Below are 57,671 nucleotides of genomic sequence, written 5' to 3'. Positions count from 1 at the left end.
CTGTGCCGCTTCGTCCCCATGTAGCTGACCCACGCCTGGACGATGTCGGTACCGGCGCGACCCTCGTAGCGCTCCACGAGAAGCCTCCCCAACGGGCCGATCCTCTTGCCGCCGGGAAGCTCGACCATGGCCTCGAATACGTGGGTCTCCAGCTTCGTCAGGTATTCGGCGACGGTGCGGCGGTCCGCATCTGTCAGGGTCGCCAGGTACTCCTTGGCGACAGCACGGAAGGTCAGGCCCACCGGTTGGTCAGGGGCCGTACCGAGGAAGACCGCCCACTCCTCAGCCTCGTACGGATCCCGGAAGCCGTTGGCGACGAGCGCGATCCGGAAGCGCTTGGCCTCCTCAAGATCGTCGAAGGAGTACGAGCGCCGCTCGCCGGTCCGGGTACCACCCTCGCGCCAGTCGACCTTGTAACTGAGACTGCCGTCTTTGAGGGTCCGGATCTGGATGCCTTCGGGGCGCTTACTCCGCGCAGCAGTTCGTGTGGCCACCGTCACATCCTCTGATCGGACGTGACGACGGCGAACGAGGCGCGATCGCCCATCCAGGTGACGTCGGTGACGCCTTGGTGCCGCCTCAACATGAAGAAACCCCCTCTGTCCGTACGTTTCCGCAGGTCAGAGGGGGTCATGGGGAGTGGAGATGGCGGGAATCGAACCCGCGTCCAACGGTGCGGAATCAGGGCTTCTCCGTGTGCAGTCCGCTGCGATTTTCTCGGCCCCGGAGATCACGCGAACAAGTCTCCGACGGGCCCAGCCGCTGTTTGATTTCCCACCAGGCCCCGCGGCCGGGCCTGGTGGTTTAGTCCCCTAGCTGATGCCAGGATCCGGGTCGGGAACAGCCCCGGGCTGACACTTCGCAAGTCGCTACTTAGGCAGCGAGGGCGAAGGAATCGCGCTTGGTGTTGGCGATTATTGGTTGCGACATATGGTTTACGAGATCATTGCCGCTTCCTCGACACGCTTCCCCTGCTTCGACATCCGCTGTCGAAACCGATCATCCCCATGTTGTGTTTTCAAACTGCGCACCGGTTACCAGCCGGTGTGCGGTGAGCCCATCGTACGTGACCGACGCACGACGGTGCCAGCGAATTACCCGGGAGGGGCTAGCCCCGCTGGGCCCGCTGGGTCTGCTGCCGCCTGCGGGCGGCGGCGATGGCACGGTTCGACTCGCGCGTGTCCTGCTTCTCGCGCAGCGTCTGCCGCTTGTCGTACTCCTTCTTGCCCTTGGCCAGGGCGATCTCGACCTTGGCCCGGCCTTCCTTGAAGTAGATGGCGAGCGGCACGATCGTGTGCCCCGTCTCCTGCGACTTCGAGTCGAGCTTGTCGATCTCCGCCCGGTGCATCAGCAGCTTGCGCTTGCGGCGCGCGCTGTGGTTCGTCCACGTGCCCTGGGCGTACTCGGGGATGTGGGCGTTGTGCAGCCAGGCCTCGCCGCCGTCGATCTGGACGAAGCCGTCCGCCAGCGAGGAACGCCCCTGGCGCAGCGACTTGACCTCGGTGCCGGTCAGCACCATGCCGCACTCGTAGGTGTCCAGAATGTGGTAATCGTGGCGCGCTTTCTTGTTCTGCGCGACCAGTTTGCGACCCGTCTTCTCTTTCTTAGCCATAGCGCGGCCATTCTCGCACTACGACCCACCCCCGAGGCCACTCAATACTGTGCGGGCCCGCCGCTCGGCGTCCCCGCGGACGACCAGGTCGGGTGCGATGCCCCGGCCGTCCACCGTCCGCCCGCCGGGCGTGCGGTAGTGGCCGACGGTCAGCTCGGCGACCGAGCCGTCCGCGAGCCGGGTGGGCATCTGCACCGAGCCCTTACCGAAGGTCGGGGAGCCGACGACGACGGCCCGGCCGCGGTCCTGGAGGGCGCCGGTCAGCAGCTCGGCGGCGCTCATCGTGCCGCCGTCGACAAGCACCACGAGCGGCGGCCGGGTGGCGCCGCCGGGCCGGGCCTCCAGGGCGCGCTGGCTGCCCCGGACGTCGTAGGTGGCGACGAGGCCGCCGTCGAGGAAGGCGGAGGCGGCGGTGACCGCCTCGGTCACCAGACCGCCGCTGTTGCCCCGCAGGTCCAGCAGGATCCCCTCGGCCGGCCCGGCCGCGCGCACGGCCCGGCCGACCCGCTCGCCGGTGCCCCGGGTGAACGACTCGACCTTGATACGGGTGGCCCGCGCCCCCGTCCCCTCGTCCTGGAGCCGCTCCACGGCGACGCTCTCGGTGACCAGCCGCGCCCGGTACAGCGTGCGGTCCCAGACCCGGTCGCCACGCCGGAGCCCGACCGTCACGGGCGTACCGGGCACCCCCACGGCGGACGGCGGCCCGTTTCCCCCGTCGCCCTCGCCGCTCCCGCCCCACCGGCCGGGTGCCGCCGCGTCGCCGCGCAGCCGGGCGACGACCTCGGTGACGGGGAAGCCGTCGACCTCCTGGCCGTCGACGCTGCGGATCCGGTCGCCGGGCCGGATGCCCGCCCGGGCGGCGGGGCTGCCGGGGCGGACGCTGTCGACCTCCGTGCGGCCCTCGGCGGACCGCCGGGCGGACAGGCCGACGCCGACGTAGCCGCCGTCGAGGGAGCGCGCGAACCCCTCGTACTCGCGGGCGCTGTAGACGGCGGACCAGCGGTCGCCGCTGCGCGTGACGACCTCCGTGGCGGCCTCCGAGCCCGATTTGCCGTCCTGCGCGGCCTGCGCGGCGGCGGCCTCGACGGCGCGGCGGTCCACCGGGAGCGCCGGAGCCTGATCCTCCGCGGCGCCGCCGGGCGCCCCGGCCGGGTGGGCGAAGGTGCGGGTCCGGGACCGCTCCCGGCCCTCCTGCGCGTCCGCGCTCCAGGAGCCGGCCGCGGCGCCCGTCGCCAGTACTCCCGCGAAGACCAGTGTCAGCGCGGCGGCGTGGCGGGCGCGGCGCCGCGGGACGAACATCGACGGGCCGGGCATGCGCGTGAGTCTAGGACACGGAAGGGCGCCGTACGGGGAGTTGACCGCACGGCGCCCTCGGTGCCCGTCAGACCTTGAGGTACTTCCGCAGGGCGGCGAAGGCCGCCAGGGCGGGCATCAGCAGCCCCATCGCCAGCACCAGCGGCAGCTTGGCCAGCACCGCGTCCCACCCGATGAAGGTGATGACGTCGATGTGGTTCACGAGCCAGTTGTTGACGAGGAAGTACTGGCCGCCGACCAGCAGCACGCAGGCCAGGCCCGCGCCCAGGAGACCGGCGAAGGCCGCCTCCATGACGAAGGGGATCTGGATGTAGAAGCTGGACGCGCCGACCAGACGCATGATGCCGGTCTCCCGCCGACGGCTGAACGCGGATACCCGGACCGTGTTGACGATCAGCATCAGGGCGACGACGAGCATCAGGCCCATCACGCCGAGCGCCGCGAAGTTCATGCCGTTGAGGAGGTTGAACAGATCGGACAGGACGTTCTTCTGGTCCTGCACCATCTGCACGCCGGGGCGCTCCGAGAAGGCGGTGGAGATGACCTGGAACTTGGTGGGGTCCTTCAGCTTGATCCGGAAGGACTCCTGCATCTGGTCCGGGGTCACCGAGGCGGCGATCGGCGAGTCCTTCCCGAACTGCTCCTTGTAGTGCTTGTACGCCTCGTCGGACGTCTCGAACTGCACCTTCTGGACGACCGCCATCTTCTCCAGGTCGGCGCGGATCTCCTTCTTCTGGTCCTCGGTCGCCGCACCCTTGGCGCAGGCCGGGAAGGACTGCGCGTCGGTCTTGTTGCAGAGGTAGATCGAGACGTTGACCTTGTCGTACCAGAAGCCCTTCATCGTGCTGACCTGCTCGCGCATGAGCAGCGAGCCGCCGAAGAGCGCGAGCGACAGAGCCACGGAGACGATCACCGCGAAGGTCATCGTGAGATTGCGGCGGAGACCGACGCCGATCTCCGACAGGACGAACTGGGCGCGCATGGCGTCCTTTCAGTGCTGGTAGCCGTAGACGCCGCGCGACTGGTCGCGTACGAGACGGCCCTGTTCCAATTCGATGACGCGCTTGCGCATCTGGTCCACGATCTGCTGGTCGTGGGTCGCCATGATGACGGTGGTCCCGGTCCTGTTGATCCGGTCCAGCAGCTTCATGATGCCGACGGAGGTCTGCGGGTCGAGGTTGCCGGTCGGCTCGTCGGCGATCAGCAGCATCGGGCGGTTGACGAAGGCGCGGGCGATGGCCACGCGCTGCTGCTCACCGCCCGAGAGCTCGCCGGGCATCCGGCCCTCCTTGCCGCCGAGGCCCACCAGCTCCAGGACCTGCGGGACGGCCTTGCGGATCTCGCCGCGGGGCTTGCCGATGACCTCCAGGGCGAAGGCCACGTTCTCGCTGACGGTCTTGTTGGGCAGCAGCCGGAAGTCCTGGAAGACCGTGCCCAGCTGGCGGCGCATCTGGGGCACCTTCCAGTTCGAGAGCCGGGCGAGGTCCTTGCCGAGCACGTGGACCTGGCCCGCGCTGGCCCGCTCCTCGCGCAGGAGCAGTCTCAGGAAGGTGGATTTACCGGATCCCGAGGAACCGACCAGGAAGACGAACTCGCCCTTCTCGATCTCCAGCGAGACGTCGCGGAGCGCGGGGCGGTTCTGCTTGGGGTAGGACTTGGAGACATTGTCGAATCGGATCACGGGGGCACCAAGAGTCGACCTGGACAGGGGGCACGGAACAACCGCGCGGCCGCGGCTCCCGTCGGTGTCCGTGACCATACGCGACCGACCGGTGCACGCGCAGTCGGCATCGGGTGATGGCGCGTTTGCGGGCACCGCCCCGGGGGACAAAATCAGGCAATGGGAACAGCCTCCCCGGTCGTGGCCCCTCGCCTCCGCCGACCGGTCGCGCCGAACGGCGGGGAAGCTGGCACAGTGGTAAGGGGAACCGCTCGGCTCTCCCACGCGTTGGACGTACCGGAGGAGGAGATCGCATGACATGCGACCGACTGGTGTGCGCCAACTGCGCGGCCCCCGTCAGCGAGGGCCGCTGCCCCGTGTGCCGGGCCAGCAGGGAGCGCCTTCAGCACCAGGAAGGCATCTTCGCCGGGCTGACCCCGGCCACGCTGCTCGCGCTGCTGGTGGCGCTGATAGCCGTGGCACTGGTCGCCCAGAACTTCGCCGCGTAGCCACCCGCTCACACGGCGCGCCTCGCGGGGCGCGTACGAGCGCGCGAAGGGCCCGGAGCGTCATCGCTCCGGGCCCTTCGCTGTGTCCACGCGCCCCGGCCGGTGCGGCCGGGGCGGGTGCGTCAGGCCGCGGCGGCGTTGCCGCGCGTCATCAGACGCGGCAGCAGACGGAAGCCGACGCCGCCGGCGATCATCGTCGCGGCGCCGACGACCAGGAAGGTCGTCTGGCCGGCGCCGGTCTCGGCGAGCTGCTCCTTGGGCTTGGCCTGCTGCACGGGCTTGGTGCCCGCGCCGTCGGTGTCCGTGTTGGAGCCGCAGTTGCCGGCGGTGTCGACGGGGCAGGTGCGGCCTTCGTCGGCCTTGTCGCCCTGGTCGCCCTTGTCGGTGCCGCCGGTGGTCGCACCGGTGTGGTCGTCGCCGGTGGAGCCGGTGCTGCCGGTGGAGCCGGAGCCGCTCTCGTCGCCACCGGTGGAGGAGCCGGTCGAGCCGGTGGAGCCGGAGGAACCGGACGAGCCGGAGGAGGAGCCGCCGGAACCGGTGGAGCCGGTGCTGCCGGTCGAGCCGGTGCTCCCGGTGGAACCGGTCGAGCCGGTCGAACCCGTCGAGCCGTTGGAGCCCGTGCCGCCGGTCTCGTTGCCGCCGGTGCCGGTACCGCCGGTCTCGTTACCGCCCGTACCCGTGCCGCCGGTCTCATTGCCACCGGTGCCGGTACCACCGGTCTCGTTACCACCGGTGCCCGTGCCACCGGTCTCGTTACCGCCCGTACCCGTACCACCGGTCTCGTTACCACCGGTGCCGGTACCGCCGGTCTCATTGCCGCCCGTACCCGTACCACCGGTCTCATTGCCACCGGTGCCGGTGCCGCCGGAGGAGGGGCCGCCGGTCTCGGAGCCGCCCGTGCCGGTGCCGCCCGAGGACGGGCCGCCGGTCTCGGAACCGCCCGTCTCGTTGCCACCGGTGCCGGTGCCGCCCGAGGAGGGGCCGCCCGTCTCGGAACCGCCCGTGCCGGTACCACCGGAGGACGGGCCGCCGGTCTCGGTACCGCCGGTGCCCGTACCACCGGTCTCGTTGCCGCCGGTGGTCGGCGGCTGCGGGATCTCGTTCGGGTCGCCGTCCACGGCAACGGAGCGGACCTTGACGTCCGCCTTCACGCCGACCCCGGCGACGTGGACGCCCGCCGCGGAGGCCGCGCCGGCCGCCGTCAGCGAAGCGCCGGCGGCGACGACCGCGCCGGCGGCTATGCGCGCGACGCGCAGCCGCGTCTTCTTGGTCATATGCCTGCTACCCCCAGTAGCCGATCTCGTCATTGGAGCAGCTATGCACGGGGCGGTGGCGCCTGGGGGCCGGAAAGTTCGGCGTAGCCGGCCGTATCGGCCGGCCGCTCGCCCCCCGCCACACGCGCCCCAGTGATACGCGTGCCACGCGCCAGCCTTCCCAGTTTTTGATGCAGCGTCAAGGAAGTTACGGGCGGGACTGTCCGGCTGTGCGGGGGTTTGGGGTTACTTCTCCTGCTGCTTGCGCCAGCGGATGCCGGCCTCGAGGAAGCCGTCGATGTCGCCGTCGAGGACGGAGGTGGGGTTGCCGACCTCGAACTCCGTACGGAGGTCCTTGACCATCTGGTACGGGTGCAGGACGTAGGAGCGCATCTGGTTGCCCCAGGAGCCGCTGCTGTCGCCCTTGAGCGCGTCCATCTTGGCCTGCTCCTCCTGGCGGCGGCGCTCGAGGAGCTTGGCCTGGAGGACGTTCATGGCGGTCGCCTTGTTCTGGATCTGCGAGCGCTCGTTCTGGCAGGAGACGACGATGCCGGTCGGGATGTGCGTCAGGCGCACCGCGGAGTCGGTGGTGTTGACGCCCTGACCGCCGGGGCCGGAGGAGCGGTACACGTCGACGCGGAGCTCGGACTCGTCGATCTCGACGTGGTCGGTCTGCTCGACGACGGGGAGCACCTCGACGCCCGCGAAGGAGGTCTGGCGGCGGCCCTGGTTGTCGAAGGGCGAGATGCGGACGAGGCGGTGGGTGCCCTGCTCGACGGAGAGCGTGCCGTAGGCGTACGGGACCTGGACGGCGAAGGTGGTCGACTTGATGCCGGCCTCTTCGGCGTAGGAGGTTTCGTAGACCTCCGTCTTGTAGCCGTGGCGCTCGGCCCAGCGGAGGTACATGCGCTGGAGGCGCTCGGCGAAGTCGGAGGCGTCGACGCCACCGGCCTCGGCGCGGATGTTGACCAGCGCCTCGCGGGAGTCGTACTCGCCGGAGAGGAGGGTACGGACCTCCATCTCGTCCAGCGCCTTGCGGACGGCGGTGAGCTCGGCCTCGGCCTCGGCGAGCGCGTCGGCGTCGTCCTCGGCCTCGGCGAGCTCGAAGAGCACGGAGAGGTCGTCGATCCGGCCACGCAGGGACTCCGCCTTGCGGAGCTCCGCCTGGAGGTGCGACAGCTGGCTGGTGATCTTCTGTGCCGCCTCCGGGTCGTCCCAGAGGGAGGGGGCGGCCGCCTGCTCCTCGAGCACGGCGATGTCAGCCCTCATCTTGTCGAGGTCCAGGACGGCCTCGATCGACCCCATGGTCGAGGAGAGGGACTTCAGCTCTTCGGATACGTCAACGACTGCCACGCACCCAGCCTAACGGCTGCGCCGGGCTGCCTGCCCCGAAGCGGGTTGCCGCGGGGCGGAAGCCGCCGCATTTCGGGCGGGGGCGGGATCAAGCCCGGCCGGCGATTGAGGCCACCGCGCGTCAGCGCGGAACCGGGGGCCCGGGGGCTTGCCCCCGGTTACGGGAAGGGGCGGGGTGGGGACAAGGCCCGCCGCGGGCGCACCCTGCCCACGACCCCGCCACCCCCTACGGCACCCGCGCCGGCGCGTCCGTCCGCTGCACCGCCGGCGACTTCCGCGGAGCGTCCCCGGACTGCCCCGACGTCGCGAACCACGTCCCCACCCCCGCCGCCGCGGCCAGCGCCACCGCCGCCGCGCCGAGCTTGATGCGGCGGCGCCGGGTCTCCGCCGGCGAGCGGTGCCGGGCGGAGCCCGCCCGGCGCTGGCCGGGGGCGCGGGGCGCGCGGGCCGTGCCGTGCGCCCCGCCCGCCAGCTCGGCCGGGGTCGGCACCCGCATGCTCGTGTGGGTGTCCCGGTTGGAGTCCGCGACGGCGCCCGGCACGAGCGGCACCGCGCCGCGCGGCCGCTGCCCCGCCTGCCCGGCCGGGACGGCGGCGCCGTCCGGGGCCGTCCGCTCGGTGGCGACGCCGTCCGGCGTCTCCGGGTCCTCCTCGGGCTCGTCGATGTCCAGCGGAGGTATCCCGGCGAGCCCGGGCAGCAGCTCACGCAGCCGGGCCGCCAGCTCCGGGGCGCGCAGCCGTGAGGCCGGCCCCTTCGCGAGGCACTGGACGATCAGCTGCCACAGCTCGTCGGGGATGCCGGGCAGCGGCGCCACGGTCTCCGTGACATGCCGCCGCAGGACCGCGCCGGGGTGGCCGCCGCCGAAGGGCGTGAAGCCGGCCAGCAGCTCGTACAGGACGGTGGCGAGGGCGTAGACGTCGACGGAGGCGCGCGGCGGCAGGCCCTCGATGATCTCGGGGGCCAGGTAGTCGGGCGTGCCGATGACGCTGCGGGGGCTGGGCCCGCGGCCCGGCGCGCCCTGGCCGGGCGCGGCGGCGGGCCGCTCGCGCGCGGGGCGCGGGGTGTCCACGAGGCGGGCGATGCCGAAGTCGGTGAGCAGCGCGGGGTGCGCGCCGCCGGGTCCGAGCTCGCCCTGCATGTCGAGGAGGACGTTCTCGGGCTTGACGTCGCGGTGCACGATCCCGGCCGCGTGCGCGGCGGCGAGGCCGTCGGCGACGTCGGCCACGATGGCGACCGCGGCCTCGGGCGCGAGGCGCCGCTCCCGGTCGAGCCGGGTGCGCAGGTCCGTGCCCCGGATGAGGTCCATGACGAGGGCGAGGTCGGCCCCGTCCACGACGAGGTCGCGGACGCCCACCACGTTCGGGTGGTCCAGGCCGAGCAGGGCCGCGCGCTCCTGCACGAACCGGCCGACGAGCTCCTGGTCCGAGGCGAGGTCCTCGCGCAGGAGCTTGATGGCGACCGGGCCCTCCGGCCCCTCGCCGAGCCACACCGTGCCCGCACTGCCGCGACCCAGCACCTGGTGGGCGGTGTACCGGCTGCCGATCTTCCGTGCCAAGGCTGTTCCGGTTCCTTTCAGTCCTCCGACATCCGACGGGGGCGCCGGCGACCAAGCTACGCGGCCGAGGAGGCGTCAGGGACACCGATCCCGGAGCAACCGCCACTTCCGCGGCGGAAAACACCCGTCAGGTGTCGACAAATCCACACCGCTACTGACCCTTGGACGACCCGAGGTCGGAGATCCAGTCCTTCATATCCGTGATCCAGCCCCAGGTGGCGTCCCAGAAGCTCTTGCCGTCGGCGACCCAGTCCTTGAGCGGGGTGAACTCCCAGACGAGCCAGGAACCGACGATCAACAGGACAATCATGAAAAGGCAGCCCTTGAGGCAGCCGAGACCCGGGATCCGCATGGGGTTCGCGCTGCGCTGCCGCGGCGGCCGGGGCTCTCGGCGCGGGGCGGCCGGGGGCTCCGGGGCGTACCGCTGCGGCTGGGGCTCCTGGTAGCGCTGCTGCGGCTCGGCGCCACGGCGGCGCCGCTCCGGCGGGCGCTGCGGGGCGTACGGCTGGGGCTGCTGCTGGGGCTGGGCCTGCGGGGGCCTCGGCGCGTACTGCTGCGGCTGGGGCTGCGGGGCGTACGGCTGCGGCGGCTGCTGCCCGTACGCCCGCTGCGGCGGGCGCTGGGGCTGCTGCGGCTGCTGGGGCGGCGGCTGCGGGGCACGACGCTGGGGGCGGCGGCGCAGCGGGTCCTCGCTCGGGTCGAGGTACCGCACCTGGGTCTGGTCGTTGCGGTCGCGGGCCGCGCGCATCTGGGTCTGCCACGGGTGCTCGCCGTCGCCGCCGGGCGGCCCCGGCGGTACGGGCGGCATGGCGCGCGTCGGGTCGGGCGCGCCACCGGAGCCGACGGGCATCGCCCGGGTGGGGTCGGCGTCGCCGCCGGGGGCGGGCGGGGTCGTGGGCAGGAAGCTGGTCGCGGCGTCCGGGTCGGCCCAGGGGGCGGGCGCGCCGCCGGTCGCGGACAGCACCTGGGTGGGGTCGGCGTCGCCGCCCGCGCCGGGCGCGGAGCCCTGGCCCGTGCCCGGGACCCGCGCGGGCTCCGGGTCGGGGGCGAGCAGCGCGGCGACGCCGAGCGCGGCCTCGGCCTGGGCCGGGGAGGCGTGCACGCCGACGCCGGCGGCGACGACGCGCAGCGCGCGGGCCAGGTTCTCCGCGCTCGGGCGCTCCTCGGGCCGCTTACTCAGGCAGCGCTCGATGACCGTCCACAGGGGCTCGGGCACGGTGCTGGGGCGGCGCGGCTCGGCGCTGAGGTGCTGGTGCAGGACCTCCAGGGCGGTGGCCCCGGCGAACGGCGGGCGGCCGGTGACCAGCTCGTACAGCAGGATGCCGGCGCCGTAGATGTCGACGGCGGAGGTCTGCGGGCGGCCCTCGGCGGACTCGGGCGCGACGTAGGCGGGCGTGCCGACGAACTCGTGGGTGCGGGTCAGGCCCGGGGAGTCGGCGAGGCGCGCGATGCCGAAGTCGGTGAGCATCGGGTGCAGCGTCGGCCCGCCGGTGCCGGCCAGCAGGACGTTGGCGGGCTTGAGGTCGCGGTGGACGACGCCGTCGGCGTGGCTGGCGGCGAGCGCGTCCGCGATCTGGGCGGTGAGCAGGGCGGCGGCCACCGGGGTGAAGGGGCCGTTCTCGCGGAGGTAGCGGTGCAGGTCCGGGCCGTCGACGAGGTCCATGACGAGGGCGAGGAGATCGCCCTCGACGACGAGGTCGCGGGTGCGGACGATGTTGGGGTGGGTGAGCCGCAGCAGGACGGAGCGCTCCCGCAGGAAGCGCATCACGACGTCCGCGTCGTTGGCCAGCTCCTCCTTGAGCACCTTGATCGCGAGGGCCTCGCCGGGCTGCCCGGCCACCGCCGCCTCGGCGCCGGCCGCCTCCCGCTGACGGGCTCGCCAGACGGTGCCCGTCGCGCCGCGTCCGAGCACCTCCTCGAGCAGGTACTTGCTACCTACCGGCCGCACGTCATGCGCTCCCTGATCGTGGTCCTTGCTGGTGATGGCCTCTGTCGTGCCCGGCCTTGCGCCCACTGTAGTGCCGTCGTACGGACCACCGGCTTGACGAAATCCGGGGGGCTTGGGGTAAAGACGCGCGTTCCGGACACTTGGTTGCCACCAGTGGGTGGTGTGGCGGTGCGGGCGGCCTTACGGGCCTCCTTACGAGCCACAGTGCGACGCGCAGGAGCGCGCGAAAGAGCGCACGTCGGGACGTCCGCAAAAAGAGGGCAAGAGACGTCACCGGGCATCACCAAACAGGCACCCGGCGAACCGATCACGAGACGGCGGCGACCGGACTCGCTCAGCAACGGCGCTTTTCGCACACTCCGATCGTCGTTCAAGATCACGAATTGGATCTCGTCGGGCGCGTCGTCGGTGGCAGGTGCGAGGATGCTCGCAAGCACGGATGCGGTGGGGAGGGAGCGGACTGCCCCGCGCGAACGTGGTGACCTGTACGTGCCGACGCGCCCGTGCACGGTGGGGGAAGGCCGCGCCCGGCCCCTGTCGCGCACCAGGGGCAGGAAGGGACCGTTGACGGCGATGCAGATCAGGCTGACCGTCCTCGGGCCGCTCAGCGGCCACACCACGCACACCACGCGGGCCTGCGACGTGCTCGTGACCGCCCCGGCGGGCACCGCCCTCGCCAGTGTGACGAGCGGGCTCGCCACCGCCGTCGCGGCCGCCGGCTGCGACCTCGGCAGCGGCACCGCCGTCGTCTACGCCGGGGCCGAGCGGCTCGACGCCCAGCGCCGCGCCCTGGGCGAGCCCCCGCTGATCGACGGCGCCGTCCTTTCCCTGAACGCCCCGGCCGGCCCGGAGCGGCACGCGGGCGCCCCGCTGCTGTCGGGCGACGCGGAGGCCGCCGTGCGACTGCACGTGGTCTCCGGGCCGGACGCGGGCGGGGTCCATCTGCTGCACGGCGGCGAGGTCCACGTCGGCCGCTCCACTGCGGCGGACATCCCCCTCGACGACCCCGACGTCTCCCGGCTGCACTGCGCCGTCACCCTCGCCGAGGACGGCACGGTCACCGTGCGGGACCTCGGCTCCACCAACGGCACGGTCCTCGCGGGCGAGCGGGTCACCGGGGAGCCGGTCGCCCTGCCCTCCGGCGGGCTGCTGCGGGTGGGCGAGTCGGTGCTGGCCCTGCACGGCGCGCGGGACGAGAACCCGCCGGTGCTGCCCGCCGTCCCGGACGGCGAGGGCCACCTGCGGGTGGGCCCCGTCGTCACCCCGCCGGCCGGCCCGCTGGCGCCCCCGGCACGCGGCCCCTGGCTGGGCGCCCCGCCGCAGGCGCGGGAGCCGGGCCGGACGAGCAGCGCGCTCGGCACGGCCGGCTTCCCCGTCCCGGACCCGCTCTTCGGCGACGACCCCGTGACCCACGGCGGGCGCGGGGTGCGGCTGAGCCCCGAGGCGCCGCCCGGGCGGCCCGCGGCCGCTCCGGACCCGCTGCCCGCCCCGGCCGGCCCCGCCGACGGCGAGCCGGCCCGGCGGCGCAACCGCGGCATAGGGGCATGGGCCCGGCGGCTGACCGGCGGCCGGGGCGCGGCCGACCGGGCACCCGCGCCCGGCGAGTGGCCCGAGGACGGCGCGGCCACGTCCGAGACCGCCCGCGCCGAGGCGGCGGCGCTGCGCGAGCGCTGGCCGGACCCGGCGGGCGTGCTGCTGACCGCGCTCGGACCGGGCCCGCGCCTGTGGGAGCGCGGCCCGGACCACCCGGACCTGCTGACCGTCCGGCTGGGCACCGCCGACCGCTACGCCCCGGACGGCTCGGCCCTGGCCGCCGTGCCGGTGACGGTCGGGCTGCGGCAGACCGGCTCGCTGGGGCTCGCGGGCCCCCGGGGGCGGCTGTCCGGGCTGGCCCGGTCGGTGCTCGCCCAGCTGGCGGCGCTGCACTCCCCCGCCGCCCTGGAATTCGTCCTGATCAGCGCGGACCGCGCGCGCACGCCGGAGGAGCGGCTCGCGGAGTGGTCCTGGCTGGGCTGGCTGCCCCAGCTGCGCCCGGTCCGCGGCCAGGACTGCAAGCTGCTGACCGCCTACGACCGCGAGCAGGCGGTCGCCCGCACCTCCGAGCTCGTACGCCGCCTGGAGGAGGGGCCGCTAGGCCCGCACTGGGCGGCCGCCCCGGCGGCGGCCGTCGCGCACGCCGCCGAGCGCCACACCGGCCCGCGCACCGTCCTGATCGTCGACGGCGACCCCGGCTCCGCCGATCTACGCGAGACCGTCGCCCGGCTGGCGGCGGGCGGCCCGGCGGCGGGCATCCACCTGCTCTGCCTGGCCGAGGCACCCGCCACGACGCCCGCCTCGCCGGTCTCCGCCACGCTGGCCACAGCCCGTGCCGCGGCCCCGGCGTTCCCGCACTGCGGCGCGGTGGCGCTGCTGAGCGGCGACGTGGCCACGGTCGTCCAGGTCATCCACCGGGCACCGGCGGCCGCGCCGGGCGACACCGCGGGCGGGCCCGTCCCCGGGCAGGTGTACGAGCGGTCGCGGCCTGACGGCGCGTACGGCCAGGACGCCGCGTTCCCCGGCCCCGGCACCCCCGGCACGGCGCTCGACACCCGGCACGCGCCGCACCCCGGTCCGTACGGCCCGCCCGGCGCCGGCGCGCCCGACCCGTACGGCCTGTCGCACACGGGCCCCGCGGAGGCGGGCGCCACGGCCGGGCCCGGCCTCCAGAGCGCGGCCGACCGGCCGGCCGACGGTGCCGACGGCTCCGGCACGGCCGTGGTCGCGGCCGTGGACGCCGTGTCGGCGGCGTGGGCGGAGCGGTTCGCGCGGGCACTGGCTCCCCTGCGGATGTCGGACGCGGCGGCCGGCACCGCCTCCCGGGTGGCGGCGGCCCTGCCGCGCAGCGCCCGTCTGCTGGACGAGCTGGGGCTGGCCCGCGCCACGCCCGCCTCGCTGACCGCCCGCTGGGCGGCGGCCACGGACCGGGGCGCGCGGCCCGGCGGCCGCGCCGTCGCCGTGCTCGGCGCCGGACCGCACGGCCCGCTCGCCGTGGACCTCGCGGCGGACGGGCCGCACCTGCTCGTGGAGGGCGGGACCGGCAGCGGCAAGTCCGAGCTGCTGCGCTCCCTCGCCGCCTCGCTCGCGGCGGCGGACCGGCCCGACCGGCTCTCGCTCGTGCTGGTCGACGGGGCCGGCGCCGAGCGGGGCGAGGGGCTGCGGCTGTGCACGGACCTGCCGCACGTCTCCACGTATCTGGCCGCCTCCGACCCGGTGCGGATGCGGGAGTTCGCGCAGGCGCTCAGCTCGGAGCTCAAGCGCCGCGCCGAGCTGCTCGGCCGGCTCGACTTCACGGCCTGGCACACCCAGCACGCCGCCGTCGCCGCCGCGCAGGTCGTGGCGCCGCGCCGTCCGATGGACGCCGCCGGCGACCTGGACAGCCTGCCGACGGGCACCCTGAAGCTGCGCACCCAGCGGGACGGCCCGTCGCTCACGGCGGAGACGGCCCTGCCCCGCCTCGTCGTCCTCGTCGACGACTTCGACGCGCTGGTCGCCCCGGCCCTGGGCAGTACGGGCCGGCCGGCGGCGGGCTCCGTGGTCCGCGCCCTGGAGGCCGTGGCCCGGGACGGCGAGCGGCTCGGGGTGCACCTGGTGGCCGCCTCCGGCCGCCCGGAGCGGACGGCCGACACCGCGGCCGTCGAGCGCGCCGGGCTGCGCGCGATGCTGGAGATCGCCCCGCCCTCGGCCGACGGCGGGGCGGCGGACGGCAGCGGCGCGGGCGAGCCCGCGCCGGGCCGCGGCCGGCTGATGCGCCCGGACGACGACGCGACGACGCCCTTCCAGGCGGGCCGGGTCACGGGCCGGATCCCCCGGACGGCGACGCTCCGCCCCACGGTGGTGGCGCTCGACTGGCAGCGGATGGGCGATCCGCCGACCCGCCGCCCGGTGCGCGAGCTCGGCAACGGCCCGACGGACCTCGCGCTGCTCGCCAGCGCCCTCCAGCGGGCCGCGCAGTCGGCCGGGGCGGAGGCCGCGCCACCGCTGCTGTAAGCGGGCCGCCGGCACCGGGGGTACACCCGATGGCGTGACGGCGCGCACCCGGTTCCGGGCGGGCCGGCATACCGTGGTCCGGCCCGGCACCTGGTATGACAGCGCATCACAGCCCGGTCACGATAAGCGAGTTGTCCTCGTTGACGGTATTGCGGCGGCTCGCGGGCGGGCGTAGGACTGTCGCACGGGGAGGCGGGCCGCGTGCCGGGCCGGTGCGCGCCGCGGCCGCCCACCGGGGGCTCGTACGGGAGGGGCGGCAATGCGTGGATCGCTTCGCACGGTGCGGGGGGCGCGCGGCGCCCTGGCACTTATCACGGCGGGGGCCCTGGCCCTGACCGCCGCGGGATGCGACGACGGCGACGGCGGCGGGAAGAGAGGCTCGGCGCCGGCGCCCGGCGCCTCCTCGGACGTCATCCCGCACACCGTCCGGCTCCCCAAGCTCAACGGCCGGAAGCTCAAGGTCACCGCGGTCTGGACGGGCGCGGAGCAGAAGGGCTTCACCAAGGTCCTGGAGGAGTTCTCGCGGCGCACGGGCGCCGAGGTGGCCTTCGTGCCCAGCGGTGACGACATGTCCTCCTTCGTCGGCTCGAAGGTCGCGGGCGGCGACCCTCCCGATGTGGCGATGCTCCAACAGCCCGGCGTGCTCCGGGAATTCGCGCGGAAAGGATGGCTGAAACCGCTCGGTGACGAGGCGACGGCGGAGCTGGCGAAGAACTTCACCAAGGGCTGGCAGGACCTCGGCTCGTACGAGGGAAAGCGCTACGGCGTCTACTTCAAGGTCAGCAACAAATCCCTCGTCTGGTACAACACCAAGGTCTTCGGCGGGGCGGGCGCCCAGGAGCCCCGCACATGGGGGGAGTTCCTGGACACCGCGCGGCTGATCGCCGACTACGGCATCCCGCCGCTGTCGGTGGCGGGGGCGGACGGCTGGACGCTCACCGACTGGTTCGAGAACGTCTACCTCTCGCAGGCGGGCCCGGAGAAGTACGACCAGCTGGCGCGGCACCGGATCCCGTGGACGGACCCGTCCGTGAAGGACGCCCTGGCCCGCCTGGGGCAGCTCTTCGGCGGGAAGGGCCTGCTGGCGGACGGCAACGACGGCGCGATCCAGACGCAGTTCCCCACCTCCGTCACCCAGACCTTCAGCGGGGGCGAGGAACCGAAGGCCGCCATGGTCTTCGAGGGCGACTTCGCCGCGGCCAACATCCTCGCCACCAGGGCGGAGATCGGGAAGGACGCCAAGGTCTTCCCCTTCCCCGCGGTGGGCGCCAAGTCCCCCGTGGTGACCGGCGGCGACGTGGGGGTGGCGCTGAAGGACGGCCCGGCCGCCCAGGCGCTGCTGACCTTCCTCTCCTCCGCCGACGCCGCCCGGGTGTGGGCCGCGGAGGGCGGCTTCCTGTCCGCCAACAAGAACCTCGACCCGGCCGCCTACCCCAACGACGTGCTCCGCTCCATCGCCAAGGCCCTCGTCTCGGCCGGCGACGACTTCCGCTTCGACATGTCCGACCTGGCCCCCGCCTCCTTCGGCGGCAAGCCGGGCCAGGGCGAGTGGAAGCATCTCCAGGATTTCCTGAAGAACCCCGGCGACGTGGCGGGCACCCAGCGGAAGCTGGAGTCCGACGCGGCCAAGGCGTTCAAGAGCTGACAGGAGCCCCGCATCATGTCGACCGCCTCCGCGGGCGGCGCTGCGGCCTCCGGGCCGCCCGTCCCGCCCGCTGACACCCCTCCGCCCGGCGCTTCCGGGCCTTCCGGGCCTTCCAGTGCCTCCGGTGCTCCCGGCCCTTCCGGCGCTCCCGGGAAGAAGCCGAGGAGCGTGCTGGGCACCCGTTCCTGGGTCGCCGCGCTGTTCCTGCTCCCGGCGCTGGCGCTGCTCGGCGCCCTCGTCGTCTACCCCATCGGCTATTCGGTCTACCGCAGCTTCCTCGACGCCTCCGGCGACGGCTTCGCGGGCGTCGACAACTACCGCGAGGTCTTCACCGACGAGCGGATCCGCACGGCCCTGAAGAACAACGTCATCTGGGTGATCGTCGCCCCGTCCGTGGCCACGGCGCTGGGGCTGATCTTCGCGGTCCTCACCGAACGGGTGCGCTGGGGCACGGCGTTCAAGATCGTCGTCTTTATGCCGATGGCGATCTCGATGCTCGCCGCCGGCATCATCTTCCGGCTGGTGTACGAGCAGAACCCCGACCGCGGCGTGGCGAACGCCGTGTGGGTGGGCGTCCACGACACCTTCAAGGCCCCCGCGCCTTTCCCCGGCGCGCACCCCAGGGACGACAGGCTGCTCACGGAGGCCGGCGGGGCGTTCACCACCCGCACGGTGGTGAAGGCCGGCACCCCGGCCGTCCTGCCGCTGGTGGGGGCGAAGCCCAAGGACCTGAAGGGCGCGAAGACCGCCGAGCCGCCCCGGGAGGCGGCCGGGCGGGTCACCGGGACGGTCTGGCGGGACTTCACCCGGGGCGGCGGGGGCACCCCAGGGGTGATCGACCCCGGTGAGAAGGCACTGAAGGGCGTGACGGTGGAGGCGGTCAGGGACGGCCGGACCGTCGCCTCCGCGACCTCCGCCGCCGACGGCACCTTCACCCTGCCGAAGTCGGCGGACGGCGCCCTGCTGTCGCTCCCGGCCTCGAACTTCGCGGCGCCCTACAACGGCGTGGACTGGCTGGGCCCCTCGCTGGTCACCCCGGCGATCATCGGGGCGTACGTCTGGATGTGGGCGGGCTTCGCGATGGTCCTCATCGCGGCGGGCCTCGCGAGCGTGCCGCGCGAACTCCTGGAGGCCGCGCGGGTGGACGGCGCGAACGAATGGCAGGTCTTCCGCCGGGTGACGGTGCCGCTGCTGGCGCCGGTCCTCGGGGTCGTCCTCGTCACCCTCATGATCAACGTGCTGAAGATCTTCGACCTCGTCTACATCATCGCGCCCGGCGCCAGCCTCGACAACGCCAATGTGCTGGCGCTCCAGCTGTACCAGTCCTCCTTCGGCACGGACGTCAACCAGGGTGTCGGCAGCGCCATCGCCGTCTTCCTGCTGGTGCTCGTACTGCCGGTGATGCTGGTGAATCTCAGGCGGATCCGGAAGGAGCGGCAGCGATGACCACCCTGGACACGGCCGTACGGGCGAAGCGGTCGCTGCCGGCGCGGATCGCCGGACGGCTCGGCGGTGGCGTGATGCGCCTCTTCCTGATCGCCGTCGGGCTGTTCTGGCTGACGCCGACCGTCGGGCTGCTGCTCTCCTCCTTCCGCGACAAGGGCGACATCGCGGCGTCCGGGTGGTGGAAGGTGTTCAGCCACCCGGCACAGCTCACCACCGAGAGCTACAGCACCCTCTTCTCCAACGACACGGTGATGAAGTCCCTCCTCACCACGGCCCTGATCACCGTGCCCGCGACGGTGCTGGTGGTGCTCGTCGGCGCGCTGGCCGGTTACGCCTTCGCCTGGCTCGACTTCCCCGGCCGCGACTGGTGGTTCATGGCCGTCGTGGGCCTGCTGGTCGTGCCGGTGCAGGTCGCGCTGATCCCGGTCGCGAAGCTGTTCAACTCCCTGGGCATCTTCGAGTCGACGCCGGGTGTGGTGCTCTTCCACACGGCCTTCGGGCTGCCGTTCGCGGTCTTCCTGCTGCGGAACTTCTTCGCGGAGATCCCCCGCGAGCTGCTGGAGGCCGCCCGGCTGGACGGCGCGGGCGAACTCCGGCTGTTCCTGCGGGTGGTGCTGCCGCTGGGCGGCCCGGCGATCGCCTCGCTCGGCATCTTCCAGTTCCTGTGGGTATGGAACGACATGCTGATCGCCCTGATCTTCGCCGACAGCGGGAACCCGCCGATCACGGTCGCGCTCCAGCAGCAGGTGCGGCAGTTCGGCGACAACATCGACATCCTCGCTTCGGGCGCCTTCCTCTCCATGGCCGTCCCCCTCGCGGTCTTCTTCGCCTTCCAGCGGCAGTTCGTCAGCGGGGTGATGGCGGGCGCGGTGAAGTGAGACTCGCCGGTGACGGGTCCGGTGGCGAGCCCGGTGGCGGCGCGCGGGTGCGGGTCCGGTGGCGGCGGCGCGCGGGCACGGTGACGGTGCGTACGTACCGTCACGCGCGTACGGTGCCGTCACGCGCGTACGGGCACGGTGGCGGTGCACGGCTTCAGCGGCGTATGCGGAGCGAGACCGCGCCCCCGCGCACGAACACCGAGGGCCCCTCCTCGCAGTACCGGTCGAGGGCGGTCGTCTTGGCGTACTCGGCGGGCCGGGAGCGGAACCACCGGGTGCCGACGGTCGCGGTGTCCTGGACGACCCAGACGCGGGCGCCCCGGGGCAGCCCGGCCAGGCGGTCGCTCAGCGCGCCCGCGGTGACCTCCTCGCCGAAGAGGGTCCCGGAGGCGGCCGGTGACCGGCCGAGGGTGAGATCGCGCAGGCCGGTGAAGTCCCGGGGGTAGGCCAGGGCGACGCGGCGCTCGTGGAGGGGAAGGAAGAGCACCGCGTCACCCGGCCCGGCCAGCCGTCCGACGAGGGCGGCGACCGGGGCCAGCTCGTCACCCCGGCTGACGGGCAGGCGCTCGCGCCGCTGCGCGGGCAACTGGCACGCGAAGGCCGCGGCGACGGCCAGCGCACCGGCCGCGGCCACGGCCCGCCGCCACGCCCGGGCCTCGGGCGGCCGCGCCACGGAGACGAGGCGGTCGGCCCCGGAGGCGGCGAGCAGCGGCACCCCGGCGAGGCAGAAGAGCAGATAGCGGTCGAGGAACAGCGGCTGGAACCGCGCGGCGCAGAAGAGCAGCACGGGCGGCACGACCGCGAGCGGCACCGCCACGGCGTTCAGCGAGACAGGGCACGCGCGCCGGGCGCCGGAGCCCCTGTCCCGGGCGGTCCGGGAAGCCCCCCGGACCCCGGCGGCAGTGCCGGCCTCCGCCATGCGGAGGAGCAGCGCGCCGACGGCGGAAGCCGCCATCGGGCGGGCGGCGGGGGCCCGCTCCCCGTCCGGCGTCCGGGGGTCTCGCGCGGAGCGCGGCCTGAGGGCCCAGGGGCGCGCCCCCGGGCGTGGGAAGGGGCGGGCGGACGAAAGGGCCCGCCGTCCCCGGACCGCCACGGGCGCCAGCAGCGACACCCCCGCCAGCACCAGCGTGACCGTCAGCACCGGCTCCCCCGGCCCCGCGAAGGCGTACAGCAGCGCCTCCGCCTCACGCCGCCCCGGTGTCCTGATCCACGACACCTGCGCGCTCTGCGCCCGTGAGACGGCCACCAGCGGCAGCAGCGCGAGGCAGCAGCCGGCCGCCGCGCACCCCCAGGCGCGCCAGGTCCGCCACGGCACCCGGGAGACCAGCAGGGTCACGGCGTGCGCGGCCAGGAGCAGGACGGCGAACTCGTGGAGCAGCGCCGTCGCGGCGGCCACCGCGCCGTAGCCCGTCCAGCGCCCCGGTGACCCGCGCTCGACGGCGCGGACCAGCAGCCAGGTGGCGAGCGCGGCCCCGGCGGCGACCAGGGCGTACGAGCGGGCCTCCTGCGCGTAGTGGCTGACGAAGGGCGTGGTGGCGTAGAGCAGCCCGGCCCACAGGCCCACGCGCGGGCGCACGAGGCGGCAGCCGAGCGCGGCGACGAGCGCGGCCGTGGCGGCGGAGGCGGCGACGGACGGCAGCCGCAGGGCGATCTCGTCGTCCCGGACGGCGAGCACGGCGTGCATCAGCAGGTAGTAGAGGCCGTGGACGGCGTCGACGGTGCCGAGCGCGTGCCAGATCTCGGGCAGGGAGCGGCGGGCGATCTGGAAGGTGGCGCTCTCGTCCCGCCACATCGTGCCCCGGTCCAGACCCAGGAGCCCGAGGACGAGCATGACGGCGGCGGGGACGGTGACGGCGAGGAGGGGCGCGCGACGGCGCGCGGGCGGGGGCGAGGGTGACCGGGGCGGGGCGGTGGGCGCGACGGCCGTGCCACGCCGGCCGCCGCGCTCAGCCACGGGCCGCACGGCTGCCCCGGGCGCCCCGGGCACCTCGGACGCCCCGGACACGCCCGGCACTGACGCCCCGGACATCGACGCCTCGGACACTTCGGATACCTCGGATACCTCGGATGCTCTGAATGCCTGCGAATGTCTCATCAGTGTGTTTATTTAGGTAGAAATGTCTGTTATGGAGGTGTGTGACAGCGGCACCCCGGAGCCCGTACCGGGCGTGCCCTCCAGGCAGGTCAGCGTGGTCGTCATCGGCTTCGACGACGAGGCGCACATCGCCGACGCCGTGCGCTCCGCCCTCGCCCAGGGGCCGGCCGTCGCCGAGGTCGTCGCCGTCGACGACGCCTCCACCGACCGCACGGGCCGGGTCCTGGACGGGCTGGCCGCCCGCGAGCCCCGCCTGCGCGTGATCCACCGCACCGTCAACAGCGGGGGCTGCGGCGCGCCACGCAACGACGGCCTGCGGGCCGCCACCGCGCCGTACGTGATGTTCCTCGACAGCGACGACAGGCTTCCCGGGGGCGCGGCGGCGGCCCTCCTGCGAGCCGCCCTGCGGTACGACGCTCCGGTGACCGCCGGCCTGTGCGTCCGCCGCGAGCTCCCGGGAGGCCGCGACACCCGCTGGCAGCCCGGCCTCTACCGGCGGGCCGCCGTCCACCGCTCCCCCGAGCACCGGCCGGCCCTCCTCCACGACACGCTCTGCGTCAACAAGCTGTACGCGCGCGCCTTTCTCACCGAGCACGGCATCACCTTTCCCGAAGGGCCCTTCCTCTACGAGGACTTCGTCTTCACGGCCCGGGTGCTGGCGGCCCGGCCGCGGGTGGCGACCGTCCCGGACGCGGTCTATCTCTGGCACGTGCGACGTGACGCGGCCGTGCCCTCGATCTCCCTGGACCGCGAGCGGGTCGCCAACTGGCGGGCGCGCGTGGAGGCCCACCGGCGGAGCGTGGAGGTCTTCCGCGACGCGGGCCGCGAGCCGCTCGCCCGCGCCGCCCGGGTGAAGTTCCTCGACCACGACCTGCGCATGTACGTCCGCGAACTGCCCGCGCGCGGGCCCGGCTACCGGACGGAGTGGTGGCGGACGACCCGCGACTACCTCGGCACGTACGAGGAGGCGGAGCTGCGGGCCGCCCGGCCGCCGGCCCGCTGGATCGCCCGCGCCGTGCTGGCCGCCGACGCCCCGCGCGACCTGGACCGCCTGGCCCAGCTCGCCGCCCGTCCGCCACGGCTGCTGCCGCCGTACGCGACCGCGGCCGGCGCCCCGGTCTGGGCGCCGGACCTCCCCGGCGCCCCCTTGGACGGCCTCACCGGCCCCGCGGCCGTGCCCACCGCGCACCTCCCGGTGACCGTCGACGGGGAGCTGCGCGCGGCGGCGTTCCCCGGCCGTGGCGCCCGCGCCGAGCTGCGGCTGCGCGTGCGTGATCTCTACGGGCGGCTGGCCGCCGACCCGCCGCGCAGCGTCGACCTCACCCTCCTCCGCCGCGACGGCACGGCCACGCTGCGGCGGAACATACCCCTGACCGCTGAAAGGACAGCGGAAGGAACTGGGGAAGGGACTGGGGAAGGGACTGGGGCAAGGACCGCGGGAAGGACCGCGGGAAGGACCGCCGAACAAGCCGCCGAAGGGAACGCCGAGGAGGCCGCGTGGACGGCGAGGGCCGTGCTGGGCCTGGCCGCCCTCGCGACGCTCGGCCGCCGGGACGGCTCCGGGACCGATCCGCAGTCCTGGGACATCCGCCTCCGGGTGCGGTGCGCCACCGGCGACTCGTTCCGCACATCCGTCCGCGCCACGGGCGCCCTGCGCCGCACCGCCGTGCCGAGCCCCCGCTTCGGCCTGCTGCTGGTCCGGCCGCACGCCACGGCCACGGGCTCCCTCACCCTCCGCCTGGCACCGGGCGTACGCTCCGCCGCGGGCATAGCCCTGCGCCGGCTGCGCCGGACGGTGAAGCGGACCGGCCGCGCGTCCGGGCAGCGCGGCGGCACGCCCGAGGACGGACGCGAAGGCCGGCCGGAAGGCCGCGCCTGAGGCCAACGCGGCGACGACCGCGTGGATCCACCGGCCGAGGCCCCGTAGCCGCCACGGCGCACGGCTTCCGCCGCCCGCCCGGCGCCGCTCCCACGCCCCGGCCCACCGCGTCGCTCCCGCTCCCACCCCGGCGCTCACCCTGATACCCCCTCGCATCCATTCCCCCTGACCCCGGCCCCACGGCGGCCGCGCTACCGGTCGATCTCCTCGAACAGGGCCTCCCAGCGGTCCAGCACCGCCGGCAGCCGCAGCGGCGCCACGTGCTCACGCGCGGCCCGCCCGTAGCGCTCCCGCAAGGCGCCGTCCGCCATCAGCGCGCGCAGGGCCTCGGTGAACGCGGCCGTGTCGCCGGGCGGTACGAGCGTGCCGGTGCGGCCGTCCACGACGAGCTCCCGGACGCCGCCCGACAGGTCGAAGCCCACGCACGGCACGCCCGACGCCGATGCCTCCGCGAGGGCCATGGGGCGGCCCTCGCGCTCACTGGTGAGCGCGACGAGGGACAGCTCCCGATAGGCGGCGGCCATGTCCCGCACGCTGCCGCGGAAGCGGACGCGGCCGGCCACGCCGAGCCGCTCGGCCCGCGCGCGGAGCTCCGGCTCCAGCGGCCCGTCGCCGAAGAAGTGCAGCTCCCAGCCCTCGCCACCGGCAGGGCCCGGGGATCCACCGGGCCCACCGCCGACGGTCGCCTCCGCGAACGCGTCGAGGAGCCGGTCCAGGCGCTTGACCTCTTCCAGCCGGCCGACCGCGCCCACCCGCCGGGTGTCCAGGGGGGCGGGCTCGGCGGGCGTGAACGGCAGGGGGTTGGGCATCACCGTCGCGTTCGGCAGCCGTCGGCGGCGGAACTCCGCCGCGTCGGCCGCGCTCAGGAACACCGACTTCTCCAGAGCCGGGTAGTGCCGGAGGATCAGCCGGAGGTTCTCGGAGTGGCACGCCTGGAGGAACGACTCGTGGTACTGCCCGATGCCCCTGAGGTGCGGCCGTTCCACCGCCTCCAGCCAGACCGCCGCCCAGGGCGAACCGATGAGGACCAGGCCCTCCCGCGCGGCGGCGAACCGCCCGGCCAGCCGCTCGCGGGCCCGGTCCCGGTCCCGCCGCTCGGACCGCGCGGCCCGTACCCGGGCGGGACTCAGCCGCTCGGCGAAGGACTCGGCCCGCCACGGCGGGGCCGGTGGACCGGTGTAGAGGGTGGTGTGCCGGTAGCCGGGGTCGGCGACGAAGGTGTGCGGCTCGGGGCTGGGGCGGATCCCGATCAGATCGACGCGGTGGCCTCGCTCGGCGAAGCCCTGGGCGAGGGTGTGCAGCACCCGCTGCGAACCGCCCATGGAGTCCACGTCGACGCCGACGAGGAAGAGGTCGCGCGCGCCCATCAGCCCCTCCCCCCGTCGGAGGGGCCGGCGAAGGGACCGGCTGACGGACCGGCGGAGGGACCGGTTGACGAAGCGGTTGACGAAGCGACAGACGGAGCGGAGGAGGCAGGACCGGAGGACAGGCCGGCGGCCGCGGCGGCCCGCGCGCCCGCGGGCGGACCACCGGACGCCGCGGACGCCCCCTCGTCCACCGCCCCGCCCGGGGAGACGAGCTCCTCGAAGAACAGGTCGACCACGGCCTTGCTCGACCGCCCCGTCTCGTACGGGTTGAACCGCGCCTGGAACCTCCCGTACGCCCCCGCCCACTCCTCCCGCAGCCCGCCCAGGTCGGCCAGCCCGGCGGCCAGTTCGTCGACGGTGCTGAGCATGGGGCCGGGGGCGATCTCGGACAGGTCGTAGTACAGGCCGCGGGCGGTGGAGCGGTAGTGGGCGTAGTCGTCGGTCCAGAGCAGGATGGGACGGCCGAGGTTGGCGTAGTCGAACATCACCGACGAGTAGTCCGTGAGCAGCGCGTCGGAGGCGAGCAGCAGGTCGTTGAGGTCGGGGAACTGCCGTCCGTCGCGCACCGCGTGGCCCAGCTCGCGGGGCACGGTGAACCGCTCGTAGTAGTGCGGGCGGACGACGATCGTCCACTCCTCGCCGGTGCGGCGCGCCAGCTCCGCGAGGTCCACCCGGACGGACTCGCCGGTGCCGCGGGCACCGTCGCGGAACGTCGGGGCGTAGAGGAGCACCTTGCGGCCGTCGGGGATCTGGAGCCGCTCGCGCGTGGCGGCGGCGCGGTCGCGCTGCTCGGGGTCGTTCCAGCGGACGAGGGCGTCGTTGCGGGGCAGTCCGGTGCGCAGCAGGGTGCCGGTGTAGCCGTTGGCCCGGACGAAGGTCCGCTCGAACTCCTCGCTGGGGGCGATGAGGGCGTCCCAGCGGCCGACCGCCTCGCGGTGCCGCCGCTGCCGCTCGGGGCCGGCGAGGCGGAGCTCGGGGACGTCGAAGCCCATGTGTTTGAGGGCCTGTCCGTGCCAGGTCTGGAGATAGCGGGTGCCGGGCCGTTTGCCGTAGAGCGTGGGGAAGCCGTGCGAGTCGATCCAGTAGCGGGCGCGGGCGAGGGTGCGGACGTACTCCCAGCTGCCGCGCCGGACGAGGGGCACGCCCTCGGGGTAGGAGGAGGAGCCGCCGGCGCAGGACCACACGGCGCGCAGCGGGAGGCCGCGCCGCAGGAGTTCCTCGTGGAGGGCGCGGGGGCTGTCGGCGTAGCCGCGGCCTTCCAGGGCCTCGAAGACGACGAGGGTGTCGTCCACGGGGAGCCGCTGGAGCTCGTGGTACGTGAGGGCCTTGGCGCGGGGGCCGGTGACCCTGCGGGTGAGCCGCTGGACGCGCCGCCGGGCCGGGCGGAGGCGGGGGGCGGCGGTCTCGGCGTGGCCGAGGGCGCCGGTGCGCTCCCAGGTGAGCTCCAGCCGGCCGGCGCCGTGGCCTTCGCAGCCCATCCGCACGGTGTGGGCGCCGAGCGGGCCGTACTGCGGGAGGCGGGTGCGCAGCGGGGGGAGGGCGGCGGGGGCGAGGAGGGGGTCGGTGCGGGTGAGGCCCTTCCGTTCGAGGACGACGACGGGGTGGCGGCGGCCCCGGAAGCCCGTGGCGCCGAGGGGGATGCGGCGCGGGTCGAGGTCGATCTCGGCGGTGCGGGGGCCGGGGGTGCCGTCCGGGCCGGGGTGCGGCGGGTCGTAGCGGAAGGGGACGGTGAGGGGCTCGGCCGTGGTGGCGATGCGCAGTTCGGCGGTGACCGGCTCGGTGCCGTCGAGCAGCCGGGCGGGGTCGTAGGTGTGCAGCAGGACGCGCAGCAGGGGGCCGGCGGGGTCGACGCGGGCCACTTCGTGCCGCAACGGGCCGGTGGCGAATGGCTGTTCGTCCAGGCGCCAGTCGGTGATGTCGAGGGCGGCGGCGGCCTCGGGGCTTCCGGGCGGTGTCCGCCCCCAGTACACGCGGCCGCCCTCGCGGACGACGTGGCGGGGGGCGAGGTGCGGGCGGTCGAGGGTGCGGGCGCACTCGGCGGCCTCGGCGAACCGGCCCGTTTCCAGCAAGTACTGGCAGACGCGCTGCTCGCGCGGCATCGCGGCGAGCGCCTCGGGGGCGAGGGTGCGCAGGTAGGGGGTGACGACGGCGGCGAACTCCGTGATCCACCACAGCTCGCGGAAGGGCAGGTCGCCGAGGTAGAGGCGGAGGTCGTGGCGGAGGAACTTCTCGTCCTTGGCGGGGCGGAGGTCGGCGTTGCCGCTGTCCTCCAGGAAGGCGTCGATGAGCCGGGCGGCGAGGACGCGGTCGACGGCGTTGCGGATGCGGTGCCGGCTGGAGGAGATGGACAGCCGGTCGGGGTCGGCGGCGAGCCACCAGGTGTAGACGGGCCAGGGGACGACCGCGAAGGTGCGGGCGAGGGTGAAGGCCTGGGCGGAGAAGAGCTGGTCCTCGTAGTGGACGCCCTCGGGGAAGCGCAGCCGGTGGCGGGCGAGGAAGTCGGCGCGGTAGAGCTTGTTGGTGGAGAGGTGGTCGAGGAAGTACTCGGGGGCGGCGCGGATGCCGTCGACGACCCGGACGTCGGCGAAGAGCTCGGGGTACCAGAGGCCGGTGGTGCCGGTCTCCTCGAAGTTCCGGACGACCTCGCCGGTGACGAGGTCGGCGCCGGTCTCCTCGGCGGTGAGCAGCAGCGATTTGCAGGCGTGGTACGGCAGTTCGTCGTCGCTGTCGAGGAACATCACATGGGGTGCGGCGGCGGCCTCGAGGCCGGCGTTGCGCGGGGCGCCGCAGCCGCCGCTGTTGACCGGCAGGCGCAGGCAGCGCACCCGGGGGTCGGACGCGGCCAGCCGGCGGGCGGTGGCGCGGGTGGTGTCGGTCGAGCAGTCGTCGACGATGATCACTTCGAGGTTGCGCAGCGACTGGCCGAGCACGGACCGCACGGCGCGCGGCAGCCGCTCCGCGTCGTTGTAGACGATCACGACCACGGTGACGTCCGGGCCGGGGACAGGGCGCGCGATGGGCACAAGTCACCTCATTTCCGAGCGATCGGCGTGATTCGGCGAATCACGGTCACTACGAAGAGAGTAGACGCGACCACTGACAGTCACCTCGTCGGCGGCTCCTCCGGGAAGCCCGCCCCTCCCCCGCCAGGTGTGCAGGCACAGCGCCCCGGCGACCCCGGTGATCATGACGATGTCCTTGAAGGCGTGCCGCCGCGAACCCTCCAGGTACGGCCAGTGCACCCCGATGAACTGCGGCAGCAGCGCCAGCCAGAACCACACCGACCGCGCCGCCGCACCGCGCACCACCACCGACGCCACCAGCGACGGCAGCACCACCAGCATGTAGTGGAGGAACGACGGCCGGGACACCAGGAACGCCGCCAGCATCAGCAGCGACGCGCACTCCACCAGCCGCAGCTCGGCGTTCCCCCCGGCCCGCCACCGGGCCCGGGCGAAGAACAGCACCGTCCCCGCCGCCAGCACCGCCAGCCCGAAGGCCACCGGCTGCGGGACCCCGAGCCGTGGGAGCACAGCCGGCCACGAGGCGTCGAACGGACGTGCGTAAGCGTCCTGACCGTGCAGCAGGAACGGCAGCGTCCGGGTGAAGAACAGCCCCGGCCGCGGCATGGCCAGGGCGGCCAGCGTGGACACCACGGCGGGCACGCCCACGGCCACCGCCAGCGCCCGCCACCGCCGGGCGAGGACGAACAGCAGCAGGAGGGGCACGAGCATCGGCTTGAGCGCTATCGCCGCGCCGATCACACCCGCCGCCGCGCACCAGCGCTCCCGCCGGGCCAGCAGCAGCGCGGCCGGGAAGGCGACGGCGGAGACGACGGTCCAGTTGCCGAGGTGGACGAGACCGTGGAACGGCAGGAACACCCCGAGACCGGCGATGACGGCCACCGCCAGCCGGCTGTCCGCGCGGACCTCGAAGATCCGCAGGGCCAGGGCCACGCCCACCAGGACGAGCAGCGCGGTGCCCACGGGGACGGCGTAGAAGAGCACCCGCTCGGCGACCGCCGTCTGGGGGACCGCCGCGAACACGGCGCCCGGCAGATAGAGGAACCGTTTGTCCGCGTACGGCGAGCCGCCGTCGAGAAGGGTCTCGGCCGCGCGCACCACGACGGCGTTGTCCATGCCCACGCGCGGGCTCTCCATCACCCGGGCCACGTCCAGCGCGCACACCACCAGCGCCGTCACCAGCACCGGCCACGGCGCCCGCCCGCGCAGCCAGCCGCCGACGGCGTCGGGCGCGCTCACCGGGCACCCGCCCGGACGGAACCGGCCGGGGCCGCGACGGCCCCGCCGGACCGCCCCGGGACCACCTCCGACAGCACCAGCCCCCGGGGCCCCGAGGCCGCCCGCCGCAGCGCCGGATCGTCCGGCGACAACCCCGGACCACCGTCCCTCTGCACCACCCACCGCACGCCGTACTCCTTGAGGATGCCGAGCCGTTCGGCCCGGGAGGTCTTCGCGGCGAAGTAGCGGTGGGTCGCCTCCCACCGGCGCCCTTCGTCACGGAGGAAGACATCGGGGTAGGCGGGCGCGACGGTGTACGCGCCGTAGGCGGGCAGCATCCGCAGCGCGTAGTAGTCGTCCGTCAGCACCGTCTGCCCCCTGGGCACCTCGCGCGCCGCCCAGGCGAACGACGGCCAGAGCGCGACCGCGCGCACCTGCCGCAGGACGGGCGGCACGGCGGCCGGCCGCAGGACGTACGTCAGCACCCCGGCCTGCGCCCACGCGCCGACGAGCAGGGCGGCCGCCGTCAGCGGGACGAGGACGGCCCGCCGGGCCGTCTCCAGCGCGAGGGCCACCTGGGCCGGCACGAGGACGGCCGGCAGGATCCGCCCCCACGCCTGGTGGCCGGTCACCCCGCCGGTCGCGAACACGACGAGCCCCAGCGCGAAGAACAGCACGAGCGGATCGCGGCGGTCCCGCCGCGCCCGCGCGGCGAGGGCTGCCGCCCCGAGCAGCACCAGGCAGAACCTGGCCGGGAGATGGGCGTACAGCGGCCGGTGAATGGCGTCCAGGCCACCCGTACCGAGCAGCGCGTAGAAGGGGTAGTACGGCCAGCAGGCGGGCACCGCCAGGGCGACGGCCGCCCCGGCGCCGACCCGCGCCCACACCGTACGGGCGGGCCACGGCCGGGCGCCCAGCAGCATCGCGACGGCGCCGAGCACGGCCACCGCGCCCGTGAACTGATGGGCGAGCAGCACCCCCGCCAGGGGCAGTCCCAGCCCGAGGAAGGCCGGCGTCCGCCAGGCTCCGGCCACGGCCCGGCGCAGCAGCGCCCACAGGTGGAACGCGAGCCCGAGGGCGAACACGCTCGGGTAGGCGAGGGTCAGGCAGAGCGAGGTGAGCCCCGGGAACCCGCTCCACGCGAACAGCCGCACGCCGTACAGGCACAGCAGACAGAGCAGCGCCAGCGGGACGGCCGCCCGCTCCCGGGTGAAGGTGCGGACGAACACCGCGACGCCGGAGACGAACAGGGCCAGGTCCACGAGAGCCGCCAGCCGCAGCACGGAGAACGTCCCCCAGCCGGTCACCGAGGCGAGCAGGGCCAGCAGGACCGTCCACGGCGAGTGGTACGGGCTCGGCGTGTCCTCGTCGACCAGAGGGTTGCCCGGGTGGAAGAGGTCGGCGCGCAGCCGCTCCAGCACCGCCGCGTGCATCCCCAGGTCACCGGACCACGGCAGCCGCACGACCATGAGCAGCAGGAGGACGACCAGCAGGAGCGCGGCGGCGGAGGCCGCGGCGCGCAGCGCACGCGCGGCGCGCGGCGCGGGCGGGGGGACCCCGGTGGCGGTCGGGGTCACGCGCTCAGCGGGCGCGGTGGCCGGAAGCACGGGCGGCCCTCGCGCGCAGCCGCCATGGCATGGCCACGGATTCGAGCTGTACGGCCAGGTTCATCTTCGACTCGCCGACGGTCCGGTCCTCGAAGTGGATCGGCACCTCCAGGACGCTCTGCCCGGCGCGCAGGGCGCGGTACTTCATCTCGACCTGGAAGCTGTAGCCCGCGCTGCCGACGGTGTCGAGGTCGATGGCGCGCAGGGCGTCGGCGCTCCAGAGGTTGAAGCCGCTGGTGATGTCGCGGACGCGGGTGCCCAGGATCGTGCTGGCGTAGGCGTTGGCCCAGCGGGAGAGCAGTCTGCGGTGGGCGCTCCAGGCGTCGGAAAGGGTGCCGCCGGGAACATAGCGGCTGCCGACGACGACGTCCGCGCCGGTGGCGAGGGCGACGCCGAGCAACTCCGCCACCTTGCCCGCCGGGTGGCTGCCGTCGGCGTCCATCTGGAGGACGTACGCGGCGCCTTCGTCGACGGCGCGGGTCATGCCGGCGGCGTAGGCGCGGCCGAGGCCGTCCTTGGCGGTGCGGTGCAGGACGGCGACGCGGGTGCGGTCCGGGGTGTTGTGGCGCTCGGCGAGATCCTCGGCGATCTTTCCGGTGCCGTCGGGGCTGTTGTCGTCGACGACCAGCAGCCGCAGCCCCTCCAGCGGCAGGGACATGAGCGCCTCGGCCATCGCGGGGAGGTTGTCCGCCTCGTTGTACGTGGGCATGACCACGGTGGTCGCGGTGCGTCCCCACTCCTCCGGGAGCGGCGGGCCGGCGGGGCTGTGATGTGCGCTCATGTGCCTGTCCTTGTCGGTGTGGCCGGTGGTTTCCCGGGTCGGGCGGCTCCGTACGGGGACGGCGCCGCGGGGGCGGACGGTCACCCGGGACCGTTCCGGGTGCGGTGGGGACGTTTGCCCGTAAGGGCGACTGTTTCCTTACGGACGGCCGTCGCCCTTACGGAAGGCGTTTACGGGTGGCGGGACGTCAGACGGCGGAGAAGCGGATCGCGGCGTCGGGGATGGTCGTACCGCACCAGACACGGGCGCCGTCGCGGAGTTCGTTGTCCGCGCCGACCCCGGCGTGGTCGCCGATCACCGCGCCGTCGAGCAGGGTCCGCGGGCCCACCCTGGCCTGCCGGCCGACCATGCTGGCGCGGATCCGCGCCCCCTCCCCGACCCGGGCGCCGTCCAGCACGACGGATCCCTCGATCTCGGCGCCCGCCGCGACGTGGGCGCCGGCGCCGACGACCGTGCCGCCGCCGAGCCGGGCCCCGGCCTCGACGCGGGCGCCGGGGAGCAGCAGGAACTCTCCCGGCTCGCCGGGGACCGCGGGCGACCGGACGACGCCCCTGACGAGGTCGGCCGAGGCCCGTACGAAGGAGGCGGGGCGGCCCAGGTCCAGCCAGTACGAGGTGTCGACGACGCCGTGCAGCAGCGCACCGGAGGCCAGCAGCCCGGGGAAGGTCTCGCGTTCCAGGGAGACCGGGCGGCCGGCGGGGATGGTGTCCATGACCTCGCGCCGGAAGACGTAGACGCCGGCGTTGACCTGGTCGGTGACGAACTCCTCGGGGCGCCGCGGCTTCTCGGTGAAGGCCAGCACCCGCCCGCCGGGCCCGGTGGGCACCAGACCGAAGGCCCGGGGGTCCTCGGCCCGGGTGAGGTACAGGGTGACGTCGGCCCCCGCCCGCTCGTGGCGGTGCAGCAGGCCCCCGAGGTCGAGCCCGCTGAGGATGTCGCCGTTGAGGACGAGCACGGGGTCGGCCGGACCGGAGGCGAGGGCGCCCGCCGCGGCGCGGACGGCGCCGCCCGTGCCGAGCGGTACGTCCTCGGTGACGTAGGTCAGGCGCAGTCCGTGGGCGGAGCCGTCGCCGAAGTAGGGCTCGAAGACCTCGGCGAGGTAGGAGGTGGCCAGCACGACGTGACGGACGCCGGCGGCTCTGGCACGGGCCAGCTGGTGGGCGAGGAAGGGCACCCCGGCGGCCGGGACCATCGGCTTCGGCGTGGTGAGGGTGAGCGGCTGAAGCCGGGTCCCCTTGCCGCCGACGAGCAGAACCGCCTCTTTCATGCCACTGTCCTCGCGTTGTCGTCGCTGTCACCGCGGGCCCTGCCACCGGCACCGGGACCGGCGCTCCCGCGGGCCCCGCCGCCGGCTTTCCCGACGGCACCGCCACGGGTACCGTCACCACTACCGCTGTACCGTTTTGTCAGTTTTCGCGGCAATTTACACTACAATCTATTCTCTGCTGGAAAATGCCTGCTTTGCGTGGCGAACGTATCGGGAGAGGCCCTTGCGACCCCTGCGACCGAGGACATCCGGTACCCCCGAGGAGCCGGAGGACCCCGCGACACCGGCGGCCCCGCCGACGCGGACGGCGCCCGGCGGTCCGCCGCCCGCCTCCGGCCCGGCGCGGCTGCTGGCCCTCGGGAGGGAGTTCGCGAAGTTCGGCACGGTCGGCGGCCTGGGCATCTTCGTCAACCTCGCGGTCTTCAACATCTGCCGTACGGCCACCGGGCTGCCGGTCGTACGGTGCAGCGTGATCGCGACCCTGGTCGCCATCGCCTTCAACTACCTGGGGCTGCGCCATTTCGCCTACCGGGACCGCGACAAGAGCCACCGCAGCCGGGAGATCGCCCTCTTCGCCGCCTTCAGCGCCGTGGGTCTGGTGATCGAGAACGGCGTCCTCTACATCGCCACCTACGGGTTCGGCTGGGACACCCCGTTCCAGAACAACCTGTTCAAGTTCCTGGGCATCGGGGCCGCCACGCTGTTCCGCTTCTGGTCCTACCGCGCCTGGGTGTTCAGAGCGCTGCCACGGCATGCCCGGCAGCCGGGTCAGGGCGACCCCGCGCATCACGGCGACCCCTCGAACAACACGAGCAACCCCGCCGCGTACCACCCCGAGACCACCGCACCTCCACCGTAGAGACACACCCGCACCCCTAGCCGAGCACGCGCGAGCGGACGGGCCGCCAACAGCAGCGGAACCGGCAGGAACGGCAGCATGAAGCGTGGCTTGGAGAAGGGCGAGCCCGGCGTGCCGACCATCAGCAGCCACGCCCCCGCGAGCAGCACCACCAGCGGCCACGGCACGCTCCGGTCCAGCGCCAGGGCGAGCACCGCGACGGCCGTCAGCACCACCAGACCGAGCACCACGGCGCCACGCACGTCGGAGACCCGGCCGGCCCGGTCGTAGAGCAGGACGTCCTTCAGGAAGCGTGCCGTGCCCCGGCCGAAGTCGAACGACTGCCCCCAGGCCCGCTCGGCCTCGAACCAGCCGTCCACCCGGCCCGCCTTGGCGCCCAGGAAGAGCCAGCTCCCCAGCAGCCCGAGCGGCGCCAGGGCCGCCGCGGCCCACGGCCGCCATCCGTCCCGGCGCCGCGCCACCGCCCAGCCGGCGGCCAGGACGACCGTGCCGATCAGCACCGAGGCGGTGGGCCGCACGGCACCCGCCACCACGCACAGCGCGGCGGCGCTCAGCCAGCGCCGGTCCAGCAGGGCGACCATCGCCCACACCAGGGCGGCGCTGAAGACCGCCTCCGAGTACGGCACCCACAGCGCGAACGCGTACGGCGAGCAGGCCCACAGCGCCACGCACGCGTACCCGGCGCCGGGGCGCCCGCCTATGGCGCGTACGAGCGCGTACACCCCGGAGGCGGCCACCGCTGCGGCACACCAGGAGACGACCACCCCGGCGTACGCCACGGGGAGCGCGGTCAGTAGGTGCACGCCCCTGATCAGCGCCGGTACGAGCGGGAAGAAGGCGAGCCTGCTGAAGGCCGGTTCGCCGTCGTCGCGGTAGACGATCCCGCGCGGATAGCCGTGCTCCGCGATGTGCAGGTAGTTCCCGCTGTCCCAGCGGTGCAGCAGCTCCCCCGGCCCACGCCCGAGGTGATGGCCGACCAGCAGCAGCGTCGCGAAGCCGACGGAGGCGACCGCGAGGTAGAGGACGGCCGCGAGGGCCACTTCCCGGCGCGTCGGGGCGGGACACCTGGACCGGACGACCCGTCGGCGCACCGGAGCGGGTTCCGGTCGAGAGACGACCTTCATCCGTCTCTCTTAACACGATTCAAGCAGACAAAAGGGGCGGCCCCGGGGATTTCGCCCCGGGGCCGCCCTCAGTTCACTCAGGCGTCAGCTGTGCGTACGCAGCAGCGTCCGCATCGTCCGCATGGCCACCGAGAGGTTGGCCAGGTCGAAGGCGTCCGAGCCCCGGATCTCGTCCAGCGTGGTGCGCGCGCGGACCAGGATCGCGGCGTTCTTCTCCTCCCACGCCTGGTACCGCTCCTCCGGCGTCGAGGCGCCGTTGCCCACGGAGAGGATGTCGGACGTGAGCGCCGCGTGGGCCGCGTAGAGGTCCTCGCGGATGGAGGCGCGGGCCATGGACTGCCAGCGGTCGGCGCGCGGCAGCTCGATGATCCGGTCCATCAGCTGGGTGATGTGCAGCCGGTCGCCGAGGTCGTAGTACACCTCGGCCACGTCCAGCGGCTCCTTGCCGGTGCGCTCCGAGACCGCGACGATGTCCAGCGCCGGGAAGGCGGAGGAGAAGCCCGCCACCCGCACGGCCAGGTCGTCCGGCACCCCGGCCGCCACCAGCTCGTCGTGGATGTCGCGCCACCACTCGCTGTCGGCGCCCTTGAGCAGCTTGGGCAGCTCGAACCAGACCGCGGCCACGCCGTCCCGGAAGAACTCGATGGTCTCGGCCAGCTGGAGCGGCTGCGGGCGGTTGTTGAGCAGCCAGCGCGTACCGCGCTCGACCAGCCGGCGGCCGTGCAGCCGGATCCGGGTCTGCACATCGGCGGCGACGGTGTTGTCGAGGGCCTCGACGGCGTCCCAGACCCGGCCCAGGCCGAAGATCTCCCGCGCCGCGGTCTGCGCCCGGACGATCTCCTCCAGCGAGGCGCCCGTCTCCTCGCGCAGCCGGTGCAGGAAGGTCGAACCACCGCTGTTGACGGTGTCGTTGACCAGGACGGTCGTGACGATCTCCCGGCGCAGCGCGTGGGTGTCGATCTGCTCGCCGTAGGAGGTGCGCAGCGCCTCCGGGAAGTACGCGTAGAGCAGCCGCTCCAGGTACGGGTCGTCGGGGAGCTCGGTGCCCAGCAGCTCCTCGGCGGTGGTGATCTTGATGTAGGCGAGCAGCACCGCCAGCTCGGGCTGGGTCAGACCGCGGCCTGCCGAGAGCCGCTCGCGGATCTGCCGGTCGTTGGGCAGGAACTCCAGGGCCCGGTCCAGGTGCCCGTCGCGGGTCAGCCTGCGCATGATCCGCTGGTGGGCGTGGAGCAGGCTGGGGGCCTGGGCGACGGCGTTGGCCAGAGCCACGTTCTGCGCGTAGTTGTTGCGCAGGACCAGCTCGCCGACCTCGTCCGTCATCTCCGCGAGGAGCTTGTTGCGCTGCTTGACGGTCATGTCGCCGTCCGCGACCAGGCCGTTGAGCAGGACCTTGATGTTCACCTCGTGGTCGGAGGTGTCCACGCCGGCGCTGTTGTCGATGGCGTCGGTGTTGATCCGGCCGCCGGTGGACTCCGGGCCGCCGGACAGCGCGAACTCGATCCGGCCGAGCTGGGTCAGACCGAGGTTGCCGCCCTCGCCGACGACCTTGACCCGGAGGTCCTGGCCGTCGACGCGGATCGCGTCGTTCGCCTTGTCGCCCACGTCCGCGTGCGACTCGGTGGACGCCTTCACGTAGGTGCCGATGCCGCCGTTCCACAGCAGGTCGACCCGGGAGCTGAGGATCGCCTTCATCAGCTCGGCGGGGGTCATCTTGGTGATGCCCGCCTCGATGCCGAGGGCGGCCCGCACCTGGGCGTTGACCGGGATCGACTTGGCCGTGCGCGGGTGGACGCCACCGCCCTGGGAGAGCAGCGAGGTGTCGTAGTCGGCCCAGGAGGAGCGGGGCAGCTCGAACAGGCGGCGGCGCTCGGCGTAGGAGACGGCCGCGTCGGGCGTGGGGTCGAGGAAGATGTGCCGGTGGTCGAAGGCGGCGACGAGGCGGATGTGCTCGGAGAGCAGCATGCCGTTACCGAAGACGTCACCGGACATGTCACCGACGCCGACGACGGTGAAGTCCTCGGTCTGGGTGTTGTGGCCGAGCTCCCGGAAGTGGCGCTTGACCGACTCCCAGGCACCGCGGGCGGTGATGCCCATGCCCTTGTGGTCGTAGCCGGCCGAGCCGCCGGAGGCGAAGGCGTCACCCAGCCAGAAGCCGTAGGACTCCGCGACCTCGTTGGCGATGTCGGAGAAGGTGGCGGTGCCCTTGTCGGCGGCGACGACCAGGTAGGTGTCGTCCCCGTCGTGGCGCACGACGTCCTTCGGCGGCACGACCTCGCCGCCGACCATGTTGTCGGTGATGTCGAGGAGGCCGGAGATGAAGGTCTTGTACGAGGCGATGCCCTCGGCCAGCCACGCGTCGCGGTCCAGGGACGGGTCCGGGAGCCGCTTGCCGACGAAGCCGCCCTTGGCGCCGACGGGCACGATGACGGTGTTCTTCACCATCTGGGCCTTGACCAGGCCGAGGACCTCGGTACGGAAGTCCTCGCGCCGGTCGGACCAGCGCAGACCACCGCGCGCGACCTTGCCGAAGCGCAGGTGCACACCCTCGACGCGCGGGGAGTAGACCCAGATCTCGTACGCGGGGCGCGGCGCCGGCAGGTCGGGGATGGCCTGCGGGTCGAGCTTGATGGAGAGGTACGGGTGCGGCGCGCCGGCGGCGGTCCGCTGTCCCCCGAGGTCGCTTCCGGCGCTGACGCGCTGGAAGTGGTTGGTGCGCAGCGTGGCCTTGATGACCGTGAGGAAGGCCCGCAGGATGCGGTCCTCGTCCAGGCTCGCGACCTGGTCCAGCGCGCCGTCCAGCTCCTCCAGGAGGCCGTCGATCAGCTCGCGGCCGGCCCGCTGGAGCGCGGGCGACATCCGGGCCTCGAACAGATTGACCAGCAGGCGCGTGGTGTGGACGTTGGTGGCGAGGGTGTCCTCCATGTACGCCTGGCTGAACGGCGAGCCCGCCTGCCGCAAGTACTTGGCGTAGGCCCGCAGCACCATGGCCTGACGCCAGTCCAGGCCGGCCTTCAGCACGAGCATGTTGAAGTTGTCGTTCTCCGCCTCGCCGGTCCAGACGGCCGCGAAGGCCTCCTGGAAGCGGCTGCGCGCGTCGTCGCCCTCGGTCCGCTCGGGCATCCGCAGACCGAAGTCGTAGATCCAGGCGGTCGTCCGGTCGGAGCAGCGCAGCTCGTACGGGCGCTCGTCGACGACCTCGACGCCGAGCCGGTGGAGGACCGGCAGGACGGCGGAGAGCGAGACGGGCTCACCGGTGCGGTAGATCTTGAAGCGGCGCTCGCCGGGGCCCGCGCCGACCGGCTCGTAGAGGCTCAGCTCGAAGTCGCGGTCGCCGCCGGCCGTGGTCAGCTTCTCCAGGTGACCGAGGTCGGAGACGGCGCCGCGGGGGCTGTGGTCGGCCTTGTAGCCCTCGGGGAAGGCCTGGCCGTAGCGGCGCAGCAGCTCGGCGGCGCGCTCCTCGCCGACCTCGGCGGTCAGCGTCTCGGCGAAGCCGTCCGCCCAGGAGCGGGCGGCCTCGACCAGGCGGGCCTCGATGCGGTCGACGTCGGCGTCCGTGAGGTCCGACAGGGTGGCGCCGGGCTCGACGCGGACGACGAAGTGCAGCCGGGAGAGGACCGACTCGGTGTTCCACGCGGTGAAGTCGACGCTGGTGCCGCCGAGCTCCTCCTTGAGGATGTCGATCAGCCGCAGCCGGACGCCCGTGGTGTAGCGGTCGCGCGGGAGGTAGACCAGGGCGGAGTAGTAGCGCCCGTAGGTCTCCTGGCGGAGGAAGAGCCGCAGCCGGCGGCGCTCCTGGAGGTAGAGCACGCTGGTGGCGACGGCCCGCAGCTGGTCGGCCGGGGTCTGGAAGAGCTCGTCGCGCGGGTACGTCTCCAGGATCTGGAGCAGGTCGCGGCCGTCGTGGCTGTCCGGGGTGAAGCCGGCGTCGGCCAGGACCTGGGCGACCTTACGGCGGACGACGGGCACGCGGCGCACGGACTCGGTGTACGCGGCGGAGGAGAACAGGCCGAGGAAGCGGCGCTCGCCGATGACGTTGCCGTCGGCGTCGAACTTCTTCACCCCGACGTAGTCGAGGTAGGAGGGCCGGTGCACGGTGGCACGGCTGTTGGCCTTGGTGAGGACGAGCAGCTTGTGCTCACGGGCCTTGGCGCGGGCGTCGGCGGGCAGCCGGTTGAACGACGGCGACGCCGGGCGGGTGAGGTGGGAGCGGCCGGGCCCGGCGTGGTGCCCCTCGTCGTGGTGCGTGGGGTCGGAGCGCAGGATGCCGAGGCCGGTGCCGGGGACGGCGCTGAGCACGTCCTCCTCGCCGCTCTCGGTGGCGACCTTCGTCAGCTCGTACTCGCGGTAGCCGAGGAAGGTGAAGTGGTCGGCGGCGAGCCAGCGCAGCAGCTCACGGGCCTCCTCCAGCTCCGACGCGGGGACGTCGGACGGGGTCGGCTCGGCGGGCAGGCCGTCGGCGATGCGCTGTGCGGCGTCGCGCATCTTCGACCAGTCCTCGACGGCCTCGCGGACGTCGGAGAGGACCCGGAGCAGATCCGCGGTGATCTGCTTGAGGTCGCCTCGGTCGGTCTCGCGGTCGATCTCGACGTGGATCCAGGACTCGGTGACGGCGTCGTGCGGCAGCTCGGCGTCCTTGCCGTTGCCGTGGGCGTCGCAGTTGGAGCCGATGATCTCCAGCAGGCGGCCGGTGACATCACGGCGGACGATGACCTGCGGGTGGATCACGACGTGGATGCCGCGACCCTGCCGGGAGAGCTCGTTGGTGACGGAGTCGACGAGGAAGGGCATGTCGTCGGTGACGACCTCGACCACGGAGTGGCTGCACGTCCAGCCGTTCTCCTCGACGGTCGGGGTGTGCACGCGCACGTTCGCGGTGCCCTGCGGCCGGTTCTCGGCGAGCCGGTAGTGCGAGAGCGCGGCGCCGAAGACGTCGACCGGGTCCCGGCCGCTGAGGTCCTCGGGCGCCGTGTGCAGGTAGTAGCGCTGGAGGTACGCGGTCAGGGTCTCGGGGTCGAGGCCTCCCTCGCCCTTCGGCCCGGTCGGTTGTTGCCCCCCGGCAGGGCTGTTCTCAGCGACGCGAGCCGCCCGTTCGAGCAGCTCGGCCTTGGCTTCGTCCAGCTTGGTCTGCATGTCCTCTGGCTCCTGTCGCGCGCCGTTGCGTGACATAGGTGGTGGAGGCATCACGCCACGACACGGGGTCTCCGGTCGTCTTCGACGTTATGCCGGAATGAGAGGTGGCCGGGCCGTTCTCGACGAACTTCGTCGGACGTGCCGGGCTCGGGGAATCAGCGGCGGCCCGGGGGCGGTGGCACTCCGGGCGCAGGGCAGGAGCGCCGTCGCTCCCGCTGGATATCGCGCTGATCACCTGGTAAGGCTATCGCTCTTCCCCGGGGAGCCGTCATGAGCTGTTTGTGTACAAAACCCGGGCCCGAACTTTGACGGTCTGGACAGCGACGCGGCCGAGCCGCTCGTACTTTCTTCCGCACAACCGTCCGCACCTGCGCTTTCTCCCGATTCCGGCCTCTCGGCCCGGCCGCCGGCTCAGCTCGTGGACCGTCTCCGGCCGGCGAGCCGCGCCGCTTCCGCGACGGCCTCGGCGAGGCTGTCCACGACGGGCACCCCGGCGGCCGTGAGGCCGGCCCGGCTGTGCGATCCGCCGGTGTACAGCACGGCGTGGGCGCCCACATGGGCGGCCGCGACCGCGTCGTCGAGGGCGTCGCCGATGACGACGGTGCGGTCGGCGGGTATGCCGTCGAGCCCGGCGAGGTGGCGGACCATGTGCGCGGCCTTGCTACCGCCCGAGGGGCCGGTGCGGCCGTCGACGCGGGTGAAGAGGGGCTCGATGCCGAAGCCGCGCACCAGCGGTACGAGCTCGTCATGGCCGTACATGGACATGATCGACTGGGTGCCGCCGGAGGTCTGCCAGCTCTCCAGCAGTTCCTCGGCGCCGTCCGCGAGGCCGCAGCCGAGGCGGTGGTCCAGGTAGTGGCGCTGGAAGACCCGGTCCATGTGGTCCCACTCGGCCTCGGTGGGCAGCCGGCCGAGCAGCCGCTCGTAGAACTTCGGGATCGGGACGCAGTACAGCTCGCGGTACCGCTCCAGGGTGATCGGCTCCAGGCCGATCTCGGCGAAGGCGGCGTTGGTCGCCGCCATCACCGCGTCGATGTCGTGAAAGAGCGTGCCGTTCCAGTCCCAGACGATGTGTGCCACGTGCTTCCCCATGACCAAGACCGTACCGACCGGGTCCGACAGCGCCGCCCCGGGCCGCCCCGGCCCACCGGACGGCCGTGCCGTCAGACCAGGTTCGGGATCTCCTGGATCCCGAACCACATCAGCTCGTGGTCCTCGGCGCCGTCCACGGTGAACTGCGCGTCGTCGTCGCCCTGGTCCGCGGCGCCGAGGGCGGCCGCGGCGGCGGTGACGTCCGGCTCCGCGTCACCGGAGTCGACGTGCACGGCCGCGGCCTTGGCCAGCGGCACCGCGGCGGCCAGCCGGACCTCGCCGATCGCGGCCTGGTCCAGGCCGCGGTCCGGGTCGGCCACGGCGGCGCCGTCGGGGACGTCGATCGCGACGACCACCCGGCGGCGGGCGGCGGCCGGGTCGGCGGCGAGGAGCCGCAGGGAGGCCGCGGCGGCGCGGCCGAGGGCCGCGTACTCCAGCTCCTCGACGTCGTCGGACAGATACCACTCGCGCAGGGCGGGGGTGACGGCGTAGGCGTCCAGCGGGGCCGGGCCGAGCTGTCCGGACTTGTGCGCCTCGGCGAGACCGGGGAGGGTCAGGGGGACGTAGACGCGCATGACAGCCGCTTTCCTGAGGGTCCTGGGGGCGTGCGCCGAGGACGTGAACCGTGCTGCCAGCATACGGGCGCGAGTCCCCCTTCGAAGTGCCGGGAGCCCCGGTCCGGGCGCGTCCCGCGAACCCGTCGCACCGCGCTCCGCCGCAGGTCGCGGGCCGCGCACCGGACCCGCTTCCCCCTGATAGGTGAAGGGTCGCGTTTCCTCCGCCGCCACCCTTCCGATCTTGCCGCTCCCGGACGGCGCCGATAGAAGATCACCGACGGAAGTTACCGCCCGGTATTTCCCGGGCCCGGCATCACGGGGGCGATCCGCATGCACAGGTCCACCGGCTCCACCAGGCCCGCCGCACCGGGCGGCGGCCGGACCGCGCCGCCACGGCGCCCCGACGGCAGGCGCACGGACAACAGGCGCCCGGACGGCAGGCGTACGGACGGCAGGCACCCCCACCCGGACGCCGCCGCCCGCCGCCGCGAGCGCGAGCGGCTGCCCCGCTACTGGTTCGCCGAACGCCTCCTGCTCACCCTCAGCGGCCAGCGGCCCGTGCACTGGATGCTCGGCCACACCCTCGGCGCCGCCTACGACCAGCTGGCCGCGCTCGCGCCACAGGCCCCGCTGCGGCCCGCGCCACCGGCCCGTACGCCCGTCGTGCGGCGCTGCGACGAGTTCTCACCCCGGCCCGGGGTGATCGAGGCGTTCGCCCGGATCGCCTCCGGGGACCGGCTGCACGCCCTGGCCTTCCGCCTGGAGCGCGGCCGGGACCTCCGCTGGCGCTGCTCGGCCGTCGAGCTGGCGGGCGCCCGCGCCTGACCCCGGGCGGGGGACGCCCGGAAACGCGCGGGGCGGGGGCGGCACACCCTGAGGTGTCCCGCCCCCGCCCCGGCGGAGGTGACTACTTCTTGCGGCGGCGGCCACCGCTGTTCTTCTGGGCCTTACGGCGCTCGGCGCGGGTCAGACCGTCCGCCGAGGAGCGCGTCGGGCCGTCCTCGCTGGCGAAGTCACCCTCGACGACACCGCCCTCGCCGTCGACCGTGGGGGCCGAGAAGTGCAGCCGGTCGGGCCGCTGCGGGGCGTCCAGGCCCTTGGCGCGGATCTCCGGGCGGGCACCGGCCGGCACGGCGTCCTGGACGTCCTTCTCCAGCGACGGGCCGGCGTCCTGGACCGGGACCTCCTCCAGCTGCTGGTCGACCTGGACCTCCAGGTTGAACAGATAGCCGACGGACTCCTCCTTGATGCCCTCCATCATGGCGGTGAACATGTCGTAGCCCTCGCGCTGGTACTCCACCAGGGGGTCCTTCTGGGCCATGGCGCGCAGGCCGATGCCCTCCTGGAGGTAGTCCATCTCGTAGAGGTGCTCACGCCACTTGCGGTCCAGGACCGACAGCACGACGCGGCGCTCCAGCTCGCGCATGATGTCGGAGCCCAGCTGCTGCTCGCGGGCCGCGTACTGCTCGTAGATGTCGTCCTTGATGGACTCGGCGATGAACTCCGCGGTGATGCCCGCGCGGTCGCCCGCCGCCTCCTCCAACTCCTCGATGGTGACCTTCACCGGGTAGAGCTGCTTGAAGGCGCTCCACAGCCGGTCCAGGTCCCACTCCTCGGCGAAGCCCTCGACGGTCTCCTGGCGGATGTAGTCGTCGATGGTGTCGTCCATGAAGTGCTTGACCTGCTCGTGCAGGTCCTCGCCCTCCAGGACGCGGCGACGCTCGCCGTAGATGACCTCGCGCTGGCGGTTGAGCACCTCGTCGTACTTCAGGACGTTCTTACGCGTCTCGAAGTTCTGCTGCTCGACCTGGGACTGGGCGGAGGCGATGGCGCGGGTGACCATCTTGTTCTCGATCGGCACGTCGTCGGGCACATTGGCCATGGCCATGACGCGCTCGACCATCTGGGCCTTGAACAGGCGCATCAGGTCGTCGCCCAGCGAGAGGTAGAAGCGGGACTCGCCCGGGTCGCCCTGACGGCCGGAGCGGCCGCGCAGCTGGTTGTCGATGCGGCGGGACTCGTGGCGCTCGGTGCCGAGGACGTAGAGGCCGCCGAGCGACTTGACCTCCTCGAACTCCGCCTTGACCGCGGCCTCGGCACGCTCCAGGGCGGCGGGCAGCGCGGCCGCCCACTCCTCGACGTGCTCCACCGGGTCCAGGCCCATCTGGCGCAGCTCCGCCTCGGCCAGGTCGTCGGGGTTGCCGCCGAGCTTGATGTCCGTACCGCGGCCGGCCATGTTGGTGGCGACGGTGACGGCGCCCTTACGGCCGGCCTGGGCGACGATCGACGCCTCCCGGTCGTGCTGCTTGGCGTTGAGGACCTCGTGCTGGATGCCGCGCTTGGCGAGCTGCTGCGAGAGGTACTCGGACTTCTCGACCGAGGTGGTGCCGACGAGGATCGGCTGGCCCTTCTCGTGCTTCTCCGCGATGTCGTCGACGACCGCGTCGAACTTGGCGACCTCGGTGCGGTAGATGAGGTCGGACTGGTCCTTACGGACCATCGCGCGGTTGGTCGGGATGGGGACCACGCCGAGCTTGTAGATCTGGTGGAACTCGGCGGCCTCGGTCATCGCCGTACCGGTCATACCGGAGAGCTTGCCGTAGAGGCGGAAGAAGTTCTGGAGGGTGATCGTGGCGAGGGTCTGGTTCTCGTCCTTGATGTCCACCCCTTCCTTCGCCTCGATCGCCTGGTGCATGCCCTCGTTGTAGCGGCGGCCGGCGAGGATACGGCCGGTGTGCTCGTCGACGATCATGACTTCGCCGTCCATGACGACGTAGTCCTTGTCCTTCTTGAACAGCTCCTTCGCCTTGATGGCGTTGTTCAGGTAGCCGACGAGAGGGGTGTTGACCGACTCGTAGAGGTTGTCGATGCCCAGCCAGTCCTCGACCTTGCCGACACCGGCCTCGTGGATGGCGACGGTGCGCTTCTTCTCGTCGACCTCGTAGTCGCCGGTCTCCTCGACGCCCTTCTGCGGGTTCGCGGGCTCGCCCTTGGTGAGGCGGGTGACCAGCTTGGCGAAGTCGCCGTACCACTTGGTGGCCTGGTCGGCCGGGCCGGAAATGATCAGCGGCGTACGGGCCTCGTCGACCAGGATGGAGTCGACCTCGTCGACCACCGCGAAGTTGTGGCCGCGCTGCACGAGCTCGTCCTGCGACCACGCCATGTTGTCGCGGAGGTAGTCAAAGCCGAATTCGTTGTTGGTGCCGTACGTGATGTCGCGGTTGTACATCTCGCGGCGCTGCGCCGGCGTCATGTTGGCGAGGATGCAGCCGACCGACAGGCCGAGGAACTTGTGCACCCGGCCCATCAGCTCGGAGTCGCGCTCCGCCAGGTAGTCGTTGACCGTGATCAGGTGCACGCCCTTGCCCGAGAGGGCGTTCAGATACGCGGGGAGGGTACCGACGAGGGTCTTGCCCTCACCGGTCTTCATCTCCGCGACGTAACCGAGGTGCAGGGCGGCGCCGCCCATCAGCTGGACGTCGTAGTGGCGCTGGCCGAGGACGCGCTTGGCCGCCTCGCGGACGGTCGCGAACGCCTCGGGCAGCAGGTCGTCCAGGCTCTCGCCGTCGGCGTAGCGCTGCTTGTACTCGTCGGTCAGGGCCCGCAGCTCGGCGTCGGAGAGGGTGAGGAAGTCTTCCTCGATGGAATTGACCTGGTCCGCGATGCGGTGCAGCTTGCGCAGGATCTTGCCTTCTCCTGCACGCATGATCTTGCCGAAGACGGACACGTAGGCTGACTCCTTGCCGGTCGGGCCTGGCACTGGGCTCACCCCCGGCCGCGAGGCAGGGGAAGGGTGCGCGGGCACGACGGGACAGTCCCCGCCGCAACGGCCATCGTAAGCGAGGACCCCGCCGCGCCGGGAGGTCCGTCAGAGCCTGGTCCCGCTGTCACCCGCAAGGGGAACGAACGACGCCGCCGCAAGGTGCCGGGCGGGGGAAATTCGGAAGCTACCCGGCAAAGCCCTCCCTAGACTCCGTTCATGGAGCCGATAACCCTCACCACCGGGCGTCTGCTGCTGCGCCCGTTCGCGCCGGCGGACGCGGAGGCGGTGCACGCGGCCTGCCAGGACCCCGAGATCCCGCGCTGGACCGAGGTGCCCTCCCCCTACACCCCCGAGGACGCCCGGGAGTACATCGAGGAGGTCTGCCCCAACGGCTGGCGCGACGACTCCTCGTACGCCTTCGGCGTCTTCACCCGGGACGACGGCCGCCTCGTCGGGTCGATCGCCCTGGTGCGCCTCGCGCTGCTGCGCCCGCCCGAGCGGCAGGCCGAGCTCGGCTTCTGGACGGCGAAGGAGGCCCGCGGCCGCGGCTACACCGCGGAGGCGGGCGGGGCGGTGGTCCGCTGGGCCTTCGGCCACGTGGGCGTGGAGCGGCTGCTGTGGGTCGCGGAGGCGGGGAACGAGGGCTCCCGCGCCGTCGCCCGGAAGCTGGGGTTCACGATGGAGGGCACCCTGCGCGCGATGATCGTCCACGAGGGGACCCGCCGCGACGCCTGGTCCGGCGCGCTGCTCCCCTCGGACCTCGGGATGCCGCAGGAGACCCCCTACCTGCCGTTCTCCGGCCGCGGCCGGTCCGCGGGAGGCGCTGTCAGTGGCCACCCCTAAGGTGATCGCATGGTCTCCCGTATGACAACTTCCGCTCAGGCGAAGGGCCGTGCGCCCGAGGTCCGGCTCTCCGCGGACGAGGCGCGGCGTCTGGCGCTGCGGGCCCAGGGCCTGCTCGGCGCCCCGGACCGGCGGGGCGGGGCGCGCGGGGTGCTGCGGCGGCTGGGCGCGGTCCAGCTGGACACCATCTCGGTGCTCGCCCGCTCGCACGAGCTGGTGCCGTACGCCCGGCTGGGCGCGGTCGGCCGAGCCGAGGTCGAGGCCGCGTACTGGACGCCGCGCCCGGCCGGCGCGCCCACCACCCACCCCCACGGCTTCGAGTACTGGTCGCACGCCGCGTGCGTCCTGCCGATCGAGGAGTGGCCGCACTTCGCCTTCCGGCGGCGGGCCTTCCAGGCCCGGGGTCACCGCTGGCACGTGATGGAGGACGCCGAGCGCTCCTGCGCGGCCGTCCGCGACCGGCTGAAGGCGGAGGGCCCGCTGACGGCCACCGAGTTGGGCGGCGCCAAGAACGGCGGCGAGTGGTACGACTGGTCCGAGACGAAGATCGCGGTCGAGTGGCTGCTCGACACCGGCGAGGTCGTCTGCACCGAGCGGCGCGGCTGGAAGCGGGTGTACGACCTGGCGGAGCGCGCCGTGCCGGACGCCCTCTTCCACGACGACCTCGACGACACGGAGTGCGTGCGACGGCTGGTCGCGCAGGCGGGCGCGGCGATGGGCGTCGCCACCCGGGCGGACCTCGCGGACTACCACCGGCTCAAGGCCGAGCAGGTCGACGCGGTGCTCGAGGGCACCGGCCTGGTGCCGGTGGAGGTCGAGGGCTGGTCCCGGCCGGCCTGGGCGGACCCGGCGGCGCTGGCCGCCCCGGTCCGGGGCCGGCACCGCACGGCACTGCTGTCGCCGTTCGACTCCCTGATCTGGGACCGGCCGCGCACGGAGCGGATCTTCGGCTTCACCCACCGCCTGGAGGCGTACACGCCGAAGGCGAAGCGGGTGCACGGCTATTTCGCGATGCCGCTGCTCACGGGCGGGCGGCTGGCCGGCCGGGTGGACCCGGGCCGTGAGGGGCGGACGCTCGTGGCCCGGCAGGTCTCGCTGGACGGCGCCAAGGCCGTGGAGCCGATGGCCCGGGCGCTGCGGGAGGCGGCCGAGTGGGTGGGCTGCGACTCCGTCCGGATCGAGCGCTGCGACGACGCGCGGCTGGCCGCCGCGCTGGTAGCCGCGCTGGACTGACGGCCCGGCGGATCCCCCGGGCGGATGCCCGGCGGCCGTCCGCGGGCCGGGCGCCGGGGATCCGGTGCCGGAAGCGGTCAGGGCGCCGGGGCCCCGGCCGTCAGCGGTCGGCCGCCGGGGGATCCGGGGCCGTCAGCGGATCTCCAGGATCTTCTCCCGCATCGCGTAGACCACCGCTTCCATCCTGGAGTGCAGCTGGAGCTTCTCCAGGATGTTGCGGACGTGGTTCTTGACGGTGTTCTCGGAGATGAACAACTCCTTGGCGATGTCGCGGTTGTTCATACCGGTGGCGACGAGCTTGAGGACCTCCAGCTCACGGTCGGTGAGCCGGGGCGCCGGAACGAGCCGGCGCTCGTCGGTGCGCTGGATCATCGACTTGAACTCGGTCAGCAGCTTGGACGCCATCGAGGGGCTGATCTGCGACTGGCCGTCGGCCACCGCCCGGATCGCGGTCGCGACCTCGTCGGTGGAGATCTCCTTGAGGAGGTAGCCCGTCGCCCCGGCCTTGATGGCGTCGTAGAGGTCGGCCTCCTCGTCGCTGATCGTCAGCATGATGATCTTCGCGCTGGGGGCCACCTCCTTGATGGAGGTACATGCCTCGATGCCGCCGCGCCGGGGCATCCTGACGTCCATCAGGACGATGTCGGGCAGCAGGTCGGCGGCCTTGTCCACGGCCTCCGCGCCGTCCCCGGCCTCGCCCACGACCTGGATGTCCTCCTCCTGGGCGAGGACGATCTCCAGTCCCCGGCGGAAGAGCGCGTGGTCGTCCACGACCAGGACCCGGATGGGCTCCTCACGTGCGCCGCCCCTGTCCTCACAGGCGCCCTCGTCGTCCTCGCCGGGCACGAGCACGGGCCCGAACCTGTCCGCCATCGTTCCTCCCCCTGGAGACCCCTGAAAGCCTGGAGCCCCTCGCGGTGGTTGCACAGTGTTACGTCCGCCCCAACCGGTTTCGGCGGACCGGTGGTTGGCCGCACGGCCATGATTTCACGGCGGGCGCCCGAGCGGTGCTACCACGTCGCACGAGGGTGCCCCCGGGAGCGCCGGGGCGCTCCGAGGGCACCGTTCACGGAGGGGCGGGCCCGCGCCGCGGAGGCCGACGGGCCCCGCCGGGTCAGCCGCCGAGCGCTCCGCCGGCACCGCCGGGTTCCGCTTCGAAGAGCGGGTCGGCGTTCAGCCGGATGACGCCGTAGTCGTAGGCGTGGCGGCGGTAGACGACGCTGGGCATCTTGGTCTCGGAGTCGACGAACAGATAGAAGTCGTGACCGACCAACTCCATCTCGTAGAGCGCCTGGTCGAGGGTGATCGGGGCGGCGGTGTGGGTCTTCTCGCGGACCACCAGGGGGCCTTCGCCCCGTACCTCCAGCGGCCCCATGTGGGTCACCGGGACGCCGTCCACCGCCTGCTCCGCGGCGAGTTCACCGGTGTCGGTGAGCTCCGCGGCACCGATCACGGTCGACGCGACGTCACTCGCGGGAATGCGTCCGTTGCCCCTGCGGGCGTGACGCTTGTCGTTCTGCTTGCGCAGCCGCGCTTCCAGCTTGCTGTGCGCGAGGTCCAGCGCGGCGTACGGATCGGCGGCCGCGGCTTCCGCCCGGATCACGGGTCCTCGGGACCGCACGGTGATCTCGACTCGGTCGGAGCGGTCGGCCTGCCTGGGGTTGGGCTCCTTGGACACCTCGACGTCGAGGCTGATCACCTTGCCGTCGAGCTTCTGGATCTTGTCCAGCTTCAGCTTCTCGGCCACGTGCTTGCGAAAGCGCTCGGGCACCTCGGTCTTGCGGCCTTTGACGACGATGTCCACGCAGAACTCCGTTCCCGGATCGCCCCGCCGAAGGTGCGGAGCGCATCCCTCTTGCATCAAGCTCCGGGGATACCCGGAGCCACCGACTTGGCGGTTTCACCTCCTCCTCCCCCATCGACAAGATCTACATCCCATCGACTTCAAGCTTCCGCGAAAGCGCACGAAACGCGCCATTCGGAGATATGAGGCATAGCCCTTGCCATTCCTCACAACCGAACATATCTCGCCCGGACTCCTGTCGGTAGCCCCTACCGGGACGTACCTCCATTCAGGTGTTTTCCCGCGCTTTACCTGTGTAACGAGCGCCGTTCCCTCTCCGTTCCACGCCGTTCCGCTTCGTGCCCGGGGGCTCCTCCCCGAAGGCGCGCGCGGGAGCGGCCACGACGGCCGCGCCCGGCATCCTCGCGCCTGCCCTGAAGAGCGCGCGGGATGCCTCCGCCAGCGAGGCTCCGGTCGTCATCAGGTCGTCCACCGGCACCACGGGTCCTTGCGCCCTCAACCACCGCTCCCCGCCCGGGACCACCTCCAGGGCACCGGCCACATTGGCCAGGCGCTGCCGGGCGTCGAGCCCCGACTGATCCGCGACGGCCCTGCGCTGCCGCAGCAGCGGCGCGACCCGGGCGTCCGTACCCGAACGCCGCAGTGCCCGCGCGGCGGCCAGCGCGATCCGCCGCGCCGGGTCGTGCCCCCGCGCCGCGACGGCCCGCCGGGCCGAGGGCACGGGCACGAGCAGCAGCGGCCCGTACAGCCGGGCGCCGGGCACGGGATCCGCGGGCGCGCCGCCCGGCGCCGCCGATTCCGCGCGAACGGCCCGGGTCACCGACCGCACCGCCCCCGCTAGTGCGGACCCCAGCGGCCTGGCCAGCCCCAGCGCGCCCCTTTCCTTGTGCGCGAGCAGCACCGCTCGCACCCTGCCGCCGTACACCGCCGCCGCGTGCACGGGTGGCAGCCCGGCGGGCACCGGATCCGGCCGCACGGGCCGCGCCGCGTGCCCTTCGAGGGCCTCGCGGCACACCTCGCACAGCGGGGACCGCCACCGGCCGCACCCCGCGCAGTCGACCGGCAGCACCAGTCCGGTGATCTCCTGCCACCACCCGCGCATAGACCTACTGTCGCGCCGGGCGCCGCACCCCGCCACCCCTGTGGAAAACTCCCCGCACGAGCACCACTGGCCACACAGGCATCAGGCGGGTCGCATTCCGTCCCTTCCCGCGTCCGAGGGCATTCGGGAAGGGGCGGGGGCGAGCAGAGGAAAGTCCGCCACGCCGTCACTCAAGCGCGCGAAGGGGCATTCCGAGGCCCCGGCACGCCCGCCCGCGGAGAAGCCGTCACCCCGGATAGACCGGCGCGGACCCCTCCTTGGCGACCAGCTTCCAGTTCGTGTCCGGCATCAGCCGCACGATCCCGCCGTCCCCCTCCGCGACCAGCGCCGACGCCTTGGACGCCGTCTCCGACGCGGCGACGCCCCGCACCCCGGTGATGCCCGGCAGCCCGGACGCGTTGGACAGCGAGCCGTCGGTCTCGACGTACTGGAGCTGCTGGAGCCCGCCCTGCTCCCGGCCCGCCACCAGCAGCCGGCTGCCACCGGCCCAGGAGACCGCGTCCACCTGTTCCAACCGGGGCGCGACGGAGCGCAGTTCCTGCACCGAGAGGCTCGTCCGGCCGGCCCCGCCGCGCCGCTCGACCCGGCCCAGCTTCAGCGTCGTACGGTCGTCCTTGGTCACCAGCAGCGCGATCCGCACACCGTCCGCGGCCACCCGCAGCCCGGTGATCCGCCCGCCGTCGAGCCGGGGCACCTGGACCTCCTCCGCCGCGCCCGTACCGCCCGGCAGTCTCAGCAGCCGCGGCCGCTCGGGGTCCTGGTCCGCGACCCAGAGATCACCGACGCCGTCCCAACTCGGCGTGGTCAGTCCCGCCTTGGCGCCGCCCCGGGCGGTCACCCGGGCCTCGCCCAGCTGTGCGCCGGGCTCCAGCCCGGTGACGTACAGCGCCTGGCCGTTGCCCGTCACGCCCGCCGCGCGCTGCTGCTTGCGGTCCACGGCCACGGACCTCAGCTGCGCGCCGTTGTCGGCGCCGAACGGCCCGGGCACCCGGCGCGGCTCCTCGTCGCCGTCGACCAGACTCACCATCCGGTGCTGCGCGTCGACGAAATACTGCTGGTCGGGGCGGCTCGCGCTCTGCACGGGCGCGTACGAGCGCGCCTGGTCACGGCCCAGCACGCACAGCTGCGAGCCGTTCCCGCGCAGCAGCGTGACCTGGCTGACCTTGGCCGACTGGTCCTGAACGGTGTACAGGAGCTGGGCGGCCATCCGCCGGCACTGCTCCTCGTTGGTCCCCGCCGCCCAGCCGTCGATGCGGACCTTCAGGGCGTTGGAGTCGTCGAGGGACAGCCGCTGGTCGACCACGCGCGTCCCCGTGGGGAAGGCCGTCGTGGCCACCGGGTCGAGCCAGCTCGTCGGGCCGTCCAGCAGCGCCTTCACCGTGGACGTCACCGGGTCTATGCGCTTGCGCAGATAGACGGGGTCGGCGACGAGCGTGTCCCGGCTCTTCCCCTTGCCGGCCGCGCCCAGCTCCGCGAAGTAGTACTTGTTGACCGACCGGTAAATGCGCTGGAAGTCGGCGGCCCCCAGCACCAGCCCGGGCGGCAGCGCGTCGATCCGCCACTCGCCGTCCTCCCGGACCAGGTGAATCCGCTTCTGGTACGCGCCTTCCTCCGGCTTGTAGGCGTGCCGCGCGTCGATCGTGGCGACCTGCTTGCCGACAAGCGTGACCGTGTAGTCCTCCTCCCGGTCACCGCTGCGCTCCACGTGCACCTGCGGCGCGTCGGCGAGCACGACGGTCCCCTGCGCCGGGTTCCACTTCCGCTTCGACCGCTTGGCCAGGTACATCCGGGCCGTCTCGTAGTCCGGGTCGTCGCTGGTCGTCGCCTCCAGGAAGCCGGTCACCAGCTCCTGCGGCTGCTCGTTCTTGTGCGGCGCGACCCCGTAGACCCGCACCTGCGAGTCCGCGTCGGCGCGCTGCGAGGAGTCGACCGGGGTCACCTCGCCGCTGTCGGGCATCGAGGCGCACCCGGCCAGCAGCACACCGCTGAGCGCGAGCGCGCCGAGCCCCGCCGCGCCCCGGCGCGGTCCGCGTTCAGCGCCCACGTGCCTGCCCCTCACGTCCGGCCCGGGCATCGGCCCGTTCCTCGTCCCGGGCATCGCTCCCGGCGGCTCCGGAGGCCTTCTCCGGCCGTTCGGACCGCTCCGGCTGCGGCCGGTCCGCCCTGTCGAAAGGCGCGCCGCCCGGGCGCGGCACGACCCGCGCCCCGCTGCCCGGCAGCGCCGTGGGGTCCACGGTCGGCGTGGGCCGGGTCTGCGCGGGTACGGGCGAGGGGCCCGTCGGCGCGGCCGGCACCGGCGCGCCACCGCCCCGGCCCGACACGGCGAGCGGCACACCGGCCTCGTTCATCCCGCGGTTGCGCCGCGAGTCGTCCGGCTCCAGCGGGATCGGCGAGCCGCGCAGCGTGTCACCGGCCGTACGCGGCAGCGTCAGGCGGAACTGCGAACCGCCGCCCGGCTCGCCCCACGCCTGCAGCCAGCCGCCGTGCAGCCGGGCGTCCTCGACCGCGATCGACAGGCCGAGGCCGGTGCCCCCGGTGGTCCGGGCACGCGCCGGGTCGGCCCGCCAGAAGCGGTTGAACACGCGCGTCGCCTCGCCGGGCTTCAGCCCGACCCCGTAGTCACGCACCGCGACCGCGACCGCACCGCCGGCGGTCGCCAGCCGTACGACCACGTCCCGGCCCTCGCCGTGCTCCACGGCGTTGACCACGAGATTGCGCAGCACCCGCTCCACACGGCGGGAGTCCGCCTCCGCCACGACGGGCTGCTCGCCGCCGCGCACGAGCAGCTTGGTGCCCTTGCGCTCGGCCAGCGGGAGCGCGCCGTCCACGACCCGGTGCACCACGTCCCGCAGGTCCACCGGCTCGGCCTCCAGCGCCGCCGCGCCCGCGTCGAACCGGCTGATCTCCAGCAGATCGGCCAGCAGCGACTCGAAGCGGTCCACCTGCCCGTAGAGCAGCTCGGCGGAGCGCGCGGTCACGGGGTCGAAGTCCTCCCGCGCCTCGTGGATGACCTCCGCGGCCATCCTTACGGTCGTCAGCGGGGTGCGCAGCTCGTGCGAGACGTCCGAGACGAAGCGGCGCTGCATCCGCGACAGCTGCTCCAGCTGCTGGATCTTGACCTGGAGGTTCTGTGCCATCTTGTTGAAGGCTTCACCCAGACGGGCGATGTCGTCCTCGCCGGTGACCTTCATCCGTTCCTGGAGCACGCCCGCCGCGAGCCGCTCGGAGATGCTGGCGGCCATCCGCACGGGCGTGACGATCTGCCGCACCACGAGCCAGGCGATGGCGCCCAGCAGGACCACCACGAACACCCCGGCGGTCAGCAGCGTGCCCTTGACCAGCTTGAGGGACTTCTCCTCCTGGGTGTACGGGAAGAGGTAGTAGAGCTGATAGGCCTTGCCGTCGGGCCCGTACATCCGCTTGCCGACGACCAGGGCGGGCTCGCCCTCGTCGGCGGCGCTGTGCTTGATCGTCGCGGAGCGCTCCAGGGCCCCGGTCTTCAGGTCGAGCTGTTTGCGCAGGTCGGCGGGGATGCTGTGCTCGGGATCGAGGTCGCCGGAAGCGCGCGGACCGCGCGCGCCCACGGCGGAGGTGTCACCGCCGCCGGAGCTGAGCGCCACCACGTGGTAGACGCCCTGGCCACCGCTGGCGAGCTGCTGGACGAGCCCGGTCAGCCAGGCACCCGTGTCACGGCCGCCGGACTGCGCGCCGTCCTGGCCGCCACGGCCGTCGCTCACCGTGTCGGCGGCGTCCCGCGCCGCCTTGAAACCACCCTCGGCCTGGCTCTGCGAAGCGTGCCGCTTGGCCTCGAGCAGGCCGTTGCGCACCTGCCCGATGACCACGACACCGAGCAGGAGCACCACACCGAGCGACATCAGCAGCGTGGTGGCGACCACCCGCAGCTGGATGTTGCGCCGCCACAGCCGCATCGCGGGCAGCAGCGGACGCCGCACCCACCGCACGTACAGCCTCAGGACCGGGTGCACCGGCCCCGACGCCGCGCCGTCGGGCAGCTGCCTGGCGGCGCGCCACAGCCGCCGCAGGAGAGATATGCCGCCCGCCGTGTCGACGGGCCGCCCCACGCCCCGCTCCGGAGCGGCACCGTTGCCCGACATGTCAGCTCGGCCCGGCCTTGTAGCCCACACCGCGCACGGTCACGACGATCTCGGGCCGCTCGGGGTCCTTCTCGACCTTCGAGCGCAGCCGCTGCACATGCACATTGACCAGACGGGTGTCCGCCGCGTGACGGTAGCCCCACACCTGCTCCAGGAGCACCTCACGGGTGAACACCTGCCACGGCTTGCGGGCGAGCGCGACCAGGAGGTCGAACTCCAGCGGGGTCAGCGCGATCGACTGCCCCTCGCGCTTGACGGAGTGCCCGGCCACGTCGATGACCAGATCACCGATGGTGAGCTGCTCCGGGGCCGGCTCCTCCGATCTGCGCAGCCGGGCGCGGATACGGGCCACCAGCTCCTTCGGCTTGAACGGCTTGATGATGTAGTCGTCCGCACCGGACTCCAGCCCGACGACCACATCGACCGTGTCGCTCTTGGCGGTCAGCATCACGATCGGCACGCCCGACTCCGCCCGGATGAGACGGCACACCTCGATGCCGTCCCTGCCGGGCAGCATCAGGTCGAGCAGCACGAGATCTGGTTTGGCCTCACGAAAAGCAGCAAGTGCCTTGTCGCCGTCCGCTACAAACGACGGCTCGAAACCCTCACCACGCAGCACAATGCCGAGCATCTCGGCCAGTGCGGTGTCGTCGTCGACGACAAGGACGCGTCCCTTCATATCGACATCATCCCATTTTCGCATCCGGCTCATAGAGCCGGGTGACCCACCTCACGTGTTGTGAGTGGCATACATCGGTGTGTCCCGTTGACCCGGAACACCTTCGGCACCTCGCGCCGGCCGCGGAAATCGCCCGGGAAGTCAGCCGGATATCCCGCCAAGTCCCGTCCGGGACTTGGCACAGAGCTCCGCGAGACCCGCCCGCGTGACCGGGGACACCACCCCGCTCTCGGTGACGATCGCCGTCACCAATTCCGGTGGTGTGACATCGAACGCAGGGTTGTACGCCTGGGTGCCCAGGGGCGCGACCGGCACCCCCGTGCCCGGCTGCGCCCCGGCCGCGGGGACCACGGCGAACTCCGTCACCTCGTGCCCGGGCCGCTGTTCGACCTCGATCCCCGCCCCGTCGGGCGTGCCGAGGTCCACCGTCGTACGCGGCGCCACCACGATGAAGGGCACGTGGTGGTAGCGCGCCAGCACCGCCAGCGGATAGCTGCCCACCTTGTTGGCCACCGAGCCGTCGGCCGCGATCCGGTCGGCCCCGATCAGGACCGCGTCGACCTCGCCGGCCGCGAAGAGCGAGCCCGCCGCGTTGTCGGTGAGCAGCGTGTACGCCATGCCGGTCCGGGCCGCCTCGTACGCGGTCAGCCGGGCGCCCTGCAACAGCGGACGCGTCTCGTCCACCCACAGCCGCCTCAGCTGCCCCACACCGTGCGCCGCGCCGGCCACCGCCAGCGCCGTGCCGTCACCGCCCGAGACCAGGGCGCCGGTGTTGCAGTGGGTCAGCAGCCGGTAGCCACCGCCGGGAAGGAGTTCCTCCAGCAGCGCCAGGCCGTGGGCGGCCATGCGGGCGCTGTCCTCGGCGTCCTCGCGGTGCAGGGCGCGCGCCTCGGCGAGGGTGGCCGCCGCGGCCCGCCCGGCGTCCGCGCCCGCCTTGACCGCCGCCTGGTACGCCCGCTGGGCGCGCCGCACCCCGTGACCGAGGTTGACGGCCGTCGGGCGGGCGTGGGCGAGCAGGTCGGCGGCGTCGTCCACCTGGAAGCCCCGCGCGGCCGCGAGCGCGACCCCGTACGCCCCGGCGATGCCCAGCAGGGGGGCACCGCGCACGGCGAGGGTGTGGATCGCGTCGACCAGGGCGGGCACGTCCGTGCACCACAGCTCGACCTCCTCCGCGGGGAGCCGACGCTGATCGAGGAGCACGAGCACGGGCCCTTCCGGCGGCTCCTCCCAGCGGAGCGAGGGCACGGCGGGCAGTCCGGCGGATTCCGTGGTTGCCACGTACTGATCAGCCATCCGTCCAGTCTGCCCGCCGCGCTCCCACTATTGAAGGTCGCCTCCGGGTTCCTCCCCCTTACGAGCCCGTCGGCGGGCTCCCCGGAGGGGCGGTACGGGCCCCTCCGGCGGCGTCCCGCACCGTGACACGATGGCTGGCGATCCGCCCGGCCGCCGCACCGGCGAGCGGGCCAGCGAGAAGGAGTCACCGACCATGAACGACACTCCGGGCCGGACCTCGCCCGGGACCTCCCCCTCCGACGAGCACGAGCCGACCGTTCCGGAGGAGTCCGCTCCGACGGACGGGACCCCCGGTACGGACGAGGCCGCGCGCTCCTCGCAGTGGGCCCGGCAGCAGCCGCCCGGGGGCCGGTGGTCCACACCGGCCGCGGGCCCGCCCCCGCCGCGGCGTCCTCCCAGACAGCGCGCCCACAGCGGCCAGGGCGCGGACGGCGCCGGGCAGGGCGGGGGCTGGGGAGCGCGCGGCGCCTGGACGGCACCGCCGGCGGCCCCGCAGCCCGGGGTGATCCCGCTGCGCCCGCTGGCCGTCGGCGAGCTCATCGAGGGCACGCTGCACACCGTCCGCCGCAACTGGCGCCCGGTCTTCGGGATCTCCCTGGCGCTCGCGCTCGGCACCCAGGCCGTGGCGACGGCGGTGGCGGGCCTGTGGTTCCGTGACGTGGCCTCGCTGGACCCCGCGGACGCGGAGGACGCCGAGGCGTTGCTGAGGAACATAGGCGAGAACCTGGGCGGCACGACCGCCGCGTGGTTCCTCAGCCTTCTGGGCTCGATCGTCGCCACGGCCCTGCTGACGGTCATCGTCAGCAGGGCGGTCCTGGGGCGTACGACGACGGTGGGCGAGGCGTGGCGGAACGCCCGGCCCCGGCTGGCGCGGATGTGCGGCCTGATGGTCATGCTGCCGTTGCTGATCGCGGCGGTCTTCGCGGTGGGCACGGGCCCGGGCCTGCTGCTCGCGAACTCGGGTTCGCCGGACCTGGAGTCGTCGGGCGTGGCACTGACCGCGCTGGGCGGCCTGGCGGCGGCCGTGGCGGGTACGTGGCTGTGGATCCGCTACTGCCTGGCGGCGCCGGCGCTGATGCTGGAGAAGCAGGGCGTGCTCGCGTCCATGCGCCGCTCGGCGAAGCTGGTGCGCGGCGCGTGGTGGCGGATCTTCGGCGTCCAGCTGCTGGCCCTGGTGCTGACCTTCACGATCTCGATGCTCGCGCAGATCCCGGTGTCCGTCGTCGAGGCGTTCCTCGGCGCGGATGTGGCGGCGACCGGTCGCCTCGGCTGGACGGAACTCGTCGTCGCGGGAATCGGCGCGACCATCGGCTCGGCGGTCACCTTCCCCCTTACCGCGAGCATGACGGCGCTGCTGTACATGGACCAGCGCATCCGCCGTGAGTCGCTGGACCTGGAACTCGCACGGGCGGCCGGCGAATAAAAGAATCGGGGCCGGTTCCCGCTTTCCTTCCTCGGTGGAGGAGAAAGCGGGAACCGGCCCCGGACAATCCGGCGGGGAACAACCCGACGGGTTCTGAACGCAAAAATGCCTCAGGCCCCGAGTGAAAACTCGGGGCCTGAGGCTAAAAATTGTTCGGCGGCGTCCTACTCTCCCACACGGTCCCCCATGCAGTACCATCGGCGCTGAAAGGCTTAGCT

General features: G+C 73.4%; 39 protein-coding genes, 1 rRNA gene and 1 other RNA gene (1 of these 41 running past the window's edge). 11 read left to right on the top strand and 30 right to left on the bottom strand.

Going from position 1 to position 57,671, the window contains the following annotated elements; genetic code table 11:
- The 6 genes from LUZ64_RS34005 to ftsE all read right to left on the bottom strand — a co-directional run.
- Positions 1-494: the 5' portion of a tyrosine-type recombinase/integrase gene (locus LUZ64_RS34005; RefSeq protein ID WP_095580356.1), read on the bottom strand. 1,369 nt of this gene lie to the left of the window's left edge; the window shows 494 of its 1,863 coding nt (coding positions 1-494); its start codon is at positions 492-494; its stop codon lies beyond the left edge, outside the window.
- 143 nt (positions 495-637) lie between these two features.
- Positions 638-1,007, bottom strand: a transfer-messenger RNA (tmRNA) gene (ssrA, locus tag LUZ64_RS34000).
- 101 nt (positions 1,008-1,108) lie between these two features.
- The gene (gene smpB / locus LUZ64_RS33995; protein ID WP_095580358.1) at positions 1,109-1,612 is read right to left on the bottom strand and encodes an SsrA-binding protein SmpB; all 504 of its coding nucleotides are present in this window, start codon (positions 1,610-1,612) and stop codon (positions 1,109-1,111) included.
- A gap of 18 nt (positions 1,613-1,630) precedes the next feature.
- Complete coding sequence (locus LUZ64_RS33990; protein ID WP_095580360.1) at positions 1,631-2,926, bottom strand: S41 family peptidase; 1,296 nt, start codon at positions 2,924-2,926, stop codon at positions 1,631-1,633.
- Between the two features lie 67 nt (positions 2,927-2,993).
- Positions 2,994-3,908, bottom strand: coding sequence for a permease-like cell division protein FtsX (gene ftsX / locus LUZ64_RS33985; protein ID WP_095580362.1), 915 nt, complete (start codon positions 3,906-3,908; stop codon positions 2,994-2,996).
- A gap of 9 nt (positions 3,909-3,917) precedes the next feature.
- Positions 3,918-4,607: a cell division ATP-binding protein FtsE gene (ftsE, locus tag LUZ64_RS33980; protein WP_095580364.1), complete on the bottom strand. Its 690-nt coding sequence runs from the start codon at positions 4,605-4,607 to the stop codon at positions 3,918-3,920.
- A gap of 293 nt (positions 4,608-4,900) precedes the next feature.
- Between ftsE and LUZ64_RS33975 the strand changes: the two genes are divergently transcribed.
- A complete protein-coding gene (locus LUZ64_RS33975) occupies positions 4,901-5,095 on the top strand; it encodes a hypothetical protein (RefSeq protein ID WP_095580366.1) in 195 nt (64 codons plus the stop codon).
- Positions 5,096-5,217: 122 nt separating this feature from the next.
- Here LUZ64_RS33975 and LUZ64_RS33970 read toward each other — a convergent pair whose 3' ends face one another.
- The 4 genes from LUZ64_RS33970 to LUZ64_RS33955 form a co-directional block, all read right to left on the bottom strand.
- Positions 5,218-6,369: a hypothetical protein gene (locus LUZ64_RS33970; protein WP_095580368.1), complete on the bottom strand. Its 1,152-nt coding sequence runs from the start codon at positions 6,367-6,369 to the stop codon at positions 5,218-5,220.
- A gap of 225 nt (positions 6,370-6,594) precedes the next feature.
- Positions 6,595-7,701, bottom strand: coding sequence for a peptide chain release factor 2 (prfB, locus tag LUZ64_RS33965; protein ID WP_095580370.1), 1,107 nt, complete (start codon positions 7,699-7,701; stop codon positions 6,595-6,597).
- Positions 7,702-7,927: 226 nt separating this feature from the next.
- The gene (locus LUZ64_RS33960) at positions 7,928-9,256 is read right to left on the bottom strand and encodes a serine/threonine-protein kinase (protein ID WP_095584542.1); all 1,329 of its coding nucleotides are present in this window, start codon (positions 9,254-9,256) and stop codon (positions 7,928-7,930) included.
- Positions 9,257-9,407: 151 nt separating this feature from the next.
- The gene (locus LUZ64_RS33955) at positions 9,408-11,204 is read right to left on the bottom strand and encodes a serine/threonine-protein kinase (RefSeq protein ID WP_232390582.1); all 1,797 of its coding nucleotides are present in this window, start codon (positions 11,202-11,204) and stop codon (positions 9,408-9,410) included.
- 573 nt (positions 11,205-11,777) lie between these two features.
- On the opposite strand from LUZ64_RS33955, the gene LUZ64_RS33950 reads away from it, so the two are divergent.
- From LUZ64_RS33950 to LUZ64_RS33935, 4 genes are all read left to right on the top strand, one after another.
- Positions 11,778-15,230, top strand: coding sequence for an FtsK/SpoIIIE domain-containing protein (locus tag LUZ64_RS33950; RefSeq protein WP_232390583.1), 3,453 nt, complete (start codon positions 11,778-11,780; stop codon positions 15,228-15,230).
- Positions 15,231-15,489: 259 nt separating this feature from the next.
- Positions 15,490-16,875, top strand: coding sequence for an ABC transporter substrate-binding protein (locus LUZ64_RS33945; RefSeq protein ID WP_095581839.1), 1,386 nt, complete (start codon positions 15,490-15,492; stop codon positions 16,873-16,875).
- Positions 16,876-16,890: 15 nt separating this feature from the next.
- Entirely contained in the window at positions 16,891-18,321 is a 1,431-nt protein-coding gene (locus LUZ64_RS33940) for a carbohydrate ABC transporter permease (protein ID WP_095581840.1), read from the top strand.
- Positions 18,318-19,199: a carbohydrate ABC transporter permease gene (locus LUZ64_RS33935; RefSeq protein WP_095581841.1), complete on the top strand. Its 882-nt coding sequence runs from the start codon at positions 18,318-18,320 to the stop codon at positions 19,197-19,199. Before LUZ64_RS33940 ends, LUZ64_RS33935 begins: the two co-directional genes overlap by 4 nt.
- Before the next feature lie 154 nt (positions 19,200-19,353).
- Here the strand turns inward: LUZ64_RS33935 and LUZ64_RS33930 are convergent, their stop codons facing one another.
- Positions 19,354-21,153, bottom strand: a complete 1,800-nt coding sequence (locus LUZ64_RS33930) for a glycosyltransferase family 39 protein (protein WP_232390584.1) — start codon at positions 21,151-21,153, stop codon at positions 19,354-19,356.
- 172 nt (positions 21,154-21,325) lie between these two features.
- Here LUZ64_RS33930 and LUZ64_RS33925 point away from each other — a divergent pair, with 172 nt between their 5' ends.
- Positions 21,326-23,173, top strand: coding sequence for a glycosyltransferase family 2 protein (locus LUZ64_RS33925; RefSeq protein ID WP_095581731.1), 1,848 nt, complete (start codon positions 21,326-21,328; stop codon positions 23,171-23,173).
- A 191-nt stretch (positions 23,174-23,364) separates the two neighbouring features.
- On the opposite strand, the gene LUZ64_RS33920 is transcribed toward LUZ64_RS33925, so the two are convergent.
- From LUZ64_RS33920 to manB, 6 genes are all read right to left on the bottom strand, one after another.
- Positions 23,365-24,540 (bottom strand): glycosyltransferase, encoded by a 1,176-nt coding sequence (locus LUZ64_RS33920; RefSeq protein WP_095581730.1) that lies wholly within the window; start codon positions 24,538-24,540, stop codon positions 23,365-23,367.
- Positions 24,540-27,563, bottom strand: a complete 3,024-nt coding sequence (locus LUZ64_RS37665; RefSeq protein ID WP_232390585.1) for a bifunctional glycosyltransferase/CDP-glycerol:glycerophosphate glycerophosphotransferase — start codon at positions 27,561-27,563, stop codon at positions 24,540-24,542. The genes LUZ64_RS33920 and LUZ64_RS37665 overlap by 1 nt, the downstream gene beginning before the upstream one ends.
- Positions 27,564-27,566: 3 nt before the next feature.
- Positions 27,567-28,802, bottom strand: coding sequence for a glycosyltransferase family 87 protein (locus LUZ64_RS33910; RefSeq protein WP_232390586.1), 1,236 nt, complete (start codon positions 28,800-28,802; stop codon positions 27,567-27,569).
- Complete coding sequence (locus LUZ64_RS33905; RefSeq protein WP_232390590.1) at positions 28,799-30,250, bottom strand: hypothetical protein; 1,452 nt, start codon at positions 30,248-30,250, stop codon at positions 28,799-28,801. The genes LUZ64_RS33910 and LUZ64_RS33905 overlap by 4 nt, the downstream gene beginning before the upstream one ends.
- A 112-nt stretch (positions 30,251-30,362) precedes the next feature.
- The gene (locus LUZ64_RS33900; protein WP_095579715.1) at positions 30,363-31,169 is read right to left on the bottom strand and encodes a polyprenol monophosphomannose synthase; all 807 of its coding nucleotides are present in this window, start codon (positions 31,167-31,169) and stop codon (positions 30,363-30,365) included.
- Positions 31,170-31,356: 187 nt separating this feature from the next.
- A complete protein-coding gene (gene manB, locus LUZ64_RS33895) occupies positions 31,357-32,436 on the bottom strand; it encodes a mannose-1-phosphate guanylyltransferase (RefSeq protein WP_095579712.1) in 1,080 nt (359 codons plus the stop codon).
- A 349-nt stretch (positions 32,437-32,785) separates the two neighbouring features.
- On the opposite strand from manB, the gene LUZ64_RS33890 reads away from it, so the two are divergent.
- Entirely contained in the window at positions 32,786-33,295 is a 510-nt protein-coding gene (locus tag LUZ64_RS33890; protein WP_372472086.1) for a GtrA family protein, read from the top strand.
- On the opposite strand, the gene LUZ64_RS33885 is transcribed toward LUZ64_RS33890, so the two are convergent.
- From LUZ64_RS33885 to LUZ64_RS33870, 4 genes are all read right to left on the bottom strand, one after another.
- Entirely contained in the window at positions 33,223-34,335 is a 1,113-nt protein-coding gene (locus tag LUZ64_RS33885) for a putative hexosyltransferase (RefSeq protein ID WP_095579710.1), read from the bottom strand. The genes LUZ64_RS33890 and LUZ64_RS33885 overlap by 73 nt on opposite strands.
- A gap of 168 nt (positions 34,336-34,503) precedes the next feature.
- Positions 34,504-39,549: an NAD-glutamate dehydrogenase gene (locus LUZ64_RS33880; RefSeq protein WP_095579709.1), complete on the bottom strand. Its 5,046-nt coding sequence runs from the start codon at positions 39,547-39,549 to the stop codon at positions 34,504-34,506.
- Between the two features lie 411 nt (positions 39,550-39,960).
- A complete protein-coding gene (locus tag LUZ64_RS33875) occupies positions 39,961-40,641 on the bottom strand; it encodes an HAD family hydrolase (protein WP_095579708.1) in 681 nt (226 codons plus the stop codon).
- 71 nt (positions 40,642-40,712) lie between these two features.
- Positions 40,713-41,216 carry a DUF6912 family protein gene (locus LUZ64_RS33870; RefSeq protein WP_095579707.1) on the bottom strand — a complete coding sequence of 168 codons (504 nt, stop codon included), beginning with the start codon at positions 41,214-41,216 and terminating at the stop codon, positions 40,713-40,715.
- Positions 41,217-41,528: 312 nt separating this feature from the next.
- Between LUZ64_RS33870 and LUZ64_RS33865 the strand changes: the two genes are divergently transcribed.
- Positions 41,529-42,023 carry an Rv3235 family protein gene (locus tag LUZ64_RS33865; RefSeq protein ID WP_232390587.1) on the top strand — a complete coding sequence of 165 codons (495 nt, stop codon included), beginning with the start codon at positions 41,529-41,531 and terminating at the stop codon, positions 42,021-42,023.
- An 82-nt stretch (positions 42,024-42,105) separates the two neighbouring features.
- Here the strand turns inward: LUZ64_RS33865 and secA are convergent, their stop codons facing one another.
- Positions 42,106-44,925, bottom strand: coding sequence for a preprotein translocase subunit SecA (secA, locus tag LUZ64_RS33860; protein ID WP_095579706.1), 2,820 nt, complete (start codon positions 44,923-44,925; stop codon positions 42,106-42,108).
- Positions 44,926-45,177: 252 nt separating this feature from the next.
- Here secA and LUZ64_RS33855 point away from each other — a divergent pair, with 252 nt between their 5' ends.
- Positions 45,178-45,804 (top strand): GNAT family N-acetyltransferase, encoded by a 627-nt coding sequence (locus LUZ64_RS33855; protein ID WP_095579705.1) that lies wholly within the window; start codon positions 45,178-45,180, stop codon positions 45,802-45,804.
- Positions 45,805-45,825: 21 nt separating this feature from the next.
- The gene (locus LUZ64_RS33850; RefSeq protein WP_095579713.1) at positions 45,826-47,037 is read left to right on the top strand and encodes a winged helix-turn-helix domain-containing protein; all 1,212 of its coding nucleotides are present in this window, start codon (positions 45,826-45,828) and stop codon (positions 47,035-47,037) included.
- A 132-nt stretch (positions 47,038-47,169) separates the two neighbouring features.
- Here LUZ64_RS33850 and LUZ64_RS33845 read toward each other — a convergent pair whose 3' ends face one another.
- From LUZ64_RS33845 to mtnA, 7 genes are all read right to left on the bottom strand, one after another.
- Complete coding sequence (locus LUZ64_RS33845) at positions 47,170-47,910, bottom strand: response regulator (RefSeq protein WP_095579704.1); 741 nt, start codon at positions 47,908-47,910, stop codon at positions 47,170-47,172.
- A gap of 241 nt (positions 47,911-48,151) precedes the next feature.
- The gene (hpf, locus tag LUZ64_RS33840) at positions 48,152-48,841 is read right to left on the bottom strand and encodes a ribosome hibernation-promoting factor, HPF/YfiA family (RefSeq protein ID WP_372472085.1); all 690 of its coding nucleotides are present in this window, start codon (positions 48,839-48,841) and stop codon (positions 48,152-48,154) included.
- Positions 48,842-49,109: 268 nt separating this feature from the next.
- Positions 49,110-49,943 (bottom strand): ComF family protein, encoded by an 834-nt coding sequence (locus LUZ64_RS33835; RefSeq protein ID WP_232390588.1) that lies wholly within the window; start codon positions 49,941-49,943, stop codon positions 49,110-49,112.
- Positions 49,944-50,169: 226 nt separating this feature from the next.
- A complete protein-coding gene (locus tag LUZ64_RS33830) occupies positions 50,170-51,987 on the bottom strand; it encodes an LpqB family beta-propeller domain-containing protein (protein WP_232390589.1) in 1,818 nt (605 codons plus the stop codon).
- Positions 51,977-54,058, bottom strand: a complete 2,082-nt coding sequence (mtrB, locus tag LUZ64_RS33825; RefSeq protein WP_095579701.1) for an MtrAB system histidine kinase MtrB — start codon at positions 54,056-54,058, stop codon at positions 51,977-51,979. The genes LUZ64_RS33830 and mtrB overlap by 11 nt, the downstream gene beginning before the upstream one ends.
- Before the next feature lies 1 nt (position 54,059).
- The gene (gene mtrA / locus LUZ64_RS33820) at positions 54,060-54,737 is read right to left on the bottom strand and encodes a two-component system response regulator MtrA (protein ID WP_087927880.1); all 678 of its coding nucleotides are present in this window, start codon (positions 54,735-54,737) and stop codon (positions 54,060-54,062) included.
- A 141-nt stretch (positions 54,738-54,878) separates the two neighbouring features.
- Positions 54,879-56,030, bottom strand: coding sequence for an S-methyl-5-thioribose-1-phosphate isomerase (gene mtnA / locus LUZ64_RS33815; protein WP_095579700.1), 1,152 nt, complete (start codon positions 56,028-56,030; stop codon positions 54,879-54,881).
- A gap of 193 nt (positions 56,031-56,223) precedes the next feature.
- On the opposite strand from mtnA, the gene LUZ64_RS33810 reads away from it, so the two are divergent.
- Positions 56,224-57,453, top strand: coding sequence for a DUF7847 domain-containing protein (locus LUZ64_RS33810; RefSeq protein ID WP_095579699.1), 1,230 nt, complete (start codon positions 56,224-56,226; stop codon positions 57,451-57,453).
- Positions 57,454-57,604: 151 nt separating this feature from the next.
- Here the strand turns inward: LUZ64_RS33810 and rrf are convergent.
- A 5S ribosomal RNA gene (gene rrf / locus LUZ64_RS38120) occupies positions 57,605-57,671 on the bottom strand; the annotation flags it as partial.

Origin of the sequence: Streptomyces albireticuli (assembly GCF_021228125.1) — a bacterium.
In the GTDB taxonomy this organism is placed as follows: Bacteria; Actinomycetota; Actinomycetes; order Streptomycetales; family Streptomycetaceae; genus Streptomyces; species Streptomyces albireticuli.
Note: the sequence above shows the minus strand (reverse complement) of the source record. Positions and strands in the feature narration are given on the sequence as shown.

What these genes read in the sequence shown, in the direction of transcription:
- smpB (WP_095580358.1), bottom strand. Translation starts at nt 1,612, where the DNA reads ATGGCTAAGAAAGAGAAGACGGGTCGCAAACTGGTCGCGCAGAACAAG.
- LUZ64_RS33990 (WP_095580360.1), bottom strand. Translation starts at nt 2,926, where the DNA reads ATGCCCGGCCCGTCGATGTTCGTCCCGCGGCGCCGCGCCCGCCACGCC.
- ftsX (WP_095580362.1), bottom strand. Translation starts at nt 3,908, where the DNA reads ATGCGCGCCCAGTTCGTCCTGTCGGAGATCGGCGTCGGTCTCCGCCGC.
- LUZ64_RS33975 (WP_095580366.1), top strand. Translation starts at nt 4,901, where the DNA reads ATGACATGCGACCGACTGGTGTGCGCCAACTGCGCGGCCCCCGTCAGC.
- LUZ64_RS33970 (WP_095580368.1), bottom strand. Translation starts at nt 6,369, where the DNA reads ATGACCAAGAAGACGCGGCTGCGCGTCGCGCGCATAGCCGCCGGCGCG.
- LUZ64_RS33950 (WP_232390583.1), top strand. Translation starts at nt 11,778, where the DNA reads ATGCAGATCAGGCTGACCGTCCTCGGGCCGCTCAGCGGCCACACCACG.
- LUZ64_RS33945 (WP_095581839.1), top strand. Translation starts at nt 15,490, where the DNA reads ATGCGTGGATCGCTTCGCACGGTGCGGGGGGCGCGCGGCGCCCTGGCA.
- LUZ64_RS33940 (WP_095581840.1), top strand. Translation starts at nt 16,891, where the DNA reads ATGTCGACCGCCTCCGCGGGCGGCGCTGCGGCCTCCGGGCCGCCCGTC.
- LUZ64_RS33935 (WP_095581841.1), top strand. Translation starts at nt 18,318, where the DNA reads ATGACCACCCTGGACACGGCCGTACGGGCGAAGCGGTCGCTGCCGGCG.
- LUZ64_RS33925 (WP_095581731.1), top strand. Translation starts at nt 21,326, where the DNA reads ATGGAGGTGTGTGACAGCGGCACCCCGGAGCCCGTACCGGGCGTGCCC.
- LUZ64_RS33920 (WP_095581730.1), bottom strand. Translation starts at nt 24,540, where the DNA reads ATGGGCGCGCGCGACCTCTTCCTCGTCGGCGTCGACGTGGACTCCATG.
- LUZ64_RS33905 (WP_232390590.1), bottom strand. Translation starts at nt 30,250, where the DNA reads ATGGTCGTGCGGCTGCCGTGGTCCGGTGACCTGGGGATGCACGCGGCG.
- LUZ64_RS33900 (WP_095579715.1), bottom strand. Translation starts at nt 31,169, where the DNA reads ATGAGCGCACATCACAGCCCCGCCGGCCCGCCGCTCCCGGAGGAGTGG.
- manB (WP_095579712.1), bottom strand. Translation starts at nt 32,436, where the DNA reads ATGAAAGAGGCGGTTCTGCTCGTCGGCGGCAAGGGGACCCGGCTTCAG.
- LUZ64_RS33880 (WP_095579709.1), bottom strand. Translation starts at nt 39,549, where the DNA reads ATGCAGACCAAGCTGGACGAAGCCAAGGCCGAGCTGCTCGAACGGGCG.
- LUZ64_RS33875 (WP_095579708.1), bottom strand. Translation starts at nt 40,641, where the DNA reads ATGGGGAAGCACGTGGCACACATCGTCTGGGACTGGAACGGCACGCTC.
- LUZ64_RS33870 (WP_095579707.1), bottom strand. Translation starts at nt 41,216, where the DNA reads ATGCGCGTCTACGTCCCCCTGACCCTCCCCGGTCTCGCCGAGGCGCAC.
- LUZ64_RS33865 (WP_232390587.1), top strand. Translation starts at nt 41,529, where the DNA reads ATGCACAGGTCCACCGGCTCCACCAGGCCCGCCGCACCGGGCGGCGGC.
- LUZ64_RS33855 (WP_095579705.1), top strand. Translation starts at nt 45,178, where the DNA reads ATGGAGCCGATAACCCTCACCACCGGGCGTCTGCTGCTGCGCCCGTTC.
- LUZ64_RS33850 (WP_095579713.1), top strand. Translation starts at nt 45,826, where the DNA reads ATGACAACTTCCGCTCAGGCGAAGGGCCGTGCGCCCGAGGTCCGGCTC.
- LUZ64_RS33845 (WP_095579704.1), bottom strand. Translation starts at nt 47,910, where the DNA reads ATGGCGGACAGGTTCGGGCCCGTGCTCGTGCCCGGCGAGGACGACGAG.
- LUZ64_RS33835 (WP_232390588.1), bottom strand. Translation starts at nt 49,943, where the DNA reads ATGCGCGGGTGGTGGCAGGAGATCACCGGACTGGTGCTGCCGGTCGAC.
- mtrB (WP_095579701.1), bottom strand. Translation starts at nt 54,058, where the DNA reads ATGTCGGGCAACGGTGCCGCTCCGGAGCGGGGCGTGGGGCGGCCCGTC.
- mtrA (WP_087927880.1), bottom strand. Translation starts at nt 54,737, where the DNA reads ATGAAGGGACGCGTCCTTGTCGTCGACGACGACACCGCACTGGCCGAG.
- mtnA (WP_095579700.1), bottom strand. Translation starts at nt 56,030, where the DNA reads ATGGCTGATCAGTACGTGGCAACCACGGAATCCGCCGGACTGCCCGCC.
- LUZ64_RS33810 (WP_095579699.1), top strand. Translation starts at nt 56,224, where the DNA reads ATGAACGACACTCCGGGCCGGACCTCGCCCGGGACCTCCCCCTCCGAC.